The sequence below is a fragment of the Microbacterium sp. RURRCA19A genome (genome assembly GCF_900156455.1).
Classification (GTDB): Bacteria; Actinomycetota; Actinomycetes; order Actinomycetales; family Microbacteriaceae; genus Microbacterium.
Genome location: NZ_FTNQ01000002.1, coordinates 171,995 through 229,109, shown reverse-complemented (window position 1 = coordinate 229,109; position 57,115 = coordinate 171,995). Strand labels below are relative to the sequence as shown.

Genomic DNA, 57,115 nt, shown 5'->3' with positions numbered 1-57,115 from the left:
ACCTTGCCCTCCTTCGCGTAGGCCGGGAAGCCGTAGTAGGTCTTCGGGGTGAGGTGGGATGCCTCTTCGAGAACGATCATGTGGAGACGCTCCGCGACCGCGCGGTCGACGTCCTCGAGCTTGTCGATCGCCTCGAGGCAGGCCTCGTTCTCCTTCTCGAGTTTCGCCGCACCCTTCAGACCGTTCATGGCCTTGAGCTCCTCGGCACGCTGCTTCATCGCCGCGCGTTCTTCGTCGCTGAATCCTGCCGCCATGGCATCCGTCCTTCCGTGGGTCTGCCCGCAGACTAGCGCCGCCCGCCGCGTTCGCTCAGCGATTCGCGCAACCTCAGTCCACGGGGTCGGGATGCCGCTGAGCTGGTGCCGATCGCTGAGGTTGTGCCGGGCGGCCGGGCGGCTCAGGCCTGCCGCAGCCCCTCTTCGAGCGCCACCCACGCGAGCATCGCGCACTTCACGCGCGCGGTGTACTTCGAGACGCCGGAGAGTGCCGCGGCATCGCCGAACGTCTCCTCGTCGAGAGGGATCTGCCCGCGCGAACGCAGGGCCTCGCGGAACTTCGCGATCAGGGCCTCGGCGTCGGTCGTCGGCATCCCGTCGTCCCCGCCGTCCTCTTCGAGCAACGCCACCAGCATCGACGCGGAGGCCTGCGAGATCGAGCAGCCCGCACCTTGCCAGCTGATGGATGCCACGCGGTCGCCGTCGACGTCGACCCGCAGCGTGATCTCGTCGCCGCAGATCGGATTGCGCTGATGCACGGTGGCGCTGTGCGCTCCGGGGTCTGCCAGTCCGAAACCGCGACGGTTCTTCGAGTGGTCGAGGATCAGGTCCTGGTAGAGGGATTCCAGACCGCTCATGCGTTCACCCCGAAGAAGCCGCGGACGCCGGACACGGCATCCAGGAACGTGTCGACCTCGTCGGTCGTGGTGTGGACCGCAGCGCTCGCGCGCACCGACGCGGTCAGGCCGAAACGGCGGTGCAGCGGCTGCGCGCAGTGGTGTCCCACGCGGACGGCGACGCCGCGGCTGTCGAGGAACTGCCCCACGTCGTGCGCGTGGACCCCCTCGACGTCGAAGGCCTGCAGGGCGACGCGCTCGGCGGCATCCGTGTCTCCGAGCAGACGGATGCCATTGATCGAGCGCAGTCCCTCGCGGAGGCGCTTCTCGAGGGCGGCCTCGTGCGCGTGCGCGGCGTCGCGGTCGAGCGCGCCGAACCAGCGCACGGCGGCGGCGAGTCCGATCGCCTGCGACACCGGCTGCGTCCCCGCCTCGAACCGCTGCGGCGGCGGGAGGAACTCGGCCTTCTCCAGCGTCACGGTCGTGATCATCGAACCGCCGGTCGTGAACGGCGGGAGCGACTCGAGCACGTCCTCGCGGCCCCACAGTCCGCCGATCGCGTAGGGGCCGAAGATCTTGTGGCCGGAGAAGACGGCCAGGTCGACGCCGGATGCGGGCAGGTCCAGCACGAGGTGGGGCGCCGACTGGCACGCGTCGAGCACGGTCAGCGCGCCGACGCCCTTCGCGAGGGCGACGAGTTCGGCGACCGGGTTCACGATGCCGAGGACGTTCGAGACGTGCGGGAACGCGACGACCTTCGTGCGGGCGCCGATGAGGTCGGCGGCCGCGACCATGTCGAGCGTTCCGTCGTCGTGCACCGGGATGGGGCGCAGTCGCGCGCCGGTGCGGGCCGCGAGCTCCTGCCACGGGATGAGGTTCGCGTGGTGCTCCGACTCGGTGACCACGATCTCGTCGCCCTCGCGGAGGCGCCCCGCATAGCCGAGCGAGCCGGCCACGAGGTTGAGCCCCGCGGTCGCGCCCGAGGTCCACACGAGCTGCTCGGGCGTCCCGCCGACGAACTCGGCGACGGCGGCACGGGCGTCCTCGAACAGTTCCGTCGCTTCGGCGGCGAGCGTATGCGCGCCCCGGTGGACCGCGGAGTTCGAGGTCTCGAGGAAGTAGCGCTCGGCATCCAGGACGACGCGTGGCTTCTGGCTCGTCGCGCCGGAGTCGAGGTAGACGAGGGGCCGCCCGTCGATCTCGGTGCCGAGGATCGGGAACTCGGCGCGCACGGCGGCCACGTCGAAGGGGAGGGTCACGGTTCTAGGCTACGCGGCGGCGGGTGGGTGGGGGCTGGGCCGCCCGGCGGAGCCGCCGGCGTCGGCGGGCGTGGGCGGGGCGAGCCGCGAGACTGCACGCTGCGGACGAAACCGGCGCAGGCTGCAGTGGGGATGTCGGGCGGATGCAGTCTCGTGGTGCCGGGGGCCGGTTCCGCCGCCGCGGCACCGTGAGGAACCGGCCCGGGCCCGCACGGGAAACGTCAGCGGGGCGGAAGCGGCCCTGTGCCCGGCGTAGACCGGATGCCATGACCCTCACCGCTCTCCTCCCCACCCTCCGCGCGAGCATCCCCGCGCCGTTCGACGCGACGGCGTGGCCCGCCGGTTCCGCACCGACGCTCGACGACGTCACCGTCCGCGCCATGTCCGTCGCCCGGTACGCCGACATCTGCGGCACGCCGTGCGTCTGCACGGGCCCGGCGGTGATCCCGGCGTCGGGAGGGGTGGCATCCACGGTCCTGTCGACGACCGTCGTGGTGGCGACCGTCGTGGATGCCGGGCCCGGAACGCTCCGGCTCGACGCCTGTGCCGCAGGGCTCGACGCGGTGTGGAAGGAGGCGCGTCTGCTCGGGCGGGTGTCGCACGCGTACGACGAGCGGTTCGCCGTCGTCGATGCGGCGGGGCGTCCGGTCGGGAGCGTCACGCTGCCGGGCGATATGCGCGTGGGGGATCGCGTCGCGTTCCCCTGCCCCGGATGCCGCACGGTCGGCGAGGTCCGCTGATGCTCCTCCACTCGATCGTCTACGCCTGCCGCTGCGCCCGGGTGCAGGCGGAGTTCGAGGCCGCGGAGGCGGCGGATCCCGACCCGTGCGTCGTCTCCGACCGTTGACTTCGGGCTTGTGTACGCCGGGATCGTGGTTTTGCGTGCGTTTGTGCCAAGTCAGCGGGGAGCGGCCGCGGCGGGCGGCCCCGCGTGCCGCGTGTGGTCGCTGACTTCGGGCTTGTGTACGCCGGGCCCTTGGTCTTGCGCGCGTTTGTGCCAAGTCAGCGGGGGAGGGGGAGGGACCCGCCGCGGACCGCCCCGCGGCTACAGCACCAGTCGGTACCCCATGCCCTGCTCGGTCAGCAGGTGCGCGGGCGCGGAGGGCTCGGCCTCGAGCTTCTTCCGCAGTTGCGACATGTACAGGCGGAGGTACCCGCTGTCGGCGACCTGCTCGCTGGCCCAGATCTCCTTCAGCAGCGTCTGCCGCGTCACGAGCGAGCCGGGGTTGCGGGCGAGGAACTCCAGCATCCGCCACTCCGTCGGGGTGAGATGCACGCGGGTGCCGGCGCGGGTGACGGCCTTCGCGGCGAGGTCGACCTCGACGTCGGCGAACCGCACCACCGACTCACCGCTCGACGGCACCGACCGCCGCGCGTGCACGCGCAGCCGAGCGAGCAGCTCGTCGATCTGGAACGGCTTCGTGACGTAGTCGTCGGCTCCGGCATCCAGTGCTTCGACCTTGTCTGCGGAACCGGTGCGGCCGGACACCACGATGATCGGCGCGGTCGTCCACCCGCGCAGCGCCTGGATCACCTGCACGCCGTCGAGGTGCGGCATCCCCAGGTCGAGCAGCACGATGTCGGGGTGCGCTTGGGCGGCGAGCGTGATGGCCGCCGCCCCGTCGGCCGCGGCGACGACGTCGTATCCGTGCGCGGCGAGGGTGATCCGCAGCGCCCGCACGAGCTGCGGGTCGTCGTCGGCGATGAGGACCTTCATCGGTTCTCCGTTCGGGGGAGGGATGCCGGGGACTCGGGGCCGGCGGACGGCAGCACCACCGGAAGCGAGACGACCATCGTCAGCCCGCCGCCCGGGGTGTCCTCGGGGGTGAGGGTTCCGCCCATGCCCTCCGCGAAGCCGCGTGAGAGCGCCAGGCCGAGTCCGAGGCCGACCGTGTTGTCGGTGTCGCCGAGCCGCTGGAACGGCGCGAACATGTCGCCCCGACGCTCGGGGGCGACCCCGGGGCCGTGATCGATCACGCGGATCTCGGCGACGCCACCGAGCCGGCTCGTCGCGACGCGGGCGCGCCCTCCGGAAGGCGTGAACCGGACGGCGTTGCTCAGCACGTTCACGATCACCCGCTGCAGCAGCACCGGGTCGGCCCGCAACAGCGGCAGGTCGGGGTCCAGTGCCAGCTCGACGTCGTCGGGACCGAGGCCGAGCTCGTCGAGCGCCGCGAGCACGACGCCCGCCGAATCCACCGGCGCCAGCGATACCGCGAGCACTCCGGCCTGGACGCGGCTGACGTCCAGCAGGTCGGTGACGAGCACCGAGAGGGTGGCCAGGCTCTCGTCCGCGGTCTCCAGAAGCTCGCGGCGATCGTCGGGCGAAAGGTGGTCGCCGGCGGCGCGCAGGCCCCCGAGGGCGGCGACGGCGGCGGCGAGCGGCCGGCGCAGGTCGTGGCTCACGGCCGAGAGCAGGGCGCTGCGCACCTGATCGGTCGCCGCGAGCACACCCGCCTCGGCCGCGGTCTCGGCTAGATCGGTGCGTTCCAGGGCGGCGGCGAGCTGCGCGACGATGACGTCGAGGAGGCGGCGCTCCGTGGCATCCAGGTCTCTGCCGTGCAGTTCGAGGCGCGCGCGCCCGTCGCCCACGGGCACGTCGATGAGCCGGCCGTCACGCACCGGCTCTCCGTCGGTGGCGAGGACGGACCCGTCGGATGCCACGAGCCGCACCCCCGCGAGTCCGAACGCCTCGCGGGCGCGGGTGACCAGCGCCGGTACCGCGCTCTCTCCGCGCAGGACGCTGCCGGCCACCGTGGCGAGCATCTCGGATTCGGCGGCGGCCCGGCGCGCTGCACGGGCGCGGCGGGCGGCCTGGTCGACGACGACGCTGACGAGCATCGCGATGACCACGTACAGCACCAGGGCGATCGCGTGGATCGGGTCGGCGATGGTGACCGTGTACAGCGGCTGGATGAACAGGAAGTCCAGCGTCAGGCCCGACAGCACCGCGGCGAACACGGCGGGCCAGATGCCGCCGATGAGGGCCACGACGACCACGAGCAACTGGTAGGCGAGCACGTCGGTGGTGATCGATTCGTCGGTGCCCGTGGCGATCAGCAGCCACGACAGCAGCGGACCGCCTGCGAGCGCCGTGACGAAGCCGAGGATGCGCCGCTTCGCGCTCAGCGCCGGACCGGTGAGGCGGGGGAGGGCGAAGCGCCCGCCCGCGCGGGCGTGGTTGACGATGTGCACGTCGATGTCGCCGGAGAGGCGGATGACGGTCGCGCCGATGCCGGGGCCGGTCAGGGCCGCACCGAGGCGCCCGCGGCGGCTGACGCCGATGACGAGCTGCGACGCGTTCACCGAACGCGCGAAGTCGACGAGCGCGGCGGCGACGTCGTCGCCCACGACCTGGTGATACGTTCCGCCGAGCGACTCGACGAGCGCGCGCTGCACGGCGAGGGCGCCGGGTTCTTCGGCCCGCAGGCCGTCCTGTGTCGACACGTGCACGGCGAGCAGCTCGCCGCCCGCCGAACGCGCGGCGATGCGGGCGCCCCGGCGGAGCAGCGTCTCGCCCTCGGCGCCACCGGTGAGGGCGACGACGACGCGTTCGCGCGCCTGCCACGAGCCCTCGATGCCCTGCTCGACGCGGTAGCGCTGCAGCGCGGAGTCGACCTCGTCGGCGAGCCAGAGCAGCGCGAGCTCGCGGAGTGCGGTGAGGTTGCCGAGGCGGAAGTAGTTCGACAGGGCCGCGTCGATCCGTTCGGCCGGATAGACGAACCCGGATGCCAGCCGGTCGCGCAGCGACTGGGGCGCGAGGTCGACGACCTCGATCTGATCTGCTGAGCGGACGACGGCATCCGGCACCGTCTCGCGCTGCACGACGCCCGTGATCTTCTCGACGACGTCGCCGAGCGAAGCGATGTGCTGCACGTTGACCGTGGTGATCACGTCGATGCCGGCATCGAGCAGTGCCTCGACATCCTGCCACCGTTTCTCGTTCGCGGAGCCGGGGGCATTGGTGTGCGCGAGCTCGTCGACGAGGGCGATCTGCGGATGCCGCGAGAGCACGGCATCCAGGTCCATCTCGTCGAGGTCCACGCCCCGGTGCGCGGTGACTCTGCGCGGGACGACCTCGAGGCCGTCCGCCTGCGCGGCGGTGGCGGCGCGGCCGTGCGTCTCGACGATCGCGATGACGACGTCGCGTCCCTCCGCGGCGAGACGGCGGCCCTCCTCGAGCATCTCGTACGTCTTGCCGACGCCCGGCGCCGCGCCGAGCAGTACGCGCAGGTGTCCGCGCTTCACGTGGGGCTCCCGGAGTGCTGTGGCTTCAGTGTCCAAGACACGCCGGCGCGCCGTGCGGCTGTCCGCGTGTTGCGGACACTCGACCTGGGTGCGGCGCCGGACTCTGCAGCGGCGTTGCTGTGCTGCTCAGATCCCAGTGTCCAAGACACGCCGTTGCGGCGGCGGGCGATCGGCGTGTTCTGGACACTCAACCTGGGTGCGGCACCGGCCACGCTTACGGCACCGGCCCCCGCCACGGCCGCGGACGCGCCGCACCGCCGCCGCCCGCGAGGGGCGACGGCGGCGGGAGGACGCGTGCGCATGTCAGCGATTCTCGCGCGTCATCGGGCGTCCAGCGCACGATTGAGCTCGAGCACGTTCACCCGGGGCTCGCCGAGGAAGCCCAGGTCGCGCCCGCGGGTGTTCGCCGCCACGAGCGCCTGGACGTCGGCGACCGGGAGGCCCCGGGCCTCGGCGACCCGCGCGACCTGGCGTTCGGCGTTGGCGACCGAGATGTCGGGGTCGAGGCCCGAGGCCGAGGCGGTGAGCGCGTCGGCGGGGACCGTCCCCGCGCCGTCGAGCTCGACGGCGGCGGTGCGGCGCTCCTCGATCGCGGCGATGAGGTCCTCGTTCTCCGGGCCCCAGTTCGACCCGCTGGACGCGGCCGAGTCGTAGCCGTCGCCGGCGGCCGAGGGACGCGACTGGAAGTACTCCGGCAGCGCGTTGCCGTCGGCATCCTGGAACGACTGCCCGATGAGCGAGGAGCCGACCACGCCGCCGTCGGCGGAGCGGACGAGCGAGCCGTTGGCCTGCGCCGGGAGGGCGAGCTGGCCGATCCCGGTGATCAGCAGCATGTAGCCGATGCCCAGGAGAACGGTGAAGACGAGCATCGCGCGGACGGCGACGCCGGTGGTACGCAGGGTGGTGCGCATGTCGGGGCCTTTCAGAAACCCGGGAGCAGGCTCACGACGAGGTCGATGAGCTTGATGCCGATGAAGGGGACGAGGATGCCGCCGAGCCCGTACACGAGCAGGTTGCGGCTGAGGATGCTCGACGCGCTCGCGGCGCGGTACTTCACTCCGCGCAGGGCGAGGGGGATGAGCACGATGATGACGATCGCGTTGAAGATGATCGCGCTGAGCACCGCGGAGGCCGGCGACGACAGCTGCATGATGTTCAGCACGGCGAGGCCCGGGAACACGCCCATGAACATCGCCGGGATGATCGCGAAGTACTTCGCGATGTCGTTGGCGAGGGAGAACGTCGTGAGCGCGCCGCGGGTGATGAGCAGCTGCTTGCCGATGCGCACGATGTCGATGAGCTTCGTCGGGTCGGAATCGAGGTCGACCATGTTGCCGGCCTCCTTCGCGGCCGACGTGCCGGTGTTCATCGCGACGCCGACGTCGGCCTGCGCGAGCGCCGGGGCGTCATTGGTGCCGTCACCGGTCATGGCGACGAGGTTGCCGCCCTCCTGTTCGCGGCGGATGAGGGCGAGTTTGTCCTCAGGCGTGGCCTCGGCGAGGTAGTCGTCCACGCCGGCCTCGGCGGCGATCGCCTTGGCCGTGAGCGGGTTGTCGCCCGTGATCATGACGGTGCGGATGCCCATGGCCCGCAGCTCCCCGAACCGCTCGCGGAGGCCTTCCTTCACGACGTCCTTGAGGTGGATGACGCCGAGCACGCGGCCCGCGCCGCCCGCCAGTGTCGCGACCACCAGCGGCGTGCCGCCGGACTGGGCGATGGCATCCGTCTGGGTCTGCAGCTGCGCGCGCAGGTCTTCGGGGACCGGGCTCCCGGATGCCGCGAGCCAGGCGATCACGGCGGATCCGGCGCCCTTGCGCACCTGGGTCCCGTCCGCGAGGTCGAGGCCGCTCATGCGGGTCTGGGCCGTGAACGGGACGGGCTCGGCGCCGCGGGGCATCTCGGCCACCACTCCCTGCGCGGCGGCGAGCTCGACGACCGAGACGCCCTCCGGCGTCGGGTCGGCCTGCGACGACATCGAGGCGTACTCGGCGAGCTCGGGGCCGCCGACGCCCTTCATGGGCACGAACGCCGAAGCCCGGCGGTTGCCGTAGGTGATGGTTCCGGTCTTGTCGAGCAGCAGCGTCGTGACGTCGCCCGCGGCCTCGACGGCCCGGCCCGACATCGCCAGGACGTTGCGCTGCACGAGACGGTCCATGCCCGCGATGCCGATGGCGCTGAGAAGCGCGCCGATGGTCGTCGGAATGAGGCACACCAGCAGTGCGACGAGCACGGGGATCGAGACGGGGGATGCCGCGTAGGAGGCGATCGGGTTCAGCACGAGCACGACCACGACGAACACGATCGACAGGCTCGCCAGCAGGATGTTCAGCGCGATCTCGTTGGGCGTGCGCTGGCGCGACGCTCCCTCGACCAGCGCGATCATGCGATCCACGAACGTCTCGCCCGGCTTGGACGTGATGCGCACCACGATGCGGTCGCTCAGCACGCGCGTGCCGCCGGTCACGGCGCTGCGGTCGCCGCCGGACTCGCGCACGACCGGTGCCGACTCGCCCGTGATCGCGGACTCGTCGACGGTCGCGATGCCCGCGACGATGTCGCCGTCACCGGGGATCAGCTGCCCCGCCTCGACGAGCACGACATCTCCGACCTTCAGGTCGCCCGACTGCACCTCCTCGACGGCGGCGGTGGATGCCAGGGCGTCCGCCTTCGCGTCGTAGGAGACCACGCGACGGGCGGTGGTCGTCGTGCGGGTCTTGCGCAGCGTTGCGGCCTGCGCCTTGCCGCGGCCCTCGGCGACGGACTCCGCGACGTTCGCGAAGAACACCGTGAGCCACAGCCAGATCGCGATGCCCCACGTGAAGCCGAACGGGAGGGAGGCGTCACCGCCGCCGAGGAACGGCTCGGTGAGCGCGATGAGGGTCGTCAGCGCCGCCCCCACCCACACGAGGAACATGACGGGGTTGCGCCACTGCGACGCGGGGTTGAGCTTCTTCGCCGCTCCCGGGAGCGCGGCGACGATCTGCGCGGCGCTGAACGCGCGGCGCGGTGCCGGAGTCGGGGCCTCGGCGGGAGCCGGGGCGTGCGTGAGCGTGGACATGGTCAGACGAGTCCTTCGGCCAGGGGTCCCAAGGTGAGGACCGGGAAGTAGGTGAGGGCGGTGACGATCACCGCGACACCGGCGAGGAGGCCGGCGAACTGCGGGCGGTGCGTCGGCAGGGTTCCGGCGGTGGCGGGCACGGCATCCTGGGCCGCGAGCGAACCGGCCAGGGCCAGCACGAACACGATCGGCAGGAAGCGTCCGAGGAGCATCGCGACGCCCAGCGCGGTGTTGAACCACGGGGTGTTCGCGGTGAGTCCCGCGAACGCCGAACCGTTGTTGTTCGCCGCCGACGTGAAGGCGTAGAGCACTTCGCTCAGGCCGTGGACGCCCGGGTTCCAGATCGACGTCGACTCGACATCGTCGCGGATGCCGGGGATCGCGAAGCTCAGGGCGGTGCCGGCCAGCACGAGCGTCGGCGTGACGAGGATGTACAGGCTCGCGAGCTTGATCTCGCGCGGCCCGATCTTCTTGCCGAGGTACTCGGGCGTCCGGCCGATGAGCAGGCCGCCGACGAACACCGCGATCACGGCGAGGATCAGCATGCCGTACAGGCCCGAACCGACGCCGCCGGGCGCGATCTCGCCGAGCATCATGTTGATCATCGGCATCATGCCGCCGAGCGCGGTGTAGCTGTCGTGCATCGAGTTGACCGCACCGGTGGAGGTGAGCGTGCTCGTCGTGCCGAACAGAGTCGAGCCGAAGATGCCGAATCGCACCTCCTTGCCCTCCATTGCACCGCCCGCGAGCTGCGGGGCGGTGCCCGCACCGGCGAGCTCGGCCCACGTGAGGAGGGCCGCGGATGCCACGAAGATCGCGGCCATGACCCCGAGGATCGTGTAGCCCTGGCGGTCGTCGCCGACGATGCGGCCGAACGCGCGGGGAAGCGAGAAGGGGATCACGAGCATCAGGAAGATCTCGAACAGGTTCGTCCAGGGCGCGGGGTTCTCGAACGGGTGCGCCGAGTTGACGTTGAAGAACCCGCCGCCGTTGGTGCCGAGGAGCTTGATCGCCTCCTGGGATGCCACCGGCCCGCCGGGGATCGACTGGGCCGCGCCCGCGAGGGTCGTGGCATCCGTGAATCCGCTCAGGTTCTGGATCACGCCGCCGGCGAGGAGGACCACCGCGGCCACGATCGAGAAGGGCAGCAGCAGCCGGTAGGTGCCGCGGACGAGGTCGACCCAGAAGTTGCCGATGACGCCGCTGCGGCGGTACGCGAAGCCGCGGACCAGGGTCACCGCGACGGCGATGCCGACCGCGGCGGAGACGAAGTTCTGCACCGTGAGCGCGGCGAACTGCACCGTGTAGCCGAGCGTCGTCTCGCCCGAGTACGACTGCCAGTTCGTGTTGGTCACGAACGACACCGCGGTGTTGAACGACAGGGCTTCCCCGGGGGATTCGAGGCCGAGCGAGAACGGCAGCACCGCCTGTAGGCGCATGATCGCGTAGACGAAGACCACGCCGACGGCCGAGAACAGCAGCACCGACCGCAGGTAGGCCTGCCACGTCTGCGCGCCGCGGGGGTCGACGCCGATGGCCCGGTAGGTGACCCGTTCGACGGCCAGATCGCGCTGGCCGGTGTAGATGCGGGCGATGTAGTCGCCGAGGGGACGGTAGGCCAAGCCCAGGGCGACGATGAGCGTGAGGCTGGTCAGGACGATGGACCAGATCATTCCGGCATCCATCAGAACTTCTCCGGGTGCACGAGCGCGATCACGAGGTAGACCACGGCGGCGATCGCGAGGACGGCGGCGAGGATGCTCATGCCGAGTCGCCCCCTCGTCCGGGGGCGGCCGGCGGCTGTGCGCCGCGTCCGGGGGTGCGCGCGGAGGGAGCGCCGGGCTGCGGGCCCAGCTTCTCGACCCCCTGCGCGATGAGCGCGACCAGCGCGAAGAGCGCCAGGATCGCGACGAGGTAGACGACATCGAGCACGATGACTCCAGGTTCGGGTTCTTCCGCGCGACTGCTGTGGCGCGGGCACCGCACAGCGGCACGTGTGTCGATGCAACTCCTCCCCGCGCCGCGTTCGTGCGGCCCTAACGCTTTCCCTACGGCCCGTCCGCGGACGCATACGGGGCGCTTACGCGGGTGCTACTCGCTCTTGCTAAGTACCAGTACTCAGTGTTACTTTGTAGCGGTAGTCAATGGTGAGGAGTACCGCATGGGCAGACACGACACCGAGATGCTCAAGGGAGTGCTCGAGGGCGTCGTCCTCGCCGTCCTGGCGCGGCGACCGGCCTACGGGTACGAGATCACCGCCGACCTCCGCGACCGCGGCTTCACCGACCTCGCGGAGGGCACGGTGTACGCGATCCTCGTCCGCATCGAGCAGCGGGACCTCGTCGACGTCGAGAAGGTGGCATCCGAGAAGGGGCCGCCGCGCAAGGTCTTCACCCTCAACGACACGGGGCGGGCGCAGCTCGCCGAATTCTGGACCACCTGGGGTGTGCTCGCCGATCGGCTCGAGCATCTCCGCGACGAAGGGAAATGACATGGCCTGGTACGAGAAGATCATCGGCGACCTGGGCGCCAAGAAGCAGTGGCGCGAGTACCGGCGCCGCCTGGACGCCCTCCCCGCCCCCTACCGGCAGGCGGGCCGCGCCCTCGAGCGGTACGTGCTCAACCTCGGGCCGACGGACGACAGCAACGCCCTCATCCGCATGGTGACCGACCTCGCCGATCTGCTCGAGCAGGCCGCCGCCGCGGGGACGCCCATCCGCGACCTGACGGGTACCGAACCGTCGGCGTTCGCCGAGGAGTTCATGGCGAACTACGGCGACGGCAGCTGGATCGGGCGCGAGCGCGCACGTCTCGCCCGCGCCATCGACGAGGCGGCCCGCACCCAGGGCTGATCCCGCTCGCACACGCCCTCCGGACCCGGCTGGCCGGAGGCGATGGCTTCGTGCGCCCTCCGGCCGGACCACCGCGAGAGGAAGAACATGCCCATCACCGATACCGGTCCCGCCGTCCGCGTCCGGAACCTCACCAAGTCCTACGGCGACGTCAAGGTGCTCGACGGCCTCGACCTCGACGTCGAGCGCGGCACCGTCGTCGCCCTCCTCGGCGCCAACGGCGCCGGGAAGACGACCGCCGTCCGCATCCTGTCGACCCTGCTGCGCGCCGACCGCGGGACTGCGACGGTCGACGGAGCCGACGTGGCCACCCAGGCCGCGCGCGTCCGGGCGTCCATCAGTCTGACGGGCCAGTTCGCCGCCGTCGACGAGGTCCTCACCGGCCGCGAGAACCTCACGCTCGTCGCCCGCCTGCGACACGTGCCCGACCCGACGCGTGTCGCCGACGAGCTCCTCGCGCGGTTCTCGCTGACGGATGCCGCCGGCCGCGCGGCATCCACGTATTCCGGCGGCATGCGCCGACGCCTCGACATCGCGATGAGCCTCGTCGGCGAGCCCGCCGTGATCTTCCTGGACGAGCCGACGACGGGACTCGACCCGCAGGCCCGCCGGGAGGTGTGGGATGCCGTGCGCTCGCTCGCCGCGTCGGGCACCACCGTGCTGCTCACGACCCAGTACCTCGACGAAGCCGAGCACCTGGCCGACCGCATCGCGATCCTCCACGGTGGACGCATCATCGCGGAGGGGACGCTCGCCGAGCTCCGGGCCCTGTTCCCGCCGACGACCGTCGAGTACGTGGAGAAGCAGCCGACCCTCGAGGAGATCTTCCTCGCCATCGTCGGCGCGACCGACCCGATCGACACGGAGGAATCATGACCACGCACGCGCTTTCGGACACTGCGGTCCTCACCGGCCGCTCGCTGCGGCACATCCTCCGCAGCCCCGACACGATCGTCACGACCGCCGTCATGCCGGTGGCCATCATGCTGCTGTTCGTCTTCGTCCTGGGCGGTGCCGTCGACACCGGCGGCACCGCGTACGTGGACTTCCTGCTGCCCGGCATCCTGCTCATCACCGTGGCATCCGGAATCGCGTACACCGCGTACCGGGTCTTCCTGGACGTCCGCGGCGGGATCGTGGACCGCCTCCGGTCGATGCCGATCGCGCCGGCGAGCGTCCTGTGGGGCCACGTCCTCACTTCGCTGCTGGCCAACGCGGTGTCGCTCGCGCTGGTCGTCGGGGTGGCGCTGCTCGTGGGCTTCCGCTCGGGCGCCTCGGTCGGGGAGTGGCTCGGCGTGGTCGGCATCCTGATGGCCTACACGCTCACCCTCACGTGGGTGGCGGTCGTCGCCGGGCTCGCGGCGAAGACCATCGACGGCGCGAGCGCCTTCAGCTACCCGCTCATCTTCCTGCCGTTCGTCAGTTCGGCGTTCGCGCCGACCGACACCATGCCGGGTCCGGTGCGCTGGTTCGCCGAGAACCAGCCCGTGACGTCCCTCGTGGATGCCATCCGCGCGCTGCTCGCGCAGCAGCCCGTCGGCGCGAGCGTGTGGATCGCACTGGCCTGGTGTGCGGGGATCCTCGCGGTCGCGTGGGTGGCCGCGGTGGCGCTGTTCCGGCGCTCCTGAATCTGCGGAGACCGCGCATGATGGAGCCATGCCTTCCTCCGCCGGATCCGACGTGCGCGTCAGCGCGAGCCTGGTGATCCCGGCGGCGGAACTGTCGTGGCGGTTCTCACGCTCGTCCGGCCCGGGCGGTCAGGGCGTGAACACCGCCGATTCCCGCGTGGAGCTGATCTGGGATGCCGCGCGCTCGGCCGTGCTGTCGCGGGTGCAGCGCGAGCGGGTCATGGATCGTCTGGAGAGCCGGCTCGTCGACGGGGTGTTGGCCATCGCCGCGTCGGAGCACCGCAACCAGCTGCGCAACCGCGACGCCGCGCGCGCCCGTCTCGCCGCGCTGGTGGCCGAGGCCGTGCGTCCGCCCGCGCCCCCGCGTCGTGCGACCCGGCCGACCCGCGGATCGAAGGAGCGGCGTCTGCAGGCGAAGCAGCGCCGGACCGACGTGAAGCGCCTGCGGCAGCGGCCTGCCGACTGACGCCGACCGCGTCGACGAGCGTCCGAGAAACGCCGTACGGGCGGTCTTCCCGGCGGCGTGTTCTGGACACTCGACCGGTCAGCGGGCGCGCCGTCAGTTCGACGCGTCGCCCTCGGCGCGACGGCGACGCACCTGCTCCTCGAGATCCGCCAGATACATCTCGCGCTCGAGGTCGGCGATCTGCTGCTCGGTCGTGCGCGCGCTCGGGGCGGCCGGTGCCGGCTCGGCGTCCCGTTGCCACTGCCGGGGGTCGCCGAACGTCAGCGGCTCGCGCCGCTGCTCCCACTCGCGACCGATCGCGAACCACAGGATCGACCCGATCAGCGGCAGCAGCACGATGAAGAACACCCACGCGAACTTCGGCAGGTGCTTGACCTGGTCGTCGCGGCGGGTGATGGCGTCGATCAGCGCGACCACCATCACGGCGAGGGTGAGTACGGCGAGGATCGGCATGGCATCCACCCTGCCGGAGGCATCGGCAGGCGGCAAGGTTTCCGTGGCGTGAGCCGCCCCGCGCCGCCGAGAACGCGGGATGCCGAGACTGCACCCGCATGACGACCCCACTGCAGCGTGCAGTGGGCTCGTCAGGTAGATGCAGCCCCGGTGATCCCGGGAGTCCCGGTGCGGCCCGCACCCTCCGCGCCCTCGACCCGGATGCCGGTTCAGTCGGCGACGCGGATGCGGGCCGGTTCGTCGGCGTCGGCGCGGCCGTGGGCATCGCCCCGCGTCACGATGAGCAGGACGACGGCCCACGCAACGTAGGCGAACGTGCCCGCGGTGGCCACCAGGTTGGCGGTGTTGACCGAGGCGTTCGTGCCGTCGTCGATGCCGCCCGAGGCCAGGATCGTCGTCGGGTCGGTCAGCGCGTGCAGGACGATCGGCCAGATGAGCGAACCGCCGACGCGCAGCGTCGCGTACATGCAGATACCGAAGGCGAAGGTGTAGACGACCGTCGGTCCCACGATCGCGAAGCTCTGACCCGTGAACAGGTTCGACAGGTGCAGCAGCGCGAAGATGAGCGAGGAGAGGGTCATGACCGCCCACTCGCGGTACCCGTGGCGTCGGAGCATCGTGACGCCCATGCCGCGGGTGAGGATCTCCTCCGAGAACCCGACGAACAGCCCGGCGATCAGGACCGAGACGACGACCGCCGCCCCGTACCGGCCGTACTCGATGCCGAAGAAGTGGAACACGATCGGCACGAGGATGAGGATCGGCCCGAGCCAGAACCACCACTTGCGTCCGACCGGCTGACGTCCGAACAGCGGGCGCGGAAGCCACCCGATGCTGGCCGCGATGATCACCAGGATGATCGAGCCGAAGAGCGGCTGCACCCCGATGGAGATGAAGGCTCCCCAGGGCGTGGCGAAAATGTCGTCACCCTGCACGAGGCCGCCGAGGACCGGACGCAACGCGAGGCCGACGAGGTTGTACAGCGCGATGTAGATCGCCGCCATCAGGACGGCGCGCCACCATCCGCCGCGGTTCCAGAATCGCTGCCAGCCGTTCGTGCCGAGGGGCTCGCGATCGCCGGGCGGGGTCGCGCTCACGCGAAGAATCGGTTCGCTCGAGCCGTGTAGAGCAGGGCGATGCCGATGCCGGCCAGGACGATCGTGATGATCGCGCCCACGAGGACGTTCGCATCCTGGTGGGTCGCCGCTTGGAGGATGGAGCTCAGGATGCTGAGCCCGAGGGATGCCGTGACGATCACGCGCGCGATCCGGTTGGCGCCGAAGAGCCCGAAGCTCACCAGGAGCGTGATGACCCCGACGACGATTCCGATCCATGCCGACGGCACGGAGACGCCCGCCGGGGCGATGGCCCCGGTCAGGATCAGGATCGAGAGGCCGATCTGGAGGACGGCGGTGATCCAGGCGAGGACGGCGACGAGGGTCACTCCGCCCGGGCGGTCGTTGTAGGCCATCAGTGTGCGTCCTTTCCGAGTTCGTCGAGGAGCTCGTTGAGCCCGAGGCCGCCGATGGTCTGGGCTTCGAACTCGAGCGTGGTGCCGGTGGTCGTGTCCGTGAGCTCGATCACGCGGACGGTGCCGCTGTGCCGCGTGCGGACCTCGAGGTCGGCGCGCGCGATGTGGGCGACGGGGTGCAGGTTCTTCCAGCCGCCGACGATGCCGGTGGATTGCCGACCGAGCACGTGGAGCTTTGACTCGGACACCGCCAGGACGATGGAGGGGTAGCTCCCGTGCGACGCGCTGTGGGCGCGCTGTGCCAGCATGCCGCCCGCGACGCCCCACGCGGTCTGGTTGCTGCCTCCGGCGCTGACGCCGATGATCGAGCCCACGAGGCCGGACTTCGTCGACCCCCGCGGCATGACGACGGCGACGTCGATGATCTGATCGTCGGGGATGACCGACTGCGCGCCCTCGCGCGCGTGCTCTTCTCTGGACATGACTGGCCCCTTCCGTCCTTTTAGGACATCACTGAACAACAGCCTTTCAGGACATCCCTGAACGATGCAAGGGGGCTCAGGTCGTCGCGCGCGTATGCGTCGCGGAAGCGTCGTGCGGGCGTGCGGGCGGAACCCCGTGCGCGACATCGACGAAGATGCCGACGAGGCGCTCGCGCTCCTGTTCGACGCCGTCCATCACGGCCCCGATCGCCCGCAGGCCCTCGGGGGTGGCTTCCAGAACGACGGCGCGTCCATCGCCCGGCACGGTTCCACGCCGGCGCTCGACGAACCCCTTCGCGCAGAGCTGGTCGACGATGTAGACCACGCCCGCCGGCGAGACCTCGAGGGGCTGCGACAGGTCGGTCGGGCGGATGCCGCCGCCCATGCCGATCATCACCAGGGCCGCCCGCTGACGGGCGGCGAGCTTTCCCCGCGTCGCGGCCGGGGGCATGTAGCTCACGAGCGCGGCACCCGACGCGCAGACGCGAAGGAGCAGCTCGAGCGCATCGGCCGGCGGCCCCGGGGGCGGCAGCGGAGCGTCGCCGCCCAGACCGGCGCTGATCTCGCGGGCGATGCCGCGGCTCTCGCGGAGGAAGGCGGTGACCGCGACACGGAGTCGATCCGAGAGCTCTTCGCCGCGATTGGTGAGGACGACTTCGACCGCACGCTTGTCGGCATCCGAGGGTCTCGTGGAGACGAGGCCCTCCGCCTGCAGTCGGAGGATCAGCCGTGAGACGGCGCGTCGCCCGAGGCCGCTCACGTCGGCGATCCGGCGGGTCGTCACGGCGCGTTCGGATGCCACGAGCGCCAGCGCGATGATCTCCTCGATCTCCGCCCAGTGCGTGCCGAAGACCTCGTCGACGGCGCGCGTCATGTCGTCGTTGAATCGGCCCAGCAGCTCGATCGCGCGGGCCCGGGCCATGGCATCCATCGTGTCGGTGCTCCTCTTCGCCCCCTATCCAACCAGGGCTCGTTCAGAGGATCCCGACCGCAACCGCAGGAGCGACCGGGCGTCGCGGCTCAGGCGCCGGAGTCGGGGGCCTTGCGTCCCGGGTGCGCGAGGACCTCGGCGACCGGCTGACCACCGCGCTGCTGACCCGGAAGCGGGCGCGAGCGACGGCCGTAGATGAGCTCCGACGAGTCGAGCAGCCACGGGACGAGGGTGATGGAGACACCGTGCACGAGCATGAGCTGCTGTGCGAGGCGGCGCGACCGGCGGTTGTGGAGGATCGACTCCCACCAGTGGCCCACGATGAACTGCGGGAGGTAGACGGTCACCACGGCCGAGCCGTGCTTCTCGCGGTAGCTCTTGATGAACGTCGTCACCGGTGACGTGTAGGTGCGGTACGGCGACTCGATGATGACGAGCGGGATGGGCATGTCGTGCGCCGCCCACTCCTTCTGCAGGCCCGCGGCATCCTCTTCCGAGATCGCCACGTGCACGGCGAGCGTCTTGTCGTGCTTGGCGGCGAGGGCGTAGTCGATCGCCTTCATCACGGGCTTCTGCAGACGGTTCACGAGGATGATCGCGACGTCGCCCGAGGAGCCGAAGTGCACCTCGTCGTCCATGCGGATCTCATGCTCGACGTCGCGGTAGTAGCGGTTCACGCCGAGCATGAGCGTCGCGAGGATCGGAATAGCGATGAACACCAGCCACGCGCCGTGCGTGAACTTCGTGATCGTGACGATGACGAGCACGAGGACGGTGAGCGAGGCGCCGAGGGAGTTGATCCACAGGCCCGTGATCGCCGAACGGCGTTCGTACCGGGCGCTCTGCTGGCGCGCCGCCTCGGGCGTGAGCGCGCGGAGACCGGCCAACGCCCGGCGCCAGTGGCGGACCATGCCGATCTGCCCCAGCGAGAACGACACGAACACGCCGATGATGTAGAGCTGGATCAGGGTCGTGAGGTTGGCCTGGTACACGATCAGCACGCCGATCGCGACGATGCCGAGGATCACCATGCCGTTGGAGTACACGAGGCGGTCGCCGCGGGTGTTCAGCGCCTTCGGGGCGTAACCGTCGCGCGCGAGCACGGCACCCAGCAGCGGGAAGCCGTTGAACGCGGTGTTCGCCGCGAGCAGCAGCACGCACGCGGTCGCGGCCTGGATGATGAAGAACGGGATGCTGCCCATGCCGAACGTGGCGGCGGCCACCTGCGCCATGAGGCTCGGCTGCGGGAGCGTGCAGTCGAAGCCGACGAGGTTGCAGGGGTTCTCGGCGTAGTGCACGCCGGAGAGCAGGGCGAGCAGCGTCAGGCCGACGAACAGCACGATGGCGATGCCGCCCATGAGCGTCAGCGTCGTCTGGGCGTTGCGGATCTTGGGCTTGCGGAACGCGGGCACGCCGTTGGACACGGCCTCGACGCCGGTCAGGGCCGAGCAGCCGCTCGAGAACGCGCGCAGCACGAGGAGGATGAGCGCCGCCTGCGTGAGCGATTCCGCCTGCACCGCGTATCCGGCGCTGGAGGCCTGGGGCACGTCGCCCAGCAGGGCGCGCCCGAGGCCGACGGCGATCATGATGCCGACGGACCCGATGAACAGGTACGTCGGGATGGCGAACACCGACGAGGCCTCGCGCACGCCGCGGAGGTTGACGATGACGATGAGGATGACGAACCCGACGGCGATCTCGACGCGGAACGGGTTGAGTTCCGGGAGAGCCGAGATGATGTTGTCGACCCCGGATGCCACCGACACGGCGACCGTGAGCACGTAGTCCACGAGCAACGCGGCGGCGACCACGACACCGGGCACCTCGCCGAGGTTCTTGCTGGCGACCTCGTAGTCGCCGCCACCGGAGGGGTAGGCCTTGATGAGCTGCCGATAGCTGAGGACGACGACCACCAGCAGCACCACGACCGCCGCCGCGACCCAGGGGCTGAGCGTCAGCAGAGCCGTGCCCCCGATGAGCAGGATCATCAGCAGCTCCTGTGGGGCGTAGGCCACGGAGGAGAGTGCGTCGGAGGCGAAGATGGGGAGGGCCATCTTCTTGGGGAGGAGCTGTTCGTCGAGTTTTTCCGACGTGAGAGGCTCGCCGATCAGGATGCGCTTGGCCATCGGCGTCGGTTCGCCGGGCTCGCGACTTTCGTCAGTCACGGCGCGCGACATTACGCGCACTGGGGGGCATACGCAATCTGACGCGCTCGGCGTTCACCGGCTGGTCGTCGTCCGGCGAGGTGTACGAACGGCTGCAACGGTGAAAACCCGGCGTCGTCGGGCCGTATTCCCTAGGCTCGCCGGGTGCACAACATCATCGGGTCGGGGAGCCTCGCGATCGTCCTCGGAGGCATCGTCGCGTTCCTCGCCTTCGTGCCGTTCGTCGCCGTCAGCTACCGCCGCCGCGGCGGTCTGAGCTTCGGACGCACGGTGCTCTGGGCGGGCGCGGCCGTGTACTTCTGGGCGATCTGGACCTACACCCTCGTCCCGATTCCCGCCGGTGACGACTACCGCTGTGCGGGCACGAACCTGCGTCCGTTCCAGTTCGTGGACGAGATCCGGGATGCCGTCGCCGTCTCGGGCCGCTACCTCACCGACCCGGTCGTGCTGCAGGTCGCGCTGAACGTCCTGCTGTTCGTGCCGCTCGGTTTTCTCCTGCGGGTGCTCGGCGGGCGTGGCATCCTGATCGCCGGCCTCGTCGGTCTCGCGATCAGCGGGGTGATCGAGACGACGCAGCTCACGGGCGTGTGGGGGATCTTCCCGTGTGCCTACCGGGTGTTCGACGTCGACGACCTCATCGCCAACGCCTCGGGCGCCCTGCTCGGCTCGCTGCTCGCGTTCGCCGTGCCGAAGAAGCATCGCGGGGCGGAGAGGTCCCCGGATGCCGAAGACCCGCGCCCCGTCACGCGTCGGCGTCGGGTCCTCGGCATCCTGTGCGACGTGATCGGCATCACTCTCCTGGCTTTCGCCGTGTCGATCACGGTGCAGGCGCTTCTGTCGTTGGTGGTCGATCCCGCCGCCCGCACCGGTGTCGTCGCCGGACAGGTGGGGACGTTCGCGGCAGCGACGGTGTGGCTCGGGGTGATCCTCGCGACGGGACGGTCGATCGGAGACCTGTCGACGCGCGTGCGGTACACCGACGGTGTGCTGCCCGCGTGGGTGGCGCGTCCGTTGCGGTTCCTCACGGGAGCCGGCGCGTACGCCCTCCTGAGCGATCTGCCCGCGCCGTGGTCGTTGTCGGCGTTCGCGCTCGCCGCGGCGACCGTCGTGCTCCTCTTCCGGTGGAAGGACGGCCGCGGGCTCACCGGCTGGATCGGCCGGCGCCGTCTCGTGGATGACCGCGAGGGCGTCGTGAGCCCGGTCGCCGTCGCGTCGCGCGGGTAGCTCTGCGCGGGCTCCGGCCCGTCCTGCGGCGTTCGTCGGTGGCACGCCGGGTGGTGGCATCCGGGTTCGGCGTGTCGGCCGGGGACTCCGCGGGAGGGTACGCCGGTGCCGCGGTCGTGAGGCGTGGCCCGTCAGGCGGAGGTCGTGGGTGGCGCGCCGGGGTGGTGGCATCCGGGGTCGGCGTGTCGGCCGGGGACTCCGCGGGACGGTACGCCGGTGCCGCGGTCGTGAGGCGCGGCCCGTCAGGCGGAGTTCGTCGGTGGCGCGCCGGGTGGTGGCATCCGGGTTCGGCGTGTCGGTGTCGGACTCCGCGGGACGGTACGCCGGTTCCGGCCCGTCACGCGCTAAAGGCTCCCCGCGGCGACGGAGAACGTGTCGCACGCGTTCACGCCACCCGCGCGGCCGGCGTCGAACCAGCGCTGGCGCTGCTCGCTCGACCCGTGGGTCCAGCTCTCGGGGTTCACCACCCCGCCGGACTCGGCCTGGATGTGGTCATCCCCCACCGCGGCCGCGGCGGCCAGGGCGTTCGTGATCTGTTCGGTCGTGGGCGGCTGCAGGTACGGCGTGCCGTTCTCGTCGACCTGGTCGGCCGCGTCGGCCACCCACGCGCCCGCGAAGCAGTCGGCCTGGAGTTCGGTGCGCACGCCGTTGCTGGCCGGGCCGGTGCCGTCGTTCGGGTACTGATCCATCACGCCGATGAGGTTCTGCACGTGGTGGCCGTATTCGTGCGCGAGCACGTACAGCTGAGCGAGCGGTCCGGCGTTCGTGTCGAACTGCTCGCGGAGGAGCGCGAAGAACGTCGGGTCGATGTACACCGTCTCTTCCGGCGGGCAGTAGAACGGTCCGGTCGCGTTCGAGGCGGTACCGCACTGGGTGGACGTGGCGCCGTCGACGATGATCAGCTGCGGTTCGCGATACCCCTCGACCGTCTTGCCCCAGAACTGGTCGATGTTCAGGGATGCGGCGGCGAGCCGGCAGTCGTCGTTGCGGTTGGCATCCTGTCCGGTCTCGCAGTTCGCGATGCGCTCGCCGCCGGTCTGCGGACCCGCCACGCCGCCGCCCCCGACGATCCCGCTCAGGTCGGTGCCCGTGAACAGCTGGATGAGCAGGAAGACCACCGCGCCGAGGCCCACCGCACCGCCGCCGACGGCGGCCACCGTGCCGCCGCGGCGTTTCGCCGAGTTTCCGCCGACACGGGCGTTGTCGTTGAACGTCACGTCCGCGACGGTAGCGCGCAGGCGGCTCGTCGGGAGGGGGGTTGAAACGCGGGGATCAGCCGATTCGCCGCACCGACGCGGTCGGCCGCGGGGGAGCGGTGCTCTCGCGCACGATCAGCTGCGGCCGTTCCGACGAGAACCGGCGGCCGGTCTCGCCGGCGATCTCGTTGAGGAGCAGCTGCAGGCCCCGGCGGCCGAGTCCGGCGAAATCCTGGTCGACGGTGGTGAGTGGGGGAGACCACAGGGCGGCGAGGGGGTGGTCGTCGAAACCGGCGACCGAGATGTCGTCCGGAACGCGCAGACCGGATGCGGTGATCCCCCGCACCACGCCCATCGCGATCTCATCGTTGCCGCAGAACACGGCGGTCACCGACGGATCTTCGGCCAACCGGCGACCGATCTCGATGCCCGAGCGCGGGTCCCAGGTCGCGTCACTGAGCGGCGGGACGACCGCGCCGCGGCGTTTGAGCGCGCGCCGCCAGCCGGTCGTGCGGCCGTCTTCGCGGCGTGACGGGGGAACGCGCACGTGGTGCACGGTCGCGTGGCCCAGGTCGAGGAGGTGGTCGGTGAGTTCTTCCGCGGCACGGGACTCGTCCAGTACCGCCTGACGGAGTCCCGGCTCGCGGACACCGGACAGAGCGACCACCGGGAGCGACGACGGGATGCGGTGCAGGGCGGCGACACCCGGGGGATCGAACTTCAGGACGCAGACCCCGGCCAAGGGTTGCGACAGCGTCGCCGCGATCGCGCGGTCGATCTCGTCGTCGTCCGTGCTCTCCACGACGGTGATCATCACGGTGTAGTCCTCGGCGCGTGCCGCTTCCTCGATCCCCCGGATCGTCTCGGCGTAGCCGTACTGCGACGTGTCACCGGCGATCACGGCGATGACCTGCGCTTTGCGCGAGGCCAGCACGCGGGCGGCGGCGCTGGGGCGGAAGCCGAGCGCGGCGATCGCGGCCTCGACCGCTTCGCGCTTCGCGGGGCTGACCTTCGCGGCCCCGGTCAGCACGCGTGACACCGTCGGGACCGATACCCCGGCCCGCGCAGCCACGTCGGCGATCGTCGCCGGTTTCGTGCGGGAGGGGTCCATTGCGCTCCGTCTGTGCGCGGCGCCCGCCGTCACTTGACGGCGCCGCTGGTGATGCCCGAGATGATCTTGCGCTGGGCCACCATGAACGTGATCAGCAGCGGAAGGCTCATCAGGATGATGTAAGCGAAGATCAGATGCCAATTCTGAAGGTACAGACCGCTGCTCGCCACTTGGTACAGGTTCAGCGGGAGGGTGTCGAGTCGGCCGCCGACCACGAACAGCGCGTAGAAGACGTCGTTCCAGATGTACAGGCAGATGAGGATCGTCGCGGTCGCGAGCACCGGCATGAGCAGCGGCAGGATGATCTTCACGAACACCCGCACCGGTGAAGCACCGTCCACGCGCGCCGCTTCCTCGAGTTCGACGGGGATGGTGCGCACGAATCCGGTGACGAAGAAGATCACGGTCGACATGTACATGCCCATGTAGACGCCGATCATGCCGACGGGGGTGCCGGCCAGACCCAGCTGACGCAGCAGGAGGACGATCGTGACGACGGCGGGGGGCAGGACGATGCCGCTGATGGCGACGGCGTAGACGAACGCGAGGCCCCGGGAGCGGCGGCGCCCGAGGATCCAGGCCGCCATCGACCCCAGGATCAGCACGCCGAGCACGGCCGGCACCATCACGAGGATGCTGCCGCCGAACGCGGCGATCATCCGGCCGTCCGAGATGACGGTCGCGAAGTTGTCGAACAGGTGCCATTCGGTGGGGAGGGCGAGCGAGGGCACGAACGCCTCCGCCTGGGTCTTGGCGGCCGTCAGCACCGTGAGCAGGAACGGGATGCCGAGGAGCGCCACCGCCGCCACGACGGCCGCGATCGGCTGGATCACGCGGCCGATCGGCGAACGGCGCCGGGGGAGCCGACGGGCGCGGCCCGTCGTGAGGGTCATGGTCTCGGTCACAGCACGTCCTCCCGCTTGCGCAGAAAACGGATCACGGGGAAGGCGAGGATCGCGACCACGAGGAACAGCACGAGGCTCATCGTCGTGGCCTGGGCGAACAGGCCCTGGCCGAACGTCCGGAAGATGAAGATGTTGAGCAGTTCGGTGGTCCCGCCGGGGCCGCCGGCGGTGGTCGCCTGGACGATGTCGAAGCCGTTCATCGAACCGAGCAGCGCCGTGGCGACGTTGAAGGTGACGGCGGGGGCGAGCAGGGGGAACCGGATCGCGCGGAAGGTGGTCCACCACCCCGCGCCGTCGAGGCGCGCAGCCTCGAGGATGTCGTCGTTGATCGTCTTGAGCCCTGCGAGGTAGATGAGCATCGACAGGCCCATCCACTTCCACGCGTGGATGAGGGCGACGACGACGATCGTCCAGGTGGTGCTGCCGAGCCAGGCGATGTCGATGTTCTGCCCGGTCACGGCGCTCAGGATGCCGTTGAGCGCACCGTCGGGCTTGAGCATGGCCTGGAAGATGTAGCCGACGGCCAGGGCCGACATGATCACGGGCACGAAGAACGCCACGCGCAGCGCGCGGTTCGTGCGGGTGTCGCGCTCGAGCAGCAGGGCGAGGGCCAGGCCGAAGAGGTTCTGGAAGATCGCCACCAGCACGGCGTAGATCAGCGTGACCGTCAGCGCGTTCACGAGGGAGCCGTTGGAGAACAGCGACACGAAGTTGTCGGTGCCGATGAAGTCGATCGAGCTCTTGAAGCTGGACCAGTTGGTGAACGCGTAGACGAAGTTGAAGACGGTGGGGACGGCGAAGAACACCACCAGGACGGCGAGCGCCGGGATCAGGAACCACAGCGGATGGTCCTTCGCGTGCCGACCGCGCGACGCGGGGCGCGCGGATCGCGGCGGCGGCGTCACCGTGCGGGGACGCTCGAGGGTCGAAGTCATGGGTGTTCCTCCCGGGGGAAGGGGGCGCCGGGTCGGGTCCCGGCGCCCCGTGGGGATCAGAAGCCGGCGGCGCCGATGGCCTTGGCCAGTTCGGCGAACTGCGACTGCGTGGCCTCCGCGACCTGGGCCGGGGTCTTGGTGCCCTGGATCATGTCACCGAGGTTGAGGTACAGGTCGGGGTTGGCCACGGCCAGCGCCTGCATCGAGCCGACCGAGTCGCCGAGCGACTTGCTGACGTCCAGCAGTGCTTCGGGGACGTCCGAGGACGACTTCACATCCGACTGCAGCGAGACGGTCTTCTGCGCCTGGACGAAGTCGCTGTAGCCGTCGCCGAGCCAGTACGACAGCAGCTGGCGCGCCGCGGCCTCGCGTTTGGCATCCCCCGTCTTGAACGCCACGAGGGCGTTGGACTGGTCGGGGATGAAGGTGCCGACGTTGCCCGAGGGCGAGATCGGGAAGAACCCGATCTTCTCGTTCAGTTCCTGGGTGTCGGCGAGGGACTGCAGCTGACCGAAGAACGAGTTCACCTGCACGGCCATGGCCGCCTCGCCCGACAGCAGGGCCGGACCCTGGTCCTCGAACTTCGCGGTCTTCAGGTCGGAGTTGAACAGCCCCTCCTGGATGAGGCCCTGGTAGGTGTCGATCGCGCCCTGGATCGTCGGGTCGGTGAACTTCTCCTTGTTCTCGTTCACGCGGTCCCACAGGCCGTCCTTGGCGGCGTCGGCGAGCTGCACCTGCACCCACCACTGCGTGGCCCACGGGGTGCCGCCGCCGAAGTCGAAGAACGGGGTGACGCCGGCGGCCTTCAACTGACGCGCGTCGGCGAGGAACTCGTCCCAGTTGCCGGGCGTCTGGGTGATGCCCGCCTTCGCGAACACCTCCTTGTTGTAGTACACGCCCTCGACCGCCGGGGTCGTGATGAGCGCGGCGTACCGCGTGCCGTTCAGGATGCCGGTGATGTCCTTCAGCTCGGGCGTGTAGGCGTCGATGAAGGGGGCGCCGTCGAGAGGCTGCAGGTTCGTCGTGGCGTTGAGGGCCGTCAGCTGCGAGGCCGTGGGCTGCCAGAACGCGAGGTCGGGCTTGTCGCCGGTGGCGACCTTGGTCTGCACGCTCTGCTCGTACGGGTCGGGGATGGTGACGACGTCGACCTTGGCGCCGGTGGCGGCCTCGAATCCCTTGACGACGCTGTCGGGGACCTTGTTCGAGTTCTGCGCGGCCCAGATGGTGAGGGTCGTGCCGTCGAGCTTGGTGTCTTGGGCGGGCCAGTCCGAGGGGCCCGCGGCGGCGCCGCCGCCGGCACCGGGGTCCGAGCAGCCGGCGAGGGCGAGGGCGGCCACGGCGGTGAGGGCCGTGGCGGCGAAGAACCGCTTCTTCATTGAATTGCTCCTTGTTGGTGTGATCAGTCTGATCCGGTGCGAGCGCCTTCGTCGACCGGGACCGGCCCGGCCGAGAGGCGGAGGGTGCGCGCGGAGATACGGGCATCGCCGGCGCGCACGTGCAGGGTCCCCGTCGTGGCATCCCATTCGGTGTGCCAGGTGGGGAGGTCCAGGGGGAAGACCGGGGTCACCTCGACGTCACGGCCGACGAGGTGGGGGAAGGAGAGAGCCGTGGAGGCCTCGTCGCCGCGTCGCCAGATCGACACGAGATCCCCGGCCGGCGAGCGCAGGCCCAGGGCGGTCCACGGGTCGTCCCAGCGCGGGAGATCCAGAGGCCAGTGCGGGTGGGCCGCGGCGATCTCGCCGCGCAGTTCCTTCGCGACGGCGATGGCGCCCGCGACCCGGTGGCGCTGAGCGGGCGTCATGCGGTTGAGGTGGCCCGACACGTAGAAGCGGCCGAGGAGTCCTGTGACGAGGCAGAACGACGCCTCCTCGGCATCCATCTCGGGCTGGGGATAGGCCCAGCTCGCGGCCTGCTCGGGAAGGATCGCCATCGGTGCCGCCGCCGCGATCGGCGGGTACTTGACGAAGTCCTGCTGGTCGGACGTCGACTGCATGGCCAGGCGGGAGAGCATGGCGTAGTCCATGCGCATCGCGCCCGAGCTGCAGTTCTCGATGACGAGGGTCGGATGCCGGTCCAGCACGCCGTCGAGCCACTCCAGCACCGCCCGGTTGTGCCCGAGGAGTCCGTCGCCGACGCTGTCGGCATCCACGTCCGTCCCCGGGCCGGGGTTGATGTTGTAGTCCATCTTGAAGAACCCGAGGCCGAAGTCCGTCACGAGCCGGTCGACGACACCGTCGAGGTGCGCGCGGGCGGCGGGGTGCCGGAGGTCGAGGTGGAAGCGGTCGTGCTCAACGACACGCTCGCCGTGGCGTTGCAGGAACGCCTCCGCGGGCAGGCGGTCGGCGAGAGCGCTGCGGATGCCGATCACCTCGGGCTCGAGCCAGAGCCCGGCCACCATGCCCTCGGCGTGGATGGCGTCGATGACCTCGCCCAGCCCCCCGGGGAAACGGGTGGTCGACGGCATCCATTCGCCGACGGAGTCCCACCAGTGCCCCGAGTCGTCGTACCAGCCGGCGTCGATGCAGAACACCTCGGCGCCGACGTCTGCGGCCGCGCGGATGAGGGGGAGGAGCTTCTCCGTGGTGGGGTCGCCGTCGAGCGTGTTCATGTAGTCGTTGAAGACGACCGGCATCGCGGCGTTGTCGGGGTGCGGGCGCCGCGTCGCGCGACGATGATCGGTCAACGCCGAGACTGCGCCGGTGGCATCCGGGGCGAAGGCGACCGTCACGGGCACGCTCGTGAACGTCTCGGCGGGGGAGAGGACGTGCGTCCATGCTGCATCGGAGTCGGTCGGCCCGGACAGGGCCAGGTAGCCGCCGCCGGTGTCCTCCCCGATCTCCCAGCGCCACGCGCCGTTGTGCTCGATCTGCCAGGCCAGGGCCAGCCCTGCGGCACGGGACTCCAGGATGCCGGTGGGCAGAGCGTGCGCCGTCGACCACGTCCCCGTCGACACCGCCGTGAAGGCGCCGCGCGGGTTGTGGCCCGTGAGGTGCTCGGCGAGGGGCACGAACTCCGGGCCGCGCAGAGGAGTACGCGTCCACCGCCCCTCGCCGAGCCAGTCGCTCTCGCCGGTCACCCGCTGCCAGTCCGAGAGCGCGTCGCCGGTCGCGTCGGCGGCGGTGAATCCGGTGGCCCAGGAAGCGACCGACCGGAGGACGACACGACCGGTACCGACGTTGGTGAGCGCGACGGTGCTGGAGACGGCCGAGACGCCGTCACGGACGACGAGGGTGAGCCGTGCCTCCAGGTCGGCGGAGCGCTGCCGGATGACGAGGGTGTGCACGCCGTCGCCCGTGGTCTCGGTGTGGTCGACGTACCGCATCCGCAGTCCGAGCTCGGTGTGGGCGAGGCGCCCCGAGGCGGGGCGGTGACCCGCGTCGGCGGTGAGGACCTCGACGAACGGGATGCGGTGGACCGGAAGCGTCCGTCCCGCGACGCGCACGGCGCTGCAGACCACGGGCGCGTCGTCGTCCCAGTGGAACGTCAGTGCGACCAGGTCGGTGCCCCACTCGAGGCGCGGGGTCGAGGCCGCGTCGGTGGGGGCGGGGTGCATCGTCGTCATTCGTCTCTCCGTCGTGTCGAACGAGAGGGACGCTAACCGATTCTGAAAGCGTTATCAAGCACGATATGAAACCGATATCAGAAATCGGCGCCGAACCTTGTGCGGGGAGATCCGGCCCCTTATGCTCACGGACTGAAAGCGCTATCAGAATCTGATGCGCGTGTCCCGTCACTCAACGCCGAGGAAACATGAGACCCCACACCCCTGCCCCGCGCCGCGTTCCCGCGGCCGTCGCCGCCTGTGTCACCGTGCCGCTGGTGATCGGCCTCGTCGGCGCGCCCGCCGCGTTCGCCGCCCCCGACGACACCCCGCCGCGCCCGATCGTCGAGTACACCTTCGACGGGGATCCCTCGGCATCCGTCATCGCCAACGAAGGGTCCAAGGGAAGCGCCTTCGACGCACGCGTCCGCAACGCGACGTCGCTCGCGCGCGGTACCGGACCCACCTCCGGCGCGGGCGCCTCGGGGCTGTTCCCCGGCGCCGCACAGGGCTCGTCGAGCTCGGCGACCCCCTACCTCGACATCCCCGCCGGGCTGTTCGACGGTGTGACGGCGTTGACCGTGTCGACCTGGATCAAGTGGGACGGCAAGAACGCCGGCAACCTCCCCTGGGCCTACATCATCGGCAGCGACGCGTTGCCGAGCGACAACTGGGGTCTGTACTTCCAGCCGAACGAGGGCGGGCAGTCCAAGGCCGTCGCCAACTCGGGCACCGAGGTGAAGGCCGTCTCGCCCGTACCCCTCACGGCCGGGGCCTGGGCGCAGATCACCTCGGTCGCCGACGGGCAGACGCTGTCGTACTACATCAACGGCGAGCTCGTCCGCCGCGAAGCCGCCGAAGTCGACTTTGCGAAGCTCGGCGCCGAGTCGAGCACCCGCTCCGGCCTCATCGGCCGGGTGCCGTGGGCGCCGCAGTGGGCCGCGCTCTTCGGCGGCGAGTTCGACGACTTCTCGATCTACGACGTCGCCCTGACCTCCGACCAGGTGGCCCAGGACTTCGCCGCCACCGCGGGCGCCGTCACGGCGCTCGACCAGACGGCGTGGCAGGTGCAGACCACGGCCGGCCAGGCGCCCGCGCTGCCGGCACGGGTCGGCGTGACGCGCGAGTCCGGTCTGAAGACCGACGCGGCCGTCCGCTGGGACGCGGTCTCCGCTTCGCAGTACGCGACGGCCGGCGCGACCTTCGTCGTGAACGGCGCCGTCGAGGGCACAGACCGCACCGTCACCGCGACCGTGACCGTGGGTGTGCGCCCCACCGAGGAGATCGTCGCGGACCTCTCTCGTCGCACCGGCGACTTCCGCGGGGGTGCGTCGGGCACCCTGTACGGCCTCGGCGACGAACAGTCGCCCACGCAGGCTCTGGTCAACGGCGCGGCCATGACGAACGTGTCGCAGAAGCCGCCGTTCGGAACGCAGCACCCGGGCGGTGACGCCTTCGACATCGAGAAGACGTTCTTCGACAAGCACGGCGAAGACCTCTACATCTACACGCAGGACTACTACCCCGACTGGCCGTACAACCGAGGCGTCCGTCCCGGCGACGATCGCACCTACGTACGCGACGCCAACGGCACGCTGACCTCGGAGTGGACGCCCGGCGGTGACGGGGTGTGGGACTACCTCGAGGTGCTCGAGATCGTGACGGAGGCCGTCGCGACCGGAGCGGACGACCCCGAGAAGTACACCTTCATCCCCTTCAACGAGCTCGACCTGCAGTGGTTGAACACCGACGACAAGTACAACCGCTACCTGCTGCAGGGCGGGCAGTCCGACAGCTTCACCCCGGGCGGGGCGAGCGACTGGGCCGCGGCCTGGAAGGTCATCACCGACGTGTACGCCAAGCACGGGCTCAGCCGTCCGCGCATCGCCGGACCCGGGGATGCCGCGTGGCGCGGTGAAGGCAACATCACGGCATTCCTGCGCGCGGCGATCGCCACGAACACCGTCCCCGACGTCTACGTGTGGCACGAGCTGCGCGGATACCAGTGGATGCCGGACCGTGCCAGCGCGTTCCGTCAGTACGCACGGGATCTCGGCATCGCCGAGGACAAGATCCCCCAGATCAACATCACCGAGTACGGCGCGAGCAACGACATGAGCTCGCCCGCCAACCTCCTGCGCTGGTTCTCCAGCTTCGAGGCGGCCAAGATCGACGCGCAGACCGCGTACTGGACGGCATCCGGAACCCTCTCCGACAACCAGGCCAAGGTCAACGCCGCCAACGGCGGATGGTGGATGTTCAAGTGGTACGGCGACCTGCAGGGGTCGCAGACCGCCGAGGTCACCGCCAACCGTGAGAAGGCCATCGCCGCGATCGACGACGCGAACCGTCGCGCCCAGGTGCTCGTCGGCGGTGTGGAGCAGGGCCGTGACGGACTGCTCACGGTGAAGGGACTCTCGAACGACACGTTCGGTGGGAAGGTCGACATCGAGGTCCGCGAGGACCTGATCTCGGGCACCGACGGCGTCGCCGACACCCCGCGCGTGGTCGCCGCCTACGACGACGTCGCGGTCTCGGGAGGCTCCGTGCAGGTGCGCATCCCCTCGGCCAACGCCAGCGCGGCGTACCAGGTGATCATCACCCCGGCCACCGATCGCGACGTCGCGGCCGAGGCCGCTCAGCAGGCTCCGCACCAGTGGTCGGAGGCCGAGAACCTTGCGATCACCGGGGGCGTCGTGCGTTCGCAGCCGGGCGGTGGATACCGCCTCTCGGGCGACCACGACGTCACGGGCCTCACGGGCGCCGACGCCCGCCTGGACTGGGAGGTCGACGTGGCCCAGCCGGGTCTGTACCGGTACACGGTGCTCGCCGCGACCCCGGGACGAGCCGCGCAGCACGCGCTGTTCGTCGACGGGAACGACTCCGCGACCGTGCAGTACGGCGCCAACGCGATCAAGCCCGACAACGTGCGCGGCACGGCCCGCGGCACCGCCGAGGTGTACGTGAAGCTGGATGCCGGGACCCACACGCTGAGCCTGCGCACCAGCCGCGACGGGCAGAACGTGCTGCCGGGAGCGGGCGCGGACGGCGGCGTCACCGTGGACCGCGTCGAGCTCACCCGCGTGGGAGACGACACCAACACGCAGCACACGGTGTACCCCGCCACGGCCCTGCGCCTCGCGGGTGACGCGAAGCTCGACGCCGGCGCGGTGTCGATCGGTGACGGCGACCGGGTCGATGTCTATCCCTCCGCCGAGGAGTCGGGCTACTACGACGTGGTCGTCGATTGGACGGGCGCCGACCTGGGCCTGACGGTGAACGGCCGTCTCGCGACGACCTTCACCGAGGGTCAGAAGCGCGCGCGGATCCACCTGCCCGAGGGCATCAGCGAGGTCGAGCTGCGCAGCACGGGCGGCGCGCGCGTCAGCGCGGTCAGCACGACCCGTGCGGTCGAGGGCGACGCCGCCATCGTCAAGGTCGAGGTCGAAGACCCCACGAAGGCCACGCTCGGCGGAACCGCCGCGGTGAAGGGCTTCGGCTCGGACCTCACCAACGGCACCGGCACCGGCTACGTCGGCGGGCTCGGCATCACCGACGCGATCGCGGCGAACCAGGGGACGCTGACGATCCCCCGCGGTGCCGGATTCGACACGGCCGGGGCGTACGACGCGATCGTGCACTACTCCAACGACGACATCGAGGGTCGCCACGACTACAACCCGCAGGTCGTCGACCTGGGGCTGCAGGCGCAGGAAGCCGGTCACGACGGGTTGGTGGGGCGCTCGACGTTCCGCTACACCTACACCGCGACCAACTTCTGGGAGGCCGTGATGCCGCTGAACCTCACCACCGCTGACGGTGCGGTGACGTTCGGCAACACGAGGCACACGATCGTCATCGATGAGCGCACCAGCCAGCAGGACCAGGTCGTCCTCGACGGGTACGCGATCGCGCCCGACGTCGACTGGATCGCGTTCGCCCCGTTCGTGCTCGAGACCGACGGCGTCGAGATCGGCGTCCCCGCCGCTCCCGCGGCTCCGTCCGTCGGGGTCGACGGGACCTCCGCGACGGTGTCGTGGCAGGCCCCGGCCGACAACGGCTCGGCGATCACGGGCTACACGCTCGACCTCGTCTCCGACGGCGGAGCGACCCGGTCGGTCGCGGTGGACGCCACGGGCGATCCGACGGCGAAGGCGGCGCTCTCCGCGACCGTGGCCGACCTCGCGCCGGGCACGTGGACGGCGCGGGTCACCGCGATCAACGCGGTGGGGGCATCGCCGGCGTCCGAGGCGTCCGCGCCGTTCGTGATCGCCGAGGCGGCGGGTCCCGGTGAGCCCACGCCCACGCCCACGCCGACGCCCACCGAGTCCGGTTCGGGCTCGGGCACGGGTTCGGGCGCCGGCACCGGTTCGACGACCACGACGGCCACGGGAGGGGCGCTCGCGGTCACCGGCACGGTGTTCCCGCTGGCGGCGCTGTTCCTTGCCGTCGCCGGTATCGGCGCCGGAGTGATCCTGCGCCGTCGAGCGCAGTCCTCGCGCGACGGTCGCACCGAGGACTGATGCCCCGGTGGGGGCGGCCTTACCGGTCGCCCCCACCGGTCTCGCGGACCAGCGTCGGCGCCGACGGGGCGGTCAGCCCATCGGGTGCGTCGAGATGTCGAAGCTCGCGAACGGCAAAGGCGCGAGGATCGAGTAGTTGTTCCAGTCCTCCACGCGGAGCGTCGTGATCGCCCAGTACCCCACGACGAACGTGACGAGGGTGAGCACGACGATCACCATGCGGGCGTTGTTCAGGATGCGCAGCGCCTGCGCGACGGTGCCGGCGCGGCCCAGGATCCGGGTGAGCGACAGCACGACGATGAGGGCGATCGCGCCGTACACGAGCGGGTTCGCGCTCATCGTGACCGACCCGCACATCGGGGCGACGTCGGTCGGCCGCCCGTCGACGTCGAGGAAACCGCCGCTGCCGGTGATGCCGCCCGAGCAACTGCCCATCGAGCCCCGCAGGAACACCGCCAGCATCGTCGCCGCCACGATCGCCCAGATCAGGAGCGACCGGATGCCGACGACGATCTCGGCGCCCGGAAGCAGCGCGTTCTCGTCGGTTTCGTTCTGCGTGATGGTCATGGATGGCCCCCCGAGGTTCCTTCCACCCTCACACGGGCGCAGCGATCAGTCCAGGAACTCCCGGGCCGCGACCACGAGGTTCTCGACACCGCGGTCGATCGTGGGCTGCATCACGGGGGCGAAGAACGGCGAGTGGTTGGTCGGGATATCGCGCTCGACCGTGCCGCCGGCCACGGCATCCGCGAACGTCTGCGGATCCACGCCGCCCCAGAACCAGAACACCAGCGGGACGCCGGACTCGCGCGCGAACCACGACACGTCCTCGCTGCCGGTGAACATGCCCGGGTCGACGACGCTGCCCTCGCCGAACGCCCGACGGAAGGCCGCGGTCAGGCGGGAGGTGGCATCCGGATCGTTGATGGTGGGCGGCAGGGTGTGATCCGTCGTGATGGTCGGGGTCTGCTCGGCTCCGGATGCCTCGGCCTCGGCGCGGATGATCCGCTCGACCTTGCTCATCACCCGTGCGCGGGCCGCGTCGTCGGGGTAGCGGAGGCTGAGTTCGAGCTTCGCCTCGGCGGGGATGATGTTGTTCTTCAGCCCCGCGTGGATCGAGCCGACCGTGACGACGGCGACGTCGCGCGGGTCGACCTCGCGCGAGACGACGGTCTGCAGGCGCATGACGGTGGCCGCCGCCATGACGACGGGGTCGATCGTGGAGTGGGGCCGCGAGCCGTGTCCGCCGCGGCCGTGCAGCACGACGGTGAGCCCGTCGGACGCCGCCATCTGGGTACCCGGGCGCACGCCGATCGTGCCGGCGGGGAGCGGGGTCACATGCTGACCGAGGACGATGTCGGGGCGCGGGTACCGGTCGAGCACGCCGTCGGCGATCATCGCCTGGGATCCGGCGCCGTACTCCTCGGCCGGCTGGAACACCGCCACGACGGTGCCCGACCACTCCGCGGTGGTGGCGACGAGGCGTTCGAGAGCCCCGATCAGGGCCGTGACGTGCATGTCGTGCCCGCACGCGTGCATCACGGGGACGGCGTTGCCGGCCGGGTCGGTGCCGCGCGCGGTGCTCGCGTAGGCGAGGCCCGTCTGCTCCTCGACGGGCAGACCGTCCATGTCGGCCCGCAGCCACACGACCGGGCCGGGGCCGTTGTCGATCCGCGTGACGACGCCGGTACGGCCGACGCCCTCCTCGACCTCGAGCCCGAGGCCCGCGAGGTGCCGTGCGATGACACCGGCGGTCCGCGTCTCCTGGAACGACAGCTCGGGGTGGGTGTGAAGGTCGGTGTACAGGCTTTCGAGGTCGACGCTCATGCCTTCGAGCCTATGCGTCGCGGGTGGCGGTGTCCCGTGCGGCGTCTCGGCGTCGTGCTGGGCGTCGGTCCCCTGGTCGAGTGTCCAAGACACGCCGCATCCGCCCCGCGCCATACGGCGTGTCTTGGACACTGAATCTCCTCACGAGACGCTCGAGCGGGCGAAGTGCCGTTCGATGCGGTTCAGCGTCCAAGACACGCGGACGCGGGCGAGTGGCATCCGCGTGTCTTGGACACTCGACGTGTCTTGGACGCTCGACGCCGACGCGACCCGCTACCGGATGCCACGTCCCCTGTCCAGCCGCCTCGGGCGGCGTCCCGCGGCGGCGAGGCTGGCCGCATGGCCACGACACACTTCGACTACCTCATCATCGGCGGCGGGATGGTCGCCGACACCGCCGCCCGCGGGATCCGCGAGCTCGACGCCGACGGGTCCATCGGCATCCTGAGCGACGATGTGGACGAGCCTTACACGCGTCCCGCGCTCAGCAAGAAGCTGTGGACCGACGACGAGTTCACGTGGGAGAAGGTGCCGCTCGGCACCGCCGACGACACCGGCGCTGACATCCGGCTGCGCACGCGAGCGACGGCGGTCCGCCCCGAGGATCACGAAGTGGATGCCGACGGCCAGTCGTTCTCGTACGGGAAGCTGCTCCTCGCCACCGGCGGCCACCCCGTGCCGCTCCCGATCGACGACCGGTCCGGCGGCGAGCGGGCGCTGACCTTCCGTACGGCCGCGGACTATCGGAGGCTGCGCGCCCTGTCCGAGGAGGTCGCACGCATCGCGGTCGTGGGCGGCGGGTACATCGGCTCCGAACTCGCGGCCGCCCTCGTGCGGAACGGGGTCGACACGGTCCTGGTGCACACCGGTGCGGTTCTCGGCGACGCCGTGTTCCCGCCCGCGCTGGCGGAGCGGTTCGAGAAGCTTTTCCGCGACGCTGGAGTCGAGATCGTCGCGGGATCGAAGGTCGAGGGGGGTGAGGCGGATGCCGATGGCATCCGGTTGACGCTCGAGGGCGGCGACGAGGTGCGCGCGGATGCCGTGGTCAGCGGCCTGGGCATCGAGGTCGCGACCGACCTGGCCGAGGCCGCCGGGATCACCGTCGACGACGGGGTCGTGGTCGACGCGCAGCTGCGGACCTCGGCCGACGATGTGTGGGCCGCGGGCGACGTGGCCAGCTACCCCGACCGGCTGCTCGGCCGCCGGCGCGTCGAGCACGTCGACAACGCGAACGAGATGGGCGGCGCCGTCGGGCGGAACCTCGCCGGCGCCGGGGAGCCCTACACCCACACGCCCTACTACTACTCGGCGGTCTTCGGCATCCGGTACGAGGCGGTCGGCACGCTGGATTCCTCGCTCGACACGGTGGAGGACTGGATCGACGCCGACCGCGGTGTCGTCTACTACCTCGACGACGATCGGGTGGTCGGCGTCCTCCTGTGGAACGTCGAGGACGCCCGCGACGCCGCCCGCGCCGTGCTCGCCGAGGCCGACTCGCTGACCGCTGACGATCTCGTGGGGCGCATCCGATGAGAGCCGGGCGATAGCCTGGACGCTGCCAGCTCACCTTCAGGGTGACGAGACCAGGGGGTATCCGTGGCGACCGCAGAACTGCGACTTCTTCTTCCGCTCGACCGCGCACGCGACGCCGTCGCCTCGACGCTGGTCGAGCAGGGCTTCAGCGTGCAGCCGACGGCGAGCGGATCGCTCGACGTCACGCGGGGGAGCCTGGGCACGACCATCGTCGCGGGCGCCTTCGCGGGTCAGGACATGCATGTGCGCTTCGACGTGCACTTCACGGAGGATGCCGGAAGCACCCTGGCCGCGTTCGAGCACTCGACGGTCGGCGGGTTCTTCAAGGGCGGTGCCGTCGGTGCCGCCAAGGCGGGCGACGTCGTCCGCGAAGCCGCGCACCTGTCGGGTGTGCGGCTCGCACAGCAGGGTGTCCTGCAGGGTGCGGTGCCCGATGGCGCACCGGCGCCCTCGCCCACGCCCGACGCGGACGCGACGTATGCCATTCCCGCGGGACCGTTCGCCGAGGGCGGGGCACAGGGCTATCCCGCCCCCACCGCTCCCCCGGCGGACTACGCGGCGGTCCCTCCGGGCGTCCGCTACGGCGCGCCCGCTCCGGTCCCCGGTGCCGGGCCGCGGACGAACACGGTCGCGATCATCGCCCTCGTGCTCGGCTTCGTCGTCCCGATCGGTGGCATCGTGGCCGGTTCCGTGGCGCTCGCGCAGGTCAAGCGGACCGGCGAGAAGGGGCGTGGCCTCGCGATCGGCGGCATCGTCGTGGGCGCGGTCATGTCGGTGCTCTCGATCCTCGGCGCGATCGCCCTCTTCGCCCTCTTCGCCTTCGGCGCGGCATCCTCGTCGGGCGCGGGTTCACCGATGGATCCGTTCGTACCGCCGAGCGAGCAAGCGCCCGCCGAGCCGGACGAGTCCTTCGCGCTCCCGGTGGGGTCGTGCCTCGACGACGTGGCGAGCGGGTTCATCACCAGCGACAACGTGCTCGACTGCGCGCAGCCTCACACGTACGAGGTGTTCCAGTCGTTCCTGCTGGACGACGGCGTCTTCCCCGGTGACGCGGCGCTGCAGACCGAGGCCCTCGACCGGTGCGGCGCGCAGTTCGACGCCTTCGTCGGCATCGCCTATGCGGATTCGACCCTCGACTACTCGTACGTCTCGCCGACCGAGCAGACCTGGGCGCAGGGCGACCGCGAGCTCCTCTGCCTGATCTTCGATCCCGCCGGAGAGACGACGGGATCGCTGGCGGCCTCCCAGCGCTGACCGCGCGCGTCTCGTTCCGCTCGCGCGCGGTGTGAGCCGCCCAGAACCCCTGCGCTGTGGCATCCCTGCGCGTCGGTCCGTCGGGCGGATCGCGACATGCCGGAGTTGTGCGGGGATGCCGTGGCCCCGACCCCGCGCCCGCCTCACGGCCTCAGTGCGAAGGTGCCGCCGTCGACCCGCGTTCAAGCAGCGCGAACGGCAGCGTGCCGCGTCGGAGGGCGGGGGCGGCCCCGTCGAGGTCGGCGAGCACCGCTTCGGCGGCCCGCTCGCCCTGGCCGCGGGCGAACTGATCGACGGTCGTGAGTCCGAACCAGCGGCCGAGGTCGTTGCCGTCGACGCCGATGATCGAGACGTCCTCGGGAACACGCAGCCCGGCCTCCCGGGCGGCGAGCACGGCACCGATCGCCATCTCGTCCGAGGCCGCGAAGATCGCGGTCGGACGGTCGTCGCCCTCGAGAAGGCGCCGCGCCGCGGCCGATCCCCCCTCGATCGTGAAGTCGGCGTCGGCGAACGAGGGCGCCGCGCCCGCGGCATCCATCTCCTCGGCGAAACCGCGGCGACGGAGCGCCGGCACTGAGGATCCGCTCGTCCCGTGCGAGCCGATGTGGGCGATCCGGCGGTGGCCGAGCTCGAGCAGGTGCCGGGTGGCGAGGCGACCCACGGCGTGGTCGTCGACGGTGAGGGTCGTCAGCAGCGGGTTGGGGCCGGCGATCGCGACGATCGGCACGCCGAGGCCGCGGAGCAGCTCGGTCTCTTCCGCGTCGAGTTCCGGCGCGATCGTGATGATGCCGTCGACGCGACGCCGGCGCATGTTGTCGGAGAACACGCGGTGCCGTTCCTCGGCCGCCGCGCTCACGCCGTAGAGCGTGATGTCGAAGCCGCGCCGGACGAGCGCGTCCGAGATCCCCGCGAGCACGGTGCTGAAGAACCACCGGTCCAGGAACGGCACGATGACCCCGATCGCCCGTGCGCGGCCGGTCGCCAGCGTCGACGCCGCCGCCGAGACGACGTACCCCAGCTCGTCCGCGGCGGTCTGCACGCGCTGCCGGGTGACGGGAGACACGGGTCCGCGCCCGCTGAGGGCTCGCGAGACCGTGGCGGTCGACACGCCCGCCCGGCGGGCGACCTCGTCGATGCCGACCACGGTCTCGCGAATCCGGGATGCCACGGCTCAGGCCGCGGCGATCCAGACGGTCGTGTCGGTCGGGAGCGAGGCGCCCTCCCACGGTCCGCTGGCGACGACGACGTCGCCGTCCGGCAGCTCGACCGCCGTGTCGCCGAGGTTGGCGATCACGGTGACGGCGCCGTTGCGGAACGCCACGACGTCGTCGCCGTAGCCGTCGAGCCACTCCAGCGACCCGGCGCCGAGACCGTGCGCGCGGCGCTCGGCGAGCAGCGAGCGGTACAGCGACAGGGTGGATGCCGGGTCCTCGCGCTGCACGTCACGGGCGAGCTCCGCCCACTCGGCGGGCTGCGGCAGCCAGGCCGCTCCGGTGTCGTTGAAGCCGTAGGCGGGGGCGTCCGCGGTCCACGGGATCGGGACGCGGCAACCGTCGCGGCCGTAGCGCTCGCCCTCGGTGCGGAACCAGGTGGGGTCCTGGCGGGCGTCGTCGGGCAGGTCGATGACCTCGGGGAGGCCCAGCTCCTCGCCCTGGTACAGGTACGACGAGCCGGGCAGCGCGAGCATCAGGGAGGTCGCGGCGCGGGCGCGCTGCAGACCCGTCACCGGGTCGGGCTTGCCGGGGGACTTCGGTCCGATGCCCGCACCCTGCGGGTTCTCGGCCGTGAGCGCCAGGCGCGACGCGTGGCGGACGACGTCGTGGTTCGACAGCACCCACGTGCTCGGTGCGCCGACGGCCGCGTACTCGTGCAGTGATTCCGTGATCACGGCGCGCAGCGCCTCGGCATCCCACTTCGTCTCGAGGTAGTGGAAGTTGAAGGCCTGGTGCATCTCGTCGGGGCGCACCCACAGCGCCGTCTGCGCGACGGTGGGGAGCCACGCCTCGGCGCACAGGGCGCGGTCGCCGTCGTACTCGGCGAGCACCTCGTGCCACTCGCGCCACACCTCGTGCACGCCCGGCTGGCCCCAGTACGGGACGCCGGCGGCGTCGCCGCCCATGGATCCGCCCTCGGGGTCGGGCGTGAAGTCGGGCAGGCCCGCAGCCTTGATGAGGCCGTGGGCCACATCGACGCGGAAGCCGTCGACGCCGCGGTCGAGCCAGAAGCGCAGGATGTCGCGGAACTCCGCGCGCACCTCGGGGTTGGTCCAGTCGAAGTCGGGCTGCGACTCGTCGAAGATGTGCAGGTACCACTGCCCCGGCGTGCCGTCGGCCTCGGTCACGCGCTTCCACATGCCGCCGCCGAACACGCTCTCCCAGTTGTTCGGGGGAAGTTCGCCGTTCTCGCCCGCGCCGTCGCGGAAGATGTACCGCGCGCGCTCGGGGCTTCCGGGGGCGGACTTCAGCGCCTCCTGGAACCAGACGTGCTGATCGCTGGAGTGATTCGGCACGAGGTCGACGATCACCCGGATGCCACGCTCGTGCGCGCCCGCGAGCATCGCGTCGAAGTCGGCGAGCGTGCCGAAGATCGGGTCGACGTCGCGGTAGTCGGCGACGTCGTACCCTGCGTCCTTCTGCGGCGACCGCTGGAAGGGGCTGAGCCAGATGGCATCCACCCCCAGCTCCTTCAGGTCGTCGAGGTGCGCGGTGACGCCGGGCAGGTCGCCCAGGCCGTCGCCCGATGCATCGGCGAACGAGCGCGGATAGATCTGGTAGATGACGGCGGTCCGCCACCACTCGGAAACGGGAGCGGACTCGAGTTCGGGGCGCGCGTCCTGCTGCGTGAAAGTCATGCGGTACAACCTAGTGCAAGCGCTTGCAGCGTGGCGAGGGGCCGGTTTCCCTGCCGAGTGTCCAAGACACGCCGCATCCGCCCGCTGCCGTACGGCGTGTCCTGGACACTCGGTGGGGTCGGTGCCGCGCGTTTAGGGTGGATGGGTGCCCGACGCCTCCGCCCTCGCCCGTGCCGAATCGCTGATCGGCAGCATCCCCGACTACCCCGAGCCCGGGGTGATGTTCCGCGACATCACGCCCCTGCTGGCGGATGCCACGGCCCTGCGCGCCACGATCGACGCGCTGCTCGAGCCGTTCGCGGGCCGCTTCGACGTGGTCGCGGGCATCGAGGCGCGCGGGTTCCTGCTCGCCGGAGCCGCCGCCGTCGCGGCGGGCGTGGGGCTCGTGCCCATCCGCAAGGCGGGCAAGCTGCCGCGGCCCGCGGCATCCGTCTCGTACGCGCTCGAGTACGGCACCGCAGAGATCGAGATGCACGACGACATCGCCGACGGCACCCGGGTGCTGCTGCTCGACGACGTGCTCGCCACCGGCGGCACCCTCGAAGCCGGCCGTGCGCTCGTCGCCCGCCTCGGCGGCGAGGTCACCGGCACCGCGGTGCTGCTCGAGATCGACGCCCTCGGCGGCCGCCAGGTGCTCGGCGGCGACGTGCACAGCATCTTCCACGTCTGACCCCGGCGCGGCGTCCGACTCACGCGGGTCTCGTCGGTACTGCGCACATCCGGTTGAGTGTCCAAGACACGCGGACCGCGGGTCGTGGCATCCGCGTGTCTTGGACACTGAACCTTCGGCTTCGGTTCCGAGCGCGCCGCCCTCCGGCGCCGCACAACGTCGAGTGTCCAAGACACGCCGTTCCGCGGGCCCCCGATACGGCGTGTCTTGGACACTGGATCGCCGGCGCCGCCGCCCCCCGCGTCAGCCCAAGACGCTCGCGCCGAGCTCCACGGGGCTGCCCTCGATGTTGCCGACGATGCCGCGGATCACGCCGGTGCCGTCCTCGCGGCGCAGACCGTCGTACCAGGCCTGTGTGGCCTCGACGTCGAACGCGTGCGTCTCGTGCGCCCGCTTTCGGGCGCGCAGCACGAGGTCACCGGCCCGCTCGGTGCGGATCCGCTCGTAGCGCTTCAGCGAGTCCTCGACGCCGAGCGTGGTCGTGGCGAACACGATGCCGAGGGCGAAGCTGTCCTCCAGCGCCGAGCACGCGCCCTGACCGATGTCGGGGGCGGTGTTGTGCGCGGCATCCCCGAGGATCGCCACGCGCCCGCGCACCCAGGTGTCGAAGGGGTCGATGTCCCAGATCTCCACGCGGTTGAGCGAGGCGTCGGGGTCGATGGCATCCAGGAGCGCCCGCACTCCCGGGGCGCCCCACGAGCCGAACGCATCCTCCAGGGCCTGCATATGGTCGGGGGTCTCGCCCGAGGGTCCGGGAACGTCGACGAAGAAGTAGAACCGGTCGCCCGCGACGGGCATCACGGCGCAGCGTTTGCCGTCGCCGACGTAGGTCGTCCACTGGTGCGGCGGTCCGATGCGCGGGTCGGCGGGGACCAGGCCGTTGTAGTTGACGTATCCGGAGTAGCGCCGTTCGGGACGGATGCCGGTGGGCTCGGTGACGTAGTCGCGTACGAGCGAGCGGGCCCCGTCGGCGCCGATGAGCAGATCCGCTGTGTCGATCGAGCCGTCGGCGAAGGTCGCGGTGACCGTGTCGCCGTCGTCGGAGACGCCGACCAGCTGCATGCCGAGATGGATGTCGGTCGAGCCGACGGCATCCATCATCAGCGCCTGCAGGTCGGCGCGGGCGACCGGGTAGGGCTGCTGCCCGGTCTGGGCGGTGACGGATGCCAGGGAGAACCGACACATCTCGTCGCCGGTGTGGCCGTCGTAGTAGGCCATGTCGTGCATCTGGCCGCCGAGCGCGGCGACCTGGGGCCCGAGCCCGAGCCAGTTGAGCACCTTCACGCCGTTCGACCACAGCGACAGCGCGGCGCCGACGGGGCGGTTCTCGCGCATGCGGTCGTACACGACGACCTCGTGGCCGAGCTTCTGCAGCGCGAGGGCGGCGGAGGTTCCGCCGACCCCGGCGCCGATGACGATGACCTTCATGGCTCTCCTCAGCTGCCGCGGTAGGTCGAGTAGGCGAACGGGCTCAGCAGCAGCGGCACGTGCAGGTGCGCGTCGCCCGACACGGTGAACGCGACGGTCGCGACGGGGTGGAACGACGCGACCCCCCGCGCGCGGAAGTACGCGCCTGTACCGAACGTCAGCGCGTAGTCGCCGTCGTCGAGCCGGTCGGGTCCGAGGGCGAGGCGCCCGTCCGCGTCGGTCTCGGCGGAGTCGATCGTCGCGCCGTCAAGGTGGGCGAGCGTCACGGCGACGCCGGCTGCGGGCGTGCCGGTCGCGGCATCCAGGACGTGGGTGGTGAGGTGGGTCATTCCGTGCCCTCCGGGGCGTCGGTGACGCTGCCGCGCAGGCGCAGCAGCGCGATCTCGGCGAGCTGCCGCGTCGCCTCGATGGTCTCCGTGTCGGGGGTGTTGCCGAGGCGTCGCTCGAGCTCGGCGCGGATCTCACCCGGCGTGCGCCCCGCCGCGCGGATGAGGAAGACACGACCGAACCGCTCCTCGTACGCGGCGTTGCCGGCGGCGATCGCGGCGACGTCGTCGTCGGCCGCGGTGCTCATCGCGGCCTGTTCGCGCCGGGATGCCGCGGCCTCGGCGTTCTCGCCCGACACTCTCGCGCCGATGCGGGGGTGGGCGTGCAGGGCGTGCGCGAGATCCGCCGGCGACCAGGCGGCGGCGAGGTCTCCGGCGTAGGCGGCGAGGGCGTTGACGTCGGCGTAGGGGCGGCCGGCGACGACCGCGTCGACCCACCCCGGGATGTCGGCCCAGACGCGCACGACCTCCGCCGCGTCAGCGGGCGAGGCCGCGTGGAAGGCGCTCAGGTGCATGCTGCTCACGCTAGGCGTGCTGCGTTACGGGGCTGTGGCGGGATGTGTCCGCGATGTTGCTGTGGGGAACATTTGGGTGATGCGCCCGCCCTCCCGCGCCCTCGACGGGACCCGCCGCGTGCCGGACTCCGGAGAAATCGTGCGGGATGCCGGAAATCCGGGGCCTCGCGGGCCGGGTGGTGCCGAAACTCCGGAGTTCGGCACGGGCCGCGCGGGCACCGGGTCGGTTGCCGTCGCCACCATCGAGGGCTTCGCCGCCGGGGCGCGGGGTGCGGACGGGGTTTCGGCAGCGCCGCTTCGTGGCCCCGGGGCCACGTCTGGCGCCCCGGGGCCACGAACCACGCCCCAACTCGACCCCGCTGCCCCGCCAGCCCCCGCTGCCCCGCCAGCCCCCGCTGCCCCGCCAGCCCCCGCTGCCCCGCCAGCCCCCGCTGCCCCGCCAGCCCCCGCTGCCCCGCCGGCCCCCGCCCCCTCATCCCCGGGCCGAGTGTTCCCACAAATGTTGATGACGGTTACATCGGCGAAACGCGGGGCCTTTAGCGTGATCGGCATGAGCACCAGGATCGCCGCCCGCCGCACGTTCGTGGACGGGCGTTTCGTCCCCGCGACCGTCGTCATCGACGAGGGTCGCATCGCGGCCGTGACCGTCTTCGATCCGATGGCCGACCGCGTGCTGCCCGACGACGCCGTGCTGCTGCCGGGCCTCGTCGACTCGCACGTGCACCTCGACGAACCGGGCCGCACCGAGTGGGAGGGCTTCGCCACCGGCACCGCCGCCGCAGCGGCCGGGGGCGTGACGACCGTCGTCGACATGCCCCTCAACAGCTCGCCGGTCACGACGACTCCCGAAGCCCTGGATGCCAAGCGCGCCGCCGCCGTCGGCAAGCTCGCGGTCGACGTGGCGTACTGGGGTGGGGCGGTCCCCGAGAACCTCGGGTCGCTGCGCGCGCTGGCGGACGCCGGTGTCGTCGGGGTGAAGTGCTTCCTCTCGCCCAGCGGCATCGACGAGTTCGGACACCTGGATGCCGCGCAGCTCGAGGCCTGCCTCGCCGAGCTCGCCGAATTCGACGGGCTGCTGATCGTGCACGCCGAGGATCCGGCGCACCTGCACGCCGACGGCGCCCTCGGTCCGCGCTACGCCGACTTCGAGGCCAGCCGCCCACCCGCGAGCGAGCGGGCCGCGATCCGCCGGGTGATCGACGCGGCCCGCCGCACCGGTGCCCGGGCGCACATCGTGCACGTGTCCGACGGTGAGGCGCTGGACGACGTCCGTGCCGCGAAGGCCGAGGGCGTGCGGCTGACCGTCGAGACGTGCCCCCACTACCTCACGCTGGACGCCGCCGAGGTGCCCGACGGTGCCGCAGCGTTCAAGTGCTGCCCGCCGATCCGGGGAGCTGCGAACCGCGACCTGCTGTGGGCGGGGGTGGCCGACGGCACCATCGACGCCATCGTCAGCGACCACTCGCCCGCGACGGTGGAGCTGAAGTCCAACCCCGACTTCGGCCTGGCCTGGGGCGGAATCGCGGGACTCCAGACCGGCCTGTCGTCGGTCCATACCGCGGCGCGGGGGCGTGGCATCCCGCTCGAGAATCTCCTCCCGCTCCTGACCACCGGACCCGCGCGCATCGCCGGGCTCCCGGGCCTCGGCGTCATCGCCCCCGGTGCCCCGGCCCACCTCGTGGCGTTCGCTCCCGATGAGGAATTCACCGTGGATGCCACGGCCCTCGAATACCGCAACCCGGTTTCGCCGTGGCACGGGCAGACGCTCACCGGCGTCGTGCGCGAGACGTGGTTGCGCGGGGAGTCGGTGTTCCGCCGCGGCGAACCGGTGACGCTCCGCGCGGGGCGCGAGCTCGTGACCACGGTGGTCGAGGCGTGAGCATGATCATTCTTCAGCCCGGCGTCGGACCCATCCCCGGCGACCACTACGTCCGCGCGACGCCCGAGACCGTGCTGTGGGGACGCCTCCCCTGTGCGACGGATGCGGCGGTGCTCGAGATCGCGTCGGGCGAGACCGTGACATTCGACACCGTGAGCCACGAGGGCATCCTCGACGACCAGGGCAAGGACCCGGCGGCGTACTTCGCGTCACACGGTGTTCCGCCCGAGCAGGTGCTCGATGACGCGATCGAGATCGCGGCATCCGTTCCCCGGGACGTGATGGCCGACGGCCCGCACGTCGTCGTCGGGCCCGTGCACGTGCGCGGCGCGCACCCCGGCGATCTGCTGAAGATCACGGTCGAGGCGCTCGCGCCGCGCGTGCCGTACGGCGTGATCTCCAGCCGCCACGGCAAGGGGGCGCTCGTGGGCGAACTGCCCCGCGGCGAGCACAACGTCAGCGTCTTCGCGTCGGTGGCGGAGCGCGACGGCGTTCTGCACGGGACCTTGCCCGTCGTCGAGGGCGGCGAGCCGGTCGTCGCGTTCCCGCTCGCGCCGTTCCTCGGCACGATGGGCGTCGCGGTCGCCGGCGACGAGCGGCCGCACTCCGTGCCGCCCGGACCCCACGGCGGAAACATCGACATCAACCTGCTGGTCGCGGGGACGATGCTGTTCCTCCCGGTGCAGGTCGAGGGGGCGCTGGCGTACGTCGGCGATCCGCACTTCGCGCAGGGCGACGGCGAGGTCGCGCTGACCGCGCTCGAGGCCTCGCTCCGGGCGACGCTGCGCTTCGAGGTGATCCCGGCGGATGCCGCCCGCGCGGCGTTCGGCGACGTGACCGGCCCGCTCGCCCGCACCCCCGAGTACCTCGTGCCGACCGGCATGGACCCCGACCTGGATGCCGCGATGCGCGCCTGCGTCCGGGCGTCGCTGTCGCTCCTCGGGGGCCGCTGGGGCATGGACGAGCACCTCGCGTACGCGTACCTCAGCGCCGCGACCGACTTCGACATCTCGCAGGTCGTCGACATCGTGTCCGGCGTCCACGCCCGCATCCGCGAGGCCGACTTCGCCGCGGTTCCCGCAGTGGAGCCGGTGCCGCTGGGTGGCGTGGCCGAGCCCGGGGGTGCCGCGTGAGTCCCGCCGGCGCCGCCATCACCGCCGCCGCCCGTGCCGAGGCCGCCGCCGGTTCAGTGTCCAAGACACGCCGCATCGGCCGGGCCGCACGCGGCGTGTCCTGGACACTCGCTCCTCACGGACGTCTCGAACGCCCCCAAACCGAGGGAGACACCCGGTGAGTCCCGCTCTCGCTGCCGCGCTCGCCCGCGCCGATGCCGCGGATGCCGCCGGCGTCGCGCCCGGCATCTCGCCGCGCCGCGCCGTTCCCGCGCCAGTGTCCAAGACACGCCGCATCGCGCGGGTCGCATACGGCGTGTCCTGGACACTCGATCGCAAAGGGAGGGACGAGCGATGACGGATGCCACGATCCCGGCCGACCTGCGGGAGGCCTTCGACGCGTACGAACGGGCGATCGTCGCGAACGACCTCGACGCCCTCGACGCGTTCTTCGCCCCCGGCGACGACACGCTCCGCGGCGACACCGCGGGTCTCCTCGTCGGACACGACGCGATCAGCGGCTTCCGTGCGCTCCGCGGCGGCGTCCCTCCGCGCGAGATCGCCGAGGTGCACTACCGCCCCCTCGCCCGCGGCGGGGAGTTCGGCCCGGAGGCCGACAGCACCGACGGCGACGTCGCTCTCCTCGTCTCGGTCTCGGCGTTCCGCGGCGGCGGGCGCGGGCTGCAGACGCAGGTGTGGCAGCGGATCGACGGGCGGTGGCGCATCGTCGCGGCCCACGTGACCCCGCGGACGCCCGCGCTCGACCGGACGATCTGGCGCAGCGTCGGCGATCCGTTTCTGCAGGGCGCGTGGGAGGGGCCGCTCGCGGGACTCACCGTCGCGGTCAAGGACCTCTTCGCGATCGCGGGATTCCGCATCGGCGCGGGCAACCCGACGTTCCTCGAGGAGGCGCGCCCCGAGAAGGTCACCGCCCCGGCCGTCGCCGACCTGCTCCGTGCGGGAGCGTCGCTGCGCGGCATCGCCCGCACCGACGAGTTCGCGTACTCGATCGCGGGCGACAACGTGCACTACGGCACTCCGCCGAACGGCGCCGTCGTCGGCGCCCTGCCCGGCGGCTCGTCGAGCGGACCGGCATCCGCCGTCGCCCTCGGCCACGCCGACATCGGTCTCGCCACCGACACGGCCGGCTCGATCCGCGTGCCCGCGTCGTATCAGGGGCTCTGGGGTCTGCGCACGACGCACGATCTCGTCCCTCGGCAGGGCATGCTGCCGCTTGCGCAGTCGTTCGACACGGTCGGCTGGCTCACCCGCGACGGCGAGACGCTGCAGCGGGTCGCCGACTGGTGCCTCAGCTATGACGGCTCCGCCTCGACCGAGAACGTGTACGGAGCCTCGGGCGACGACCTGCCGTGGCGGTTCCTCGTGCCCGAGGAGATCCTCGACTGCGTCGAAACCGACACCCGCACCGCCTTCTCGCGGTTGCTCGCCGCGCTCGCGGCATCCGATGATCCGCCGCCGTTCCGCGCCGTGCACACCGGAGACCTGGATGCCACCTTCACGGCGTTCCGCACGGTCCAGGGCGCGGAGGCCTGGCGCAACGACGGCGAGTGGCTGCGCGCGCACCCCGGGGCCGTCGGTCCCGCCGTGGCGGAGCGCTTCCGCGCTGCGTCGCAGATCACCGCCGCCGAGGAAGCCGCGGCGCGCCACGACCTCGAGCCGATCGCGGCGCACCTGGCCGAGCTCGTCGACGGCGCCGTGCTGATCTTCCCGACCGTGCCCGGCCCCGCCCCGCTGCGCACGGCGGATGTGGATGCCGTCCGCGCGGCGACCCTGCGCATGACCGCCCCCGCGGCGGCGGCGGGGCTTCCGGCGATCTCGGTGCCCCTGCTCACGGTGAACGGCGCGCCGGTCGGCGTCTGCCTGGTGTCGCGCGCCGGTACCGACATCGCGCTGGTCCGCTTGGCGCGCCGCCTCGCTGCGCTGGTCGGGGCGGGGGTGGGCCGATGACCCGCGTCGCCCCGTCGCCCGGCCGCGCGAAACTCCTGACTTTCCGACTCCAGAAGGCGTCGGGCCGCCCCCGGGTGGCATCCGCCGCCCTTTTCTCAGGAGTTTCGCCCGCTCCCGCCCGCCGGTCGCTGTGCGACGCCCGTCGCGCGTCCGCGCTCGACGGCGGCCGGTCGTCCTGGGCGAAACTTCTGAGATTCGGGCGCGATCTCGCCGCGGGGCCTGCGTCAACGGCATCCGCGGCCGGAGTTTCAGGAGTTTCGCACGCCCGCGCGTCCGCACCGCGTCGCACCGCCCCCGCCCACCCGAAGCCACACCCCCGCACCACGGAGCCAAGATGACCCACCTCCCCGGCCCGATCGACCCGCCCGCCCGTCTGCTGATGGGGCCCGGCCCCATTTCGGCGTACCCGAGCGTGCTGCGCGCGATGGGGGCCCCGCTCGTCGGGCAGTATGACCCGTTCATGACGGCCACGATGAACGAGACGCAGGAGCTGTATCGCCAGGTCTGGGGCACCGAGAACGACGCGACCCTCCTCATCGACGGCACGAGCCGCGCGGGCATCGAAGCGGCGATGGTGTCGCTGATCCGCCCCGGCGACCGCGTCCTCGTCCCCGTCTTCGGCCGTTTCGGCCACCTCCTCGCCGAGATCGCGGAGCGCGCGCTCGCCGAGGTCCACACGATCGAGGTGCCGTGGGGGCAGGTGTTCCCGGTGTCGACGATCCGCGAGGCGATCGAGCGGGTGAAGCCGCACCTCGTCGCGTGCGTGCAGGGCGACACGTCGACCACGATGCTGCAGCCGCTTGACGAGATCGGCGAGATCTGCCGCGCCCACGGCGCCCTGTTCTACACCGACGCCACGGCCTCGCTCGGCGGCAACCCGTTCGAGATGGATGCCTGGGGACTGGATGCCGCGACCGCGGGCCTGCAGAAGTGCCTCGGCGGCCCCTCGGGCTCGGCGCCGATCAGCCTGTCCGACCGCGCCGTCGAGGTGGTGCGCTCGCGTGCCCGGGTCGAGGCGGGGATCCGGGAGGAGGGGGATGCCTCGGCATCCGACTTCATCCGCTCGAACTACTTCGACCTCGCGATGATCCTGGACTACTGGGGCCCGCGGCGCCTCAACCACCACACCGAGGCGACCACGATGCTCTACGGCGCGCGGGAGTGTGCGCGGGTGCTGCTGCTCGAGGGCCGGGATGCCGTGATCGCGCGGCACCGGCTGCACGGCGATGCGATGCTCGCCGGCGTCGAGGGCCTCGGCCTCACCGTCTTCGGCGATGTCGCGCACAAGATGACGAACGTCGTCGCGGTCGAGATCCCCGACGCGGTCGTGGGCGACGCGGTGCGCGCCGAGCTGCTGAACGACTTCGGCATCGAGATCGGCACCTCGTTCGGCCCGCTGCACGGACGCGTGTGGCGCATCGGCACGATGGGCTACAACGCCCGGAAGGATGCCGTGCTCACCACGCTCGCCGCGCTCGAGACGGTGCTGCGCCGACACGGCGCGGCGGTCGCCGCGGGCGGTGGCGTCGAGGCCGCGCAGGGCGTGTACGGGGCCGCCGTTCCGGCCGGGGCCGCGGGATGAAGACCCGGCTCCAGGTCGCGCCCGAGCGCCTCGCGTCGGCCGCGCGCCGGGTGATGGGGCGCTGCGAAGAGCTCGCCCGCGTCACCGCGACCCCCGGCAGCATCGAGCGCGTGTACCTCTCGCCCGAGCACGCGCGGGTAAACCGCCTCGCCGCCGAGTGGATGCGCGAGCTCGGCATGTCGACCCGCCAGGACGCGGCCGGTAACCAGGTCGGTCGCCTCGCCCCCGGCGGCGACCGCGACGCCCCCGCCCTCATGCTCGGTTCGCACCTCGACACGGTTCCGGATGCCGGGCGCTTCGACGGCATCGTGGGTGTGCTGATGGCGCTCGAGGTCGTCCGGCTGGTGCGTCGCGTGGACGACGAGGGCGTGGCATCCAGTCCGTTCCCGTTCGCGCTCGAGGTCATCGCGTTCTCGGACGAGGAAGGCACCCGCTTCGGCAAGGCGCTGCTGGGGTCGTCGGCGGTGGCCGGGCAGTGGGATCCGTCGTGGTGGGACCTGACGGATGCCGACGGCTCGACCCTGCGGCAGGCGTTCCGCGAGTTCGGCCTCGATCCGGGCCGCATCGGCGAGGCCGCGCGCAAGCCCGACGAACTGGTCGGGTATCTGGAGGCACACATCGAGCAGGGTCCCGAGCTCGACCGCGCGGGACTCCCGCTCGCGGCGGTGTCGTCGATCGCGTCGGCCCGGCGTTTCTCGCTGGTCGTCGAGGGCGAGGCCCGGCACGCCGGCGGCACCCCGTACGACATGCGCCGCGACGCGCTGCTCGGTGCGAGCGAGGCGGCGCTCGCGGTGGAGCGGATCTGCCGCGCCGAGCATCACATCGTCGGCACGGTGGGTCAGTTGGAGGCGTTCCCGGGGGCGGTCAACGTCGTGCCCGGCGAGGCCGTGTTCTCGCTCGACCTGCGCGGCGAGTTCGACGAGACCCGCGACCACACGTGGTCGCAGATCTCCGCGGAATTGGATGCCATCATGGGCCGTCGCGGTCTGCGGTGGCGGGCGCGTGAGGTGCACTCCGCGCCGGCCGTGTTCTGTGCGCCGCTGCTGCAGGACGTGGTGCGGGACGGGATCGGCGGTGACGCCCCGACCCTGTTCAGTCGTGCGGGGCACGATGCCATGTCGATCGGGGCGATCACCGCCGTGGGGATGCTGTTCCTCCGCAACCCCGAGGGGATCAGTCACCACCCCGACGAGGCCGTCTCCGCCGCCGATGTCGCGGCGGGGATCCGGGCACTCGCCGAGGCGGTGCTGGGGTTAGGGGCGGAGCGGGGTTAGAGGGTCGCTCCCCCGCTTTCAGCAGGTGGGGTTTCGCACAGCGTTGATGTACCAGCCGAGGTTGGGTGCGGCTTGTGCGCTGGCGGACGTGACGTTCGAGGCGATCAGTGCGGATTGGCCGAGGTAGAGGTCGCCGGTGGGGGTGAGGTAAGTCTGGTCACCGACCGTCTTCGTTCCCGCGGGGAAGGTGTTGTTCTGTGCTCCGCCGGGGTGTTGCCAGCCAGCGGTACCGTCGCTGCGAACCCACGTGATGTACCAGCCGAGGCCGGGTGCGGCTTGTGCGCTGGCTGAGGTGACGGTGGAGGCGATCAGTGCAGATTGGCCGAGGTAGAGGTTGCCGGTGGGGGTGAGGTAGGTCTGATCGCCGACCGTTTTCGTTCCGGCGGGGAACGTGAAGGTTTGCACAGTTCCGTTGGGCTGTTGCCAGCCGGCGGTACCGTCGCTGCGAACCCACGTGATGTACCAGCCGAGGGTGGGTGCCGCTTGTGCGCTGGCCGAGGTGACGTTGGAGGCGATCAATGTGGATTGGCCGAAGTAGAGCTCGCCGCTGGGGGTGAGGTAGTTGACGTCGCCGACCGTCTTCGTCCCGGCGGGGAAGGTGTAGCTGTGCACGGTACCGTCGGGTTCCCGCCAGCCAGCCGTGCCGTCGCTGCGGACGTAGGTGATGTACCACCCGACGCCGGGGGAGGCCTGTGCACTGGCGGAGGTGACGTCGGAGGCGATCAGTGCGGATTGGCCGAGGTAGAGCTCGCCGGTGGGGGTGAGGTATGTCTGGTCACCGACCGATTTCGTTCCTGCGGGGAATGCGTAAGTGGTCTGGGTGCCATTGGGCTGTTGCCAGACCACGTTCTCCTGAGCGGGGGCAGTCAGGCTTGAGCCCGCTGATGCCGCGCCACTCACGGCACTTGCTGTCCCGCTTCCCCCAACGCTCGGCACATTGATCGCCGGCAGCGCCACCTTCCCACTCCCATCGCTCACCCCCGTGTAGGAGGCCGACCCACCGGCGAACGTGTACCCGCCGCTCAGCGTCGTCGTCACGCTGACGCCCGCGGTGGCGGTGCCATTGGTGGTGACCGACACCGAGGCGCCGGTGATCGTTCCGCAGGCGGTGCCGCTGTACGAGGCCTGGTTGAACGCGAGCACCGGAGTGCCCGAGGCGGCGGCGAAGGGCGCGAGGCTCGCGGCGGCGATGACGGGAACTGACCACGCGGCGCCGGTCAGGACGGTGCGCCGGGTCGGTGAGGGCGAGGGGGTGTGCTGCTCGATGTCGTGCGACATGGGAGGCCTTTCGGGTTCGGGTCTCGCCAGCATTCGGGCGCACCTCCGCGCGCGCCAAGCGGGGGTTGTCCTGGCCGTTTCGGGTGAGGACGCGCTGGCCCACGTGGCATCCAGGAGTCGACAGGAATGAACCTGCGGGTGATTGATTCCGCGATCGGTGAGAACCCGGACGAAGGGCCGCGACGCTGGAGCGACACCTCCCGAGAACGGAACCGCATGACCCGGAACATGCGCGCCGAGGGGGCCGCGGTCGTCGACTGGTTCGCGCAGCGCTCCCTCGTGGCCACGCCCGCCACCGGCAGCCCGACCGTGCTGATCGTCGACGAGGCCGAGGTCGCCGGCGTGGTCATCCGGCGCCTGTGGCACACCGCGCTGACGATCGTGCCGGCGGGAATGCCGCGGACGGGGGCGACGCTCGTGCTGCAGGCCGAGGGGTCGCTCGTGATCGACGTCGCGGGCTCCGCCTCTGACCTCGCCGCCGGAGATGCCCTCGTCTACCCGGATGCCGCTCTCGTGCGCGCCGCGTCCGGTCAGCCCACCGCGCGCATCGAGGTCGGTGCCGCGCGACTGCTCGACGAACCCGCCGGGTTGCCGGGCGCCGACGATTCTCCGGCGTGGCGGGCGCTGGCATCCACCGTGAACGCGATCCTCAACGGCGACCACCGGCTGAGCATCGCCGCCGAGTCCGCGCTCGGACACGCGATCGAGAGCCTGTGCGCCGCGCTCATCGCGGGACGACCGGATGCCACGGCCGCGGGCTTCCGCTCGGCCCAGGCCACGTTCGCCGCCGCGATGCGGCTGCTCACCGTGCGCGCGGAGGATCCGGCCTTCACCGTCGAAGAGCTCGCCGACGCGCTGCAGGTGTCGCGGCAGTACCTGGCCCGGGTGTTCGCGCGGCAGGGTCGGACGCCCAGCGCCGCGCTGCGGGCGCGGCGCCTCGAACTCGCCGACGCCCTGGCGGCGACCGGGCTGCCGACGCCCGAGATCGCGCGGCGGTCGGGATTCCCGTCCGCGCGTGCGCTGTTGCGGGCGAAGCGGGAGCGGGACACCCGCCATTGATGGCCCTCGATCGGGACCAACGCGGCCGCTATTCCAGGTTATGGCCGCTAACCAGGATTAACGGCTGTCACTCGGAACGTCGCCGCGGTCCACAGATCCCGCACTGGCCCGCGACGCCCCGCACCGCGGCCGGAAGAATCGACGCATGACCGAAGCCCCTGGCATCCTGCACCTGCTCGCTTTCGCCGCGGAACCCGGGGGCGGAAATCCCGCCGGAGTGGTCCTGGATGCCACGACCCTCGACGATGCCGACATGCTCCAGATCGCCGCTGAACTGGGGTATCCCGAGACGGCGTACGTCACCGCGCGCGACGGCGAGCGGCTGCGGGTGCGGTACTTCTCGCCCGAGGCCGAGGTGCCGTTCTGCGGACACGCGACGATCGCGACGGCGGTCGCCCTCGCTGAGTCCGCGGGGCCGGGGGAGTTCGTGTTCGAGACCGCCGCGGGCGACGTCGAGGTCTCGGCGCGCGACGAGGGCGGCCGGATCGCGGCGGGCTTCACGAGCGTTGAGCCGACGGTCCGCGACTTCGACGACCCGGCGCCCTTGCTCGCGCTGCTCGGGCTCGACGCCGACGACCTCGACCCGCGGATGCCGCTCGCCGAGGCGTTCGCAGGGAACTGGCATCCGGTGGTCGCCGTCCGGTCGCTCGAGCGCTTCGACGGGTTCGGGTTCGACCCGGACGCGATGCGGGAGCTGATGGCCGAGCGCGGGTGGACGGGAACCGTCACGGTGGTGCACGCGGCGGGCGACATCGCCGACGGCGCGATCGTCGAGGCCCGCAACCTGTTCCCTGTCGGCGACATCACGGAAGATCCGGCCACGGGCTCCGCGGCCGCCGCGCTCGGCGCGTACCTCCGCGACCGGCTCGGCATGCCGACGCCGTTCCACGTCACCGTGCACCAGGGGCGGCACATCGGTCGGCCGAGCATCCTCGAGGTGGACGCGCCGCCGGTCGGTGGCATCCGGGTGTCCGGCACGGCCGTGCCGCTGGAGGGGTAGCTTCCGCCGCAGTATGTCCCAACTTTGGCTGGCTGGACTGTTCTCCGGCGGCGAAAAGTGGGACATGCATCGCGAGAAGTGGGACAAGGGGGCGGTGCCTCGGCGCCCCTCAACCTATGTCCCACTTTTCGCTGGCTGCGGCCTGACTAGGCAGCCATAAGTGGGACATGCACCGTCAGAAGTGGGACGAGGGGAGCACCGCCGCGCCTCACTCCCCGCCGGCGAGCCTCCACACGCGGTCGCGCGAGAACGGCAGTGCGTAGCCGCGGCGGCCGAGGGCGCGCGAGACGGCGTTGCCGATCGCCGCGCCCACCGGGTTGTACGGCGATTCGCTCATCGACTTCGCACCGAACGGACCCAGCGCATCGTCGGTCTCGGCGAAGTACACCTCGGTGTCGGGCACGTCGGCGAACTGCGGCACGCGGTACGTGCGGAACACCGGGTTCTGCACCACGCCGTCCTCGAGCAGCACCTCTTCGTACAGCGCGCCGCCGAGGGCCTGCGCGGCCCCGCCCTCGATCTGCCCGCGGCACTGCGCCGGGTTGATGACGACGCCGGCATCAGCGGTCTGGATCGACTGCAGCACCTTCACGGTCCCCGTCTCGGGATCCACGGCGACCCGCACGGCGTGCACGTTGAACGCGAGCGAGCGCAGGTCGCCGAACTCGGCGCCGTCGGCGGTGAGGCCGTGTTCGTCGCGCAGCGTGGCGGGCGCGGCATCCACGATCCGATCCCACGAGACGAGCTCGTCTCCGGCCAGGACCCCGGATGCCACGACCTCCGCCGACACGACATCGCCACCGGCCAGCTGCACGGCGATCTCGACCATGCGCCGCCGCAGGACGGTGCAGGCGACGTGGAGCGCCTTGCCGGCGACCGTCGTTCCCGCCGAGGCGAACGCGCCGGTGTCGTGACGGACGGCGTCGGTGTCGGCGGCCCACAGTTCGAGCCGGTCCTGCGGCACGTCGAGGACTGTCGCCGCGATCTGCCGGTGCACGGTCGAGGTGCCGTTGCCGAACTCGGCGGTGCCTACGCGCAGCAGGAACGTGCCGTCCGGACGCAGGGTCGCGGTCGTGTGCGCGATGTGCCCGCGCGGGGCCATCGTCGCGATCATCGCCGCGGCCATGCCCTCGCCGACCGCCCAGCCCGTCGGCGCCTCGACGCCGTTGCCGCGGCGCAGTGCGTCCTGCGCGAGATCGAGGCACTGGTCGAGGCCGTAACTGCCCCAGATCAGGTCTTCCTCGTACTTCTCGTCCTCATCGGGGTGGAGGGGGTCGCCCTCCTTCACCGCGTTGATGCGTCGCAGGTCGAACGGGTCGATGTCGAGTTCTTCGGCGAGGGCGTCCATCGCCGATTCGACCGCGAACACGACCTGCCCCAGCCCGTACCCGCGGAACGCCCCCGACGGCGGGTTGTTCGTGTAGACCGCCTCCGCGTCGATCCATTTCGTGGGCACCCGGTACAGCGTCGTCGACTCGGCGCACGAGTGGAACAGCACGCCGATCGCGTGGTTGCCGTACGCGCCGGTGTCGCTGAGCACGTCGAGCTTCATCGCGGTCAGGCGGCCCTCGGCATCCGCTCCCAGGGTGGTGCGCACGCGCATCGGATGCCGGAGCGACGCCCGCACGAACTGGTCGGTGCGGGAGAACTCGTACGCCACCGGGCGGCCGAGCTTCAGCACGGCCAGGGCCGTGAGGTCTTCCGTGAACAGCTCCTGCTTGCCGCCGAATCCGCCGCCGACCCGGGTCGCGAACACGCGGATGCGATCGCGCTCGAGGCCGAAGATGTGGGCGAGCTCGTTACGCGCGAGGAAGGGCACCTGGGTCGAGGAGCGGATGACGAGACGCCCGTCGTCGTCGAGCCATCCCACCGCGCCGTGCGTCTCGAGGGCCGCATGGGTGACCCTCGACGAGGTCCATTCACCCGTGACGGTGACGTGGCTCGCGGCGAGGGCTGCGTCGATGTCGCCGCCGTGGCCGGTGTGGAAGCCGGCGACGACGTTGCGTCCGGCATCCATCACCCGCTCGTCGGGCGTGCGGTCGGGGTGCAGCAGGGGCGCGCCCGGCCGACGCGCCTCCTCGGGGTCGAAGACCGCGGGGAGCAGGTCGTAGACGACGCGGACCGCGCGGCAGCCGGCATCCGCCGCCTCCGCCGTCTCGGCGACCACGGCCGCGACCCGCTGGCCGACGTGGCGCACGACGTCGTCGAGCATCCGGGTGTCGTCGGGATCGTCGGTGCGGTGTTCGTGACGGCCCGTCGAGTAGAGGGTGTCGGGCACG

At 71.4% G+C, this 57,115-nt stretch carries 49 protein-coding genes (2 of these 49 cut by a window edge); 18 read left to right on the top strand and 31 right to left on the bottom strand.

Going from position 1 to position 57,115, the window contains the following annotated elements; translation table 11 throughout:
- From BW982_RS09020 to BW982_RS09010, 3 genes are all read right to left on the bottom strand, one after another.
- Window positions 1-254: the 5' portion of a hypothetical protein gene (locus BW982_RS09020; RefSeq protein ID WP_076492448.1), read on the bottom strand. The gene continues 184 nt to the left of window position 1, outside the view; only the first 254 of its 438 coding nucleotides appear in the window; it begins with the start codon at window positions 252-254; the stop codon falls past the left edge of the window.
- A 143-nt stretch (window positions 255-397) separates the two neighbouring features.
- The gene (gene sufU, locus BW982_RS09015; RefSeq protein ID WP_076492445.1) at window positions 398-853 is read right to left on the bottom strand and encodes a Fe-S cluster assembly sulfur transfer protein SufU; all 456 of its coding nucleotides are present in this window, start codon (window positions 851-853) and stop codon (window positions 398-400) included.
- Window positions 850-2,091 (bottom strand): aminotransferase class V-fold PLP-dependent enzyme, encoded by a 1,242-nt coding sequence (locus BW982_RS09010; RefSeq protein WP_076492443.1) that lies wholly within the window; start codon window positions 2,089-2,091, stop codon window positions 850-852. Before BW982_RS09010 ends, sufU begins: the two co-directional genes overlap by 4 nt.
- Before the next feature lie 266 nt (window positions 2,092-2,357).
- Between BW982_RS09010 and BW982_RS09005 the strand changes: the two genes are divergently transcribed.
- Window positions 2,358-2,831, top strand: coding sequence for a hypothetical protein (locus tag BW982_RS09005; RefSeq protein WP_076492441.1), 474 nt, complete (start codon window positions 2,358-2,360; stop codon window positions 2,829-2,831).
- A 305-nt stretch (window positions 2,832-3,136) separates the two neighbouring features.
- Here the strand turns inward: BW982_RS09005 and BW982_RS09000 are convergent, their stop codons facing one another.
- The 7 genes from BW982_RS09000 to BW982_RS18510 all read right to left on the bottom strand — a co-directional run bounded on the left by BW982_RS09000 (window position 3,137) and on the right by BW982_RS18510 (window position 11,329).
- Window positions 3,137-3,808 carry a response regulator gene (locus BW982_RS09000; RefSeq protein WP_076492438.1) on the bottom strand — a complete coding sequence of 224 codons (672 nt, stop codon included), beginning with the start codon at window positions 3,806-3,808 and terminating at the stop codon, window positions 3,137-3,139.
- Window positions 3,805-6,339, bottom strand: coding sequence for a DUF4118 domain-containing protein (locus BW982_RS08995; protein WP_076492436.1), 2,535 nt, complete (start codon window positions 6,337-6,339; stop codon window positions 3,805-3,807). Before BW982_RS08995 ends, BW982_RS09000 begins: the two co-directional genes overlap by 4 nt.
- Before the next feature lie 320 nt (window positions 6,340-6,659).
- The gene (gene kdpC, locus BW982_RS08990) at window positions 6,660-7,250 is read right to left on the bottom strand and encodes a K(+)-transporting ATPase subunit C (protein WP_076492433.1); all 591 of its coding nucleotides are present in this window, start codon (window positions 7,248-7,250) and stop codon (window positions 6,660-6,662) included.
- 11 nt (window positions 7,251-7,261) lie between these two features.
- Entirely contained in the window at window positions 7,262-9,397 is a 2,136-nt protein-coding gene (gene kdpB / locus BW982_RS08985; RefSeq protein WP_076492430.1) for a potassium-transporting ATPase subunit KdpB, read from the bottom strand.
- 2 nt (window positions 9,398-9,399) lie between these two features.
- Window positions 9,400-11,070, bottom strand: a complete 1,671-nt coding sequence (kdpA, locus tag BW982_RS08980) for a potassium-transporting ATPase subunit KdpA (protein WP_175611070.1) — start codon at window positions 11,068-11,070, stop codon at window positions 9,400-9,402.
- Between the two features lie 11 nt (window positions 11,071-11,081).
- Window positions 11,082-11,162 (bottom strand): potassium-transporting ATPase subunit F, encoded by an 81-nt coding sequence (locus tag BW982_RS18650; RefSeq protein ID WP_076492425.1) that lies wholly within the window; start codon window positions 11,160-11,162, stop codon window positions 11,082-11,084.
- Complete coding sequence (locus BW982_RS18510; RefSeq protein WP_175611064.1) at window positions 11,159-11,329, bottom strand: hypothetical protein; 171 nt, start codon at window positions 11,327-11,329, stop codon at window positions 11,159-11,161. The genes BW982_RS18650 and BW982_RS18510 overlap by 4 nt, the downstream gene beginning before the upstream one ends.
- A 229-nt stretch (window positions 11,330-11,558) precedes the next feature.
- Here BW982_RS18510 and BW982_RS08970 point away from each other — a divergent pair, with 229 nt between their 5' ends.
- From BW982_RS08970 to arfB, 5 genes are all read left to right on the top strand, one after another.
- On the top strand, window positions 11,559-11,888 hold the full coding sequence (locus BW982_RS08970) for a PadR family transcriptional regulator (RefSeq protein WP_076492422.1): 330 nt from the start codon (window positions 11,559-11,561) through the stop codon (window positions 11,886-11,888).
- Between the two features lies 1 nt (window position 11,889).
- Entirely contained in the window at window positions 11,890-12,249 is a 360-nt protein-coding gene (locus BW982_RS08965) for a DUF1048 domain-containing protein (protein ID WP_076492419.1), read from the top strand.
- A gap of 87 nt (window positions 12,250-12,336) precedes the next feature.
- On the top strand, window positions 12,337-13,125 hold the full coding sequence (locus BW982_RS08960) for an ABC transporter ATP-binding protein (protein WP_076492417.1): 789 nt from the start codon (window positions 12,337-12,339) through the stop codon (window positions 13,123-13,125).
- Window positions 13,122-13,877: an ABC transporter permease gene (locus BW982_RS08955; RefSeq protein WP_076492415.1), complete on the top strand. Its 756-nt coding sequence runs from the start codon at window positions 13,122-13,124 to the stop codon at window positions 13,875-13,877. The genes BW982_RS08960 and BW982_RS08955 overlap by 4 nt, the downstream gene beginning before the upstream one ends.
- A gap of 28 nt (window positions 13,878-13,905) precedes the next feature.
- The gene (gene arfB / locus BW982_RS08950; protein WP_076492413.1) at window positions 13,906-14,343 is read left to right on the top strand and encodes an alternative ribosome rescue aminoacyl-tRNA hydrolase ArfB; all 438 of its coding nucleotides are present in this window, start codon (window positions 13,906-13,908) and stop codon (window positions 14,341-14,343) included.
- Between the two features lie 93 nt (window positions 14,344-14,436).
- Here arfB and BW982_RS08945 read toward each other — a convergent pair whose 3' ends face one another.
- The 6 genes from BW982_RS08945 to BW982_RS08920 all read right to left on the bottom strand — a co-directional run bounded on the left by BW982_RS08945 (window position 14,437) and on the right by BW982_RS08920 (window position 19,806).
- Window positions 14,437-14,796, bottom strand: coding sequence for a PLD nuclease N-terminal domain-containing protein (locus tag BW982_RS08945; RefSeq protein ID WP_076492410.1), 360 nt, complete (start codon window positions 14,794-14,796; stop codon window positions 14,437-14,439).
- Between the two features lie 209 nt (window positions 14,797-15,005).
- Window positions 15,006-15,893, bottom strand: a complete 888-nt coding sequence (locus BW982_RS08940; protein WP_076492408.1) for a CPBP family intramembrane glutamic endopeptidase — start codon at window positions 15,891-15,893, stop codon at window positions 15,006-15,008.
- A complete protein-coding gene (locus BW982_RS08935) occupies window positions 15,890-16,267 on the bottom strand; it encodes a hypothetical protein (RefSeq protein WP_076492405.1) in 378 nt (125 codons plus the stop codon). Before BW982_RS08935 ends, BW982_RS08940 begins: the two co-directional genes overlap by 4 nt.
- Window positions 16,267-16,749, bottom strand: coding sequence for a hypothetical protein (locus BW982_RS08930; protein WP_076492402.1), 483 nt, complete (start codon window positions 16,747-16,749; stop codon window positions 16,267-16,269). The genes BW982_RS08935 and BW982_RS08930 overlap by 1 nt, the downstream gene beginning before the upstream one ends.
- 76 nt (window positions 16,750-16,825) lie before the next feature.
- Window positions 16,826-17,680, bottom strand: coding sequence for a MarR family winged helix-turn-helix transcriptional regulator (locus BW982_RS08925; protein WP_139327386.1), 855 nt, complete (start codon window positions 17,678-17,680; stop codon window positions 16,826-16,828).
- Between the two features lie 89 nt (window positions 17,681-17,769).
- Window positions 17,770-19,806: an APC family permease gene (locus BW982_RS08920; RefSeq protein WP_175611095.1), complete on the bottom strand. Its 2,037-nt coding sequence runs from the start codon at window positions 19,804-19,806 to the stop codon at window positions 17,770-17,772.
- Between the two features lie 183 nt (window positions 19,807-19,989).
- On the opposite strand from BW982_RS08920, the gene BW982_RS08915 reads away from it, so the two are divergent.
- On the top strand, window positions 19,990-21,069 hold the full coding sequence (locus tag BW982_RS08915) for a VanZ family protein (RefSeq protein ID WP_076492393.1): 1,080 nt from the start codon (window positions 19,990-19,992) through the stop codon (window positions 21,067-21,069).
- A gap of 344 nt (window positions 21,070-21,413) precedes the next feature.
- Here BW982_RS08915 and BW982_RS08910 read toward each other — a convergent pair whose 3' ends face one another.
- From BW982_RS08910 to BW982_RS08885, 6 genes are read right to left on the bottom strand one after another with little or no spacing between them, the layout of a single operon-like run.
- The gene (locus BW982_RS08910) at window positions 21,414-22,286 is read right to left on the bottom strand and encodes a KPN_02809 family neutral zinc metallopeptidase (protein ID WP_076492391.1); all 873 of its coding nucleotides are present in this window, start codon (window positions 22,284-22,286) and stop codon (window positions 21,414-21,416) included.
- A 55-nt stretch (window positions 22,287-22,341) separates the two neighbouring features.
- Window positions 22,342-23,376, bottom strand: a complete 1,035-nt coding sequence (locus BW982_RS08905) for a LacI family DNA-binding transcriptional regulator (protein ID WP_076492388.1) — start codon at window positions 23,374-23,376, stop codon at window positions 22,342-22,344.
- Between the two features lie 29 nt (window positions 23,377-23,405).
- Entirely contained in the window at window positions 23,406-24,281 is an 876-nt protein-coding gene (locus BW982_RS08900; RefSeq protein WP_254845563.1) for a carbohydrate ABC transporter permease, read from the bottom strand.
- Entirely contained in the window at window positions 24,278-25,216 is a 939-nt protein-coding gene (locus tag BW982_RS08895) for a carbohydrate ABC transporter permease (RefSeq protein WP_254845562.1), read from the bottom strand. The genes BW982_RS08900 and BW982_RS08895 overlap by 4 nt, the downstream gene beginning before the upstream one ends.
- 56 nt (window positions 25,217-25,272) lie before the next feature.
- Window positions 25,273-26,592, bottom strand: coding sequence for an ABC transporter substrate-binding protein (locus BW982_RS08890; protein WP_076492385.1), 1,320 nt, complete (start codon window positions 26,590-26,592; stop codon window positions 25,273-25,275).
- A gap of 23 nt (window positions 26,593-26,615) precedes the next feature.
- Window positions 26,616-28,778: a glycoside hydrolase family 36 protein gene (locus BW982_RS08885; protein ID WP_083696605.1), complete on the bottom strand. Its 2,163-nt coding sequence runs from the start codon at window positions 28,776-28,778 to the stop codon at window positions 26,616-26,618.
- A gap of 188 nt (window positions 28,779-28,966) precedes the next feature.
- On the opposite strand from BW982_RS08885, the gene BW982_RS08880 reads away from it, so the two are divergent.
- Window positions 28,967-33,280: a LamG-like jellyroll fold domain-containing protein gene (locus BW982_RS08880; protein WP_076492382.1), complete on the top strand. Its 4,314-nt coding sequence runs from the start codon at window positions 28,967-28,969 to the stop codon at window positions 33,278-33,280.
- A gap of 72 nt (window positions 33,281-33,352) precedes the next feature.
- On the opposite strand, the gene BW982_RS08875 is transcribed toward BW982_RS08880, so the two are convergent.
- Window positions 33,353-33,847, bottom strand: coding sequence for a hypothetical protein (locus BW982_RS08875; RefSeq protein ID WP_076492378.1), 495 nt, complete (start codon window positions 33,845-33,847; stop codon window positions 33,353-33,355).
- Between the two features lie 45 nt (window positions 33,848-33,892).
- Window positions 33,893-35,107 (bottom strand): amidohydrolase, encoded by a 1,215-nt coding sequence (locus BW982_RS08870; RefSeq protein ID WP_076492373.1) that lies wholly within the window; start codon window positions 35,105-35,107, stop codon window positions 33,893-33,895.
- Between the two features lie 339 nt (window positions 35,108-35,446).
- On the opposite strand from BW982_RS08870, the gene BW982_RS08865 reads away from it, so the two are divergent.
- Both BW982_RS08865 and BW982_RS08860 read left to right on the top strand, forming a co-directional pair.
- On the top strand, window positions 35,447-36,640 hold the full coding sequence (locus tag BW982_RS08865; RefSeq protein ID WP_076492368.1) for an NAD(P)/FAD-dependent oxidoreductase: 1,194 nt from the start codon (window positions 35,447-35,449) through the stop codon (window positions 36,638-36,640).
- Between the two features lie 63 nt (window positions 36,641-36,703).
- The gene (locus tag BW982_RS08860; protein ID WP_076492365.1) at window positions 36,704-37,894 is read left to right on the top strand and encodes a DUF4190 domain-containing protein; all 1,191 of its coding nucleotides are present in this window, start codon (window positions 36,704-36,706) and stop codon (window positions 37,892-37,894) included.
- A gap of 151 nt (window positions 37,895-38,045) precedes the next feature.
- Here the strand turns inward: BW982_RS08860 and BW982_RS08855 are convergent, their stop codons facing one another.
- Together BW982_RS08855 and BW982_RS08850 are read right to left on the bottom strand one after the other, a co-directional pair.
- Window positions 38,046-39,038, bottom strand: coding sequence for a LacI family DNA-binding transcriptional regulator (locus BW982_RS08855; RefSeq protein ID WP_076493598.1), 993 nt, complete (start codon window positions 39,036-39,038; stop codon window positions 38,046-38,048).
- A 27-nt stretch (window positions 39,039-39,065) separates the two neighbouring features.
- Window positions 39,066-40,745 (bottom strand): glycoside hydrolase family 13 protein, encoded by a 1,680-nt coding sequence (locus tag BW982_RS08850; protein WP_076492362.1) that lies wholly within the window; start codon window positions 40,743-40,745, stop codon window positions 39,066-39,068.
- 145 nt (window positions 40,746-40,890) lie between these two features.
- Here BW982_RS08850 and BW982_RS08845 point away from each other — a divergent pair, with 145 nt between their 5' ends.
- Window positions 40,891-41,415: an adenine phosphoribosyltransferase gene (locus BW982_RS08845; protein ID WP_076492359.1), complete on the top strand. Its 525-nt coding sequence runs from the start codon at window positions 40,891-40,893 to the stop codon at window positions 41,413-41,415.
- A gap of 243 nt (window positions 41,416-41,658) precedes the next feature.
- On the opposite strand, the gene hpxO is transcribed toward BW982_RS08845, so the two are convergent.
- From hpxO to uraD, 3 genes are read right to left on the bottom strand one after another with little or no spacing between them, the layout of a single operon-like run.
- The gene (hpxO, locus tag BW982_RS08840) at window positions 41,659-42,843 is read right to left on the bottom strand and encodes an FAD-dependent urate hydroxylase HpxO (protein ID WP_076492356.1); all 1,185 of its coding nucleotides are present in this window, start codon (window positions 42,841-42,843) and stop codon (window positions 41,659-41,661) included.
- Between the two features lie 8 nt (window positions 42,844-42,851).
- Window positions 42,852-43,172: a hydroxyisourate hydrolase gene (gene uraH, locus BW982_RS08835; protein WP_076492353.1), complete on the bottom strand. Its 321-nt coding sequence runs from the start codon at window positions 43,170-43,172 to the stop codon at window positions 42,852-42,854.
- The gene (gene uraD / locus BW982_RS08830) at window positions 43,169-43,684 is read right to left on the bottom strand and encodes a 2-oxo-4-hydroxy-4-carboxy-5-ureidoimidazoline decarboxylase (protein ID WP_076492350.1); all 516 of its coding nucleotides are present in this window, start codon (window positions 43,682-43,684) and stop codon (window positions 43,169-43,171) included. The genes uraH and uraD overlap by 4 nt, the downstream gene beginning before the upstream one ends.
- Window positions 43,685-44,234: 550 nt before the next feature.
- Between uraD and allB the strand changes: the two genes are divergently transcribed.
- The 5 genes from allB to BW982_RS08800 all read left to right on the top strand — a co-directional run bounded on the left by allB (window position 44,235) and on the right by BW982_RS08800 (window position 51,499).
- Entirely contained in the window at window positions 44,235-45,563 is a 1,329-nt protein-coding gene (gene allB, locus BW982_RS08820; RefSeq protein ID WP_076492345.1) for an allantoinase AllB, read from the top strand.
- Window positions 45,564-45,565: 2 nt separating this feature from the next.
- On the top strand, window positions 45,566-46,696 hold the full coding sequence (locus BW982_RS08815) for an acetamidase/formamidase family protein (protein WP_076492342.1): 1,131 nt from the start codon (window positions 45,566-45,568) through the stop codon (window positions 46,694-46,696).
- A 333-nt stretch (window positions 46,697-47,029) separates the two neighbouring features.
- Window positions 47,030-48,643 (top strand): AtzH-like domain-containing protein, encoded by a 1,614-nt coding sequence (locus BW982_RS08810; RefSeq protein WP_076492340.1) that lies wholly within the window; start codon window positions 47,030-47,032, stop codon window positions 48,641-48,643.
- Window positions 48,644-48,977: 334 nt separating this feature from the next.
- Complete coding sequence (locus BW982_RS08805; protein WP_076492338.1) at window positions 48,978-50,225, top strand: pyridoxal-phosphate-dependent aminotransferase family protein; 1,248 nt, start codon at window positions 48,978-48,980, stop codon at window positions 50,223-50,225.
- Window positions 50,222-51,499 (top strand): allantoate amidohydrolase, encoded by a 1,278-nt coding sequence (locus BW982_RS08800; RefSeq protein WP_076492335.1) that lies wholly within the window; start codon window positions 50,222-50,224, stop codon window positions 51,497-51,499. The genes BW982_RS08805 and BW982_RS08800 overlap by 4 nt, the downstream gene beginning before the upstream one ends.
- Before the next feature lie 18 nt (window positions 51,500-51,517).
- On the opposite strand, the gene BW982_RS08795 is transcribed toward BW982_RS08800, so the two are convergent.
- Window positions 51,518-52,777 (bottom strand): hypothetical protein, encoded by a 1,260-nt coding sequence (locus BW982_RS08795; protein WP_139327385.1) that lies wholly within the window; start codon window positions 52,775-52,777, stop codon window positions 51,518-51,520.
- 216 nt (window positions 52,778-52,993) lie between these two features.
- Here BW982_RS08795 and BW982_RS08785 point away from each other — a divergent pair, with 216 nt between their 5' ends.
- The gene (locus BW982_RS08785) at window positions 52,994-53,836 is read left to right on the top strand and encodes a helix-turn-helix domain-containing protein (protein ID WP_139327384.1); all 843 of its coding nucleotides are present in this window, start codon (window positions 52,994-52,996) and stop codon (window positions 53,834-53,836) included.
- Window positions 53,837-53,981: 145 nt separating this feature from the next.
- The gene (locus tag BW982_RS08780) at window positions 53,982-54,836 is read left to right on the top strand and encodes a PhzF family phenazine biosynthesis protein (RefSeq protein ID WP_076492326.1); all 855 of its coding nucleotides are present in this window, start codon (window positions 53,982-53,984) and stop codon (window positions 54,834-54,836) included.
- 208 nt (window positions 54,837-55,044) lie between these two features.
- Here the strand turns inward: BW982_RS08780 and BW982_RS08775 are convergent, their stop codons facing one another.
- Window positions 55,045-57,115, bottom strand: the 3' portion of a protein-coding gene (locus BW982_RS08775) for a molybdopterin-dependent oxidoreductase (RefSeq protein WP_076492323.1). The gene runs 668 nt beyond the window's last position; the window shows 2,071 of its 2,739 coding nt (coding positions 669-2,739); its start codon lies off the right edge, out of view; it ends in the stop codon at window positions 55,045-55,047.

Excerpts from the sequence above, each read along its gene's own strand:
- BW982_RS08795 (WP_139327385.1), bottom strand. The coding sequence starts at position 52,777 with ATGTCGCACGACATCGAGCAGCACACCCCCTCGCCCTCACCGACCCGG.
- BW982_RS08895 (WP_254845562.1), bottom strand. The coding sequence starts at position 25,216 with ATGACTTCGACCCTCGAGCGTCCCCGCACGGTGACGCCGCCGCCGCGA.
- kdpC (WP_076492433.1), bottom strand. The coding sequence starts at position 7,250 with ATGCGCACCACCCTGCGTACCACCGGCGTCGCCGTCCGCGCGATGCTC.
- BW982_RS09005 (WP_076492441.1), top strand. The coding sequence starts at position 2,358 with ATGACCCTCACCGCTCTCCTCCCCACCCTCCGCGCGAGCATCCCCGCG.
- BW982_RS08935 (WP_076492405.1), bottom strand. The coding sequence starts at position 16,267 with ATGGCCTACAACGACCGCCCGGGCGGAGTGACCCTCGTCGCCGTCCTC.
- BW982_RS08965 (WP_076492419.1), top strand. The coding sequence starts at position 11,890 with ATGGCCTGGTACGAGAAGATCATCGGCGACCTGGGCGCCAAGAAGCAG.
- BW982_RS08880 (WP_076492382.1), top strand. The coding sequence starts at position 28,967 with ATGAGACCCCACACCCCTGCCCCGCGCCGCGTTCCCGCGGCCGTCGCC.
- BW982_RS08885 (WP_083696605.1), bottom strand. The coding sequence starts at position 28,778 with ATGACGACGATGCACCCCGCCCCCACCGACGCGGCCTCGACCCCGCGC.
- BW982_RS08920 (WP_175611095.1), bottom strand. The coding sequence starts at position 19,806 with ATGGCCAAGCGCATCCTGATCGGCGAGCCTCTCACGTCGGAAAAACTC.
- BW982_RS18650 (WP_076492425.1), bottom strand. The coding sequence starts at position 11,162 with ATGAGCATCCTCGCCGCCGTCCTCGCGATCGCCGCCGTGGTCTACCTC.
- BW982_RS08800 (WP_076492335.1), top strand. The coding sequence starts at position 50,222 with ATGAAGACCCGGCTCCAGGTCGCGCCCGAGCGCCTCGCGTCGGCCGCG.
- kdpB (WP_076492430.1), bottom strand. The coding sequence starts at position 9,397 with ATGTCCACGCTCACGCACGCCCCGGCTCCCGCCGAGGCCCCGACTCCG.
- BW982_RS08945 (WP_076492410.1), bottom strand. The coding sequence starts at position 14,796 with ATGCCGATCCTCGCCGTACTCACCCTCGCCGTGATGGTGGTCGCGCTG.
- BW982_RS09000 (WP_076492438.1), bottom strand. The coding sequence starts at position 3,808 with ATGAAGGTCCTCATCGCCGACGACGACCCGCAGCTCGTGCGGGCGCTG.
- BW982_RS08780 (WP_076492326.1), top strand. The coding sequence starts at position 53,982 with ATGACCGAAGCCCCTGGCATCCTGCACCTGCTCGCTTTCGCCGCGGAA.
- BW982_RS08865 (WP_076492368.1), top strand. The coding sequence starts at position 35,447 with ATGGCCACGACACACTTCGACTACCTCATCATCGGCGGCGGGATGGTC.
- kdpA (WP_175611070.1), bottom strand. The coding sequence starts at position 11,070 with ATGATCTGGTCCATCGTCCTGACCAGCCTCACGCTCATCGTCGCCCTG.
- BW982_RS08955 (WP_076492415.1), top strand. The coding sequence starts at position 13,122 with ATGACCACGCACGCGCTTTCGGACACTGCGGTCCTCACCGGCCGCTCG.
- sufU (WP_076492445.1), bottom strand. The coding sequence starts at position 853 with ATGAGCGGTCTGGAATCCCTCTACCAGGACCTGATCCTCGACCACTCG.
- allB (WP_076492345.1), top strand. The coding sequence starts at position 44,235 with ATGAGCACCAGGATCGCCGCCCGCCGCACGTTCGTGGACGGGCGTTTC.
- BW982_RS08925 (WP_139327386.1), bottom strand. The coding sequence starts at position 17,680 with ATGGATGCCATGGCCCGGGCCCGCGCGATCGAGCTGCTGGGCCGATTC.
- BW982_RS08850 (WP_076492362.1), bottom strand. The coding sequence starts at position 40,745 with ATGACTTTCACGCAGCAGGACGCGCGCCCCGAACTCGAGTCCGCTCCC.
- BW982_RS08785 (WP_139327384.1), top strand. The coding sequence starts at position 52,994 with ATGACCCGGAACATGCGCGCCGAGGGGGCCGCGGTCGTCGACTGGTTC.
- BW982_RS08970 (WP_076492422.1), top strand. The coding sequence starts at position 11,559 with ATGGGCAGACACGACACCGAGATGCTCAAGGGAGTGCTCGAGGGCGTC.
- BW982_RS08805 (WP_076492338.1), top strand. The coding sequence starts at position 48,978 with ATGACCCACCTCCCCGGCCCGATCGACCCGCCCGCCCGTCTGCTGATG.
- BW982_RS08960 (WP_076492417.1), top strand. The coding sequence starts at position 12,337 with ATGCCCATCACCGATACCGGTCCCGCCGTCCGCGTCCGGAACCTCACC.
- hpxO (WP_076492356.1), bottom strand. The coding sequence starts at position 42,843 with ATGAAGGTCATCGTCATCGGCGCCGGGGTCGGCGGAACCTCCGCCGCC.
- BW982_RS08905 (WP_076492388.1), bottom strand. The coding sequence starts at position 23,376 with ATGGACCCCTCCCGCACGAAACCGGCGACGATCGCCGACGTGGCTGCG.
- arfB (WP_076492413.1), top strand. The coding sequence starts at position 13,906 with ATGCCTTCCTCCGCCGGATCCGACGTGCGCGTCAGCGCGAGCCTGGTG.
- BW982_RS08930 (WP_076492402.1), bottom strand. The coding sequence starts at position 16,749 with ATGTCCAGAGAAGAGCACGCGCGCGAGGGCGCGCAGTCGGTCATCCCC.
- BW982_RS08875 (WP_076492378.1), bottom strand. The coding sequence starts at position 33,847 with ATGACCATCACGCAGAACGAAACCGACGAGAACGCGCTGCTTCCGGGC.
- BW982_RS08870 (WP_076492373.1), bottom strand. The coding sequence starts at position 35,107 with ATGAGCGTCGACCTCGAAAGCCTGTACACCGACCTTCACACCCACCCC.
- BW982_RS08810 (WP_076492340.1), top strand. The coding sequence starts at position 47,030 with ATGACGGATGCCACGATCCCGGCCGACCTGCGGGAGGCCTTCGACGCG.
- BW982_RS08815 (WP_076492342.1), top strand. The coding sequence starts at position 45,566 with ATGATCATTCTTCAGCCCGGCGTCGGACCCATCCCCGGCGACCACTAC.
- BW982_RS08890 (WP_076492385.1), bottom strand. The coding sequence starts at position 26,592 with ATGAAGAAGCGGTTCTTCGCCGCCACGGCCCTCACCGCCGTGGCCGCC.
- uraD (WP_076492350.1), bottom strand. The coding sequence starts at position 43,684 with ATGCACCTGAGCGCCTTCCACGCGGCCTCGCCCGCTGACGCGGCGGAG.
- uraH (WP_076492353.1), bottom strand. The coding sequence starts at position 43,172 with ATGACCCACCTCACCACCCACGTCCTGGATGCCGCGACCGGCACGCCC.